Annotated in this window: 57 protein-coding genes, 7 pseudogenes and 1 riboswitch (2 of these 65 cut by a window edge); of the genes and pseudogenes, 17 read left to right on the top strand and 47 right to left on the bottom strand. The window is 49.4% G+C overall.

What is annotated here, in order from left to right; genetic code table 11:
- A protein-coding gene (locus NA986_RS00595; RefSeq protein ID WP_070793937.1) for a DUF4034 domain-containing protein crosses the window boundary here: on the top strand, nt 1-758 show its end. 1354 nt of this gene lie to the left of the window's left edge; 758 of the gene's 2112 nt are visible here — the last part of the coding sequence; its start codon lies off the left edge, out of view; its stop codon occupies nt 756-758.
- A gap of 4 nt (nt 759-762) precedes the next feature.
- A complete protein-coding gene (locus NA986_RS00590; protein ID WP_023216350.1) occupies nt 763-1482 on the top strand; it encodes a hypothetical protein in 720 nt (239 codons plus the stop codon).
- A gap of 130 nt (nt 1483-1612) precedes the next feature.
- Here NA986_RS00590 and NA986_RS00585 read toward each other — a convergent pair whose 3' ends face one another.
- The 17 genes and pseudogenes from NA986_RS00585 to NA986_RS00505 all read right to left on the bottom strand — a co-directional run bounded on the left by NA986_RS00585 (nt 1613) and on the right by NA986_RS00505 (nt 12264).
- Complete coding sequence (locus NA986_RS00585) at nt 1613-2350, bottom strand: hypothetical protein (protein WP_024147185.1); 738 nt, start codon at nt 2348-2350, stop codon at nt 1613-1615.
- Between the two features lie 114 nt (nt 2351-2464).
- A pseudogene (locus tag NA986_RS00580) lies at nt 2465-2664 on the bottom strand (IS1-like element transposase); the annotation flags it as partial.
- A 139-nt stretch (nt 2665-2803) separates the two neighbouring features.
- On the bottom strand, nt 2804-3301 hold the full coding sequence (locus tag NA986_RS00575) for a hypothetical protein (RefSeq protein WP_000037400.1): 498 nt from the start codon (nt 3299-3301) through the stop codon (nt 2804-2806).
- 199 nt (nt 3302-3500) lie between these two features.
- A complete protein-coding gene (locus tag NA986_RS00570; RefSeq protein ID WP_000357798.1) occupies nt 3501-3878 on the bottom strand; it encodes a hypothetical protein in 378 nt (125 codons plus the stop codon).
- A 374-nt stretch (nt 3879-4252) separates the two neighbouring features.
- A complete protein-coding gene (locus NA986_RS00565; RefSeq protein WP_001213036.1) occupies nt 4253-4687 on the bottom strand; it encodes a sel1 repeat family protein in 435 nt (144 codons plus the stop codon).
- Nucleotides 4688-4891: 204 nt separating this feature from the next.
- Entirely contained in the window at nt 4892-5758 is an 867-nt protein-coding gene (locus NA986_RS00560) for a HEAT repeat domain-containing protein (RefSeq protein WP_000864148.1), read from the bottom strand.
- A gap of 61 nt (nt 5759-5819) precedes the next feature.
- Entirely contained in the window at nt 5820-6023 is a 204-nt protein-coding gene (locus NA986_RS00555) for a polymorphic toxin type 34 domain-containing protein (protein WP_071785869.1), read from the bottom strand.
- Nucleotides 5974-6199 (bottom strand): annotated as a pseudogene (locus tag NA986_RS00550) (type IV secretion protein Rhs); the annotation flags it as partial. The gene NA986_RS00555 and the pseudogene NA986_RS00550, both read right to left, overlap by 50 nt.
- A 57-nt stretch (nt 6200-6256) precedes the next feature.
- On the bottom strand, nt 6257-6598 hold the full coding sequence (locus NA986_RS00545; protein ID WP_023206616.1) for a hypothetical protein: 342 nt from the start codon (nt 6596-6598) through the stop codon (nt 6257-6259).
- A complete protein-coding gene (locus tag NA986_RS00540; RefSeq protein ID WP_179121697.1) occupies nt 6598-7053 on the bottom strand; it encodes a hypothetical protein in 456 nt (151 codons plus the stop codon). Before NA986_RS00540 ends, NA986_RS00545 begins: the two co-directional genes overlap by 1 nt.
- 54 nt (nt 7054-7107) lie before the next feature.
- A pseudogene (locus NA986_RS00535) lies at nt 7108-7284 on the bottom strand (RHS repeat-associated core domain-containing protein); the annotation flags it as partial.
- An 87-nt stretch (nt 7285-7371) separates the two neighbouring features.
- A complete protein-coding gene (locus NA986_RS00530; protein WP_023216344.1) occupies nt 7372-7740 on the bottom strand; it encodes a hypothetical protein in 369 nt (122 codons plus the stop codon).
- A gap of 424 nt (nt 7741-8164) precedes the next feature.
- Nucleotides 8165-8395: pseudogene (locus tag NA986_RS00525) on the bottom strand (RHS repeat-associated core domain-containing protein); the annotation flags it as partial.
- A 417-nt stretch (nt 8396-8812) separates the two neighbouring features.
- Nucleotides 8813-9189, bottom strand: a pseudogene (locus NA986_RS00520) (ISAs1 family transposase); the annotation flags it as partial.
- 390 nt (nt 9190-9579) lie between these two features.
- A complete protein-coding gene (locus NA986_RS00515) occupies nt 9580-10023 on the bottom strand; it encodes a hypothetical protein (protein WP_070793936.1) in 444 nt (147 codons plus the stop codon).
- A gap of 1401 nt (nt 10024-11424) precedes the next feature.
- Nucleotides 11425-11622 (bottom strand): annotated as a pseudogene (locus NA986_RS00510) (hypothetical protein).
- Between the two features lie 24 nt (nt 11623-11646).
- The gene (locus NA986_RS00505) at nt 11647-12264 is read right to left on the bottom strand and encodes a hypothetical protein (protein ID WP_000977169.1); all 618 of its coding nucleotides are present in this window, start codon (nt 12262-12264) and stop codon (nt 11647-11649) included.
- 163 nt (nt 12265-12427) lie between these two features.
- Here NA986_RS00505 and trhP point away from each other — a divergent pair, with 163 nt between their 5' ends.
- Both trhP and NA986_RS00495 read left to right on the top strand, forming a co-directional pair.
- Nucleotides 12428-13789: a prephenate-dependent tRNA uridine(34) hydroxylase TrhP gene (gene trhP / locus NA986_RS00500; RefSeq protein ID WP_001517981.1), complete on the top strand. Its 1362-nt coding sequence runs from the start codon at nt 12428-12430 to the stop codon at nt 13787-13789.
- A 451-nt stretch (nt 13790-14240) separates the two neighbouring features.
- A pseudogene (locus tag NA986_RS00495) lies at nt 14241-14420 on the top strand (non-LEE encoded effector protein NleB); the annotation flags it as partial.
- Between the two features lie 9 nt (nt 14421-14429).
- On the opposite strand, the gene NA986_RS00490 reads toward NA986_RS00495, so the two are convergent.
- Nucleotides 14430-14846, bottom strand: a complete 417-nt coding sequence (locus tag NA986_RS00490; RefSeq protein WP_001555792.1) for a CesT family type III secretion system chaperone — start codon at nt 14844-14846, stop codon at nt 14430-14432.
- 121 nt (nt 14847-14967) lie between these two features.
- Nucleotides 14968-15303 carry a type III secretion system effector SteD gene (steD, locus tag NA986_RS00485; RefSeq protein WP_001650047.1) on the bottom strand — a complete coding sequence of 112 codons (336 nt, stop codon included), beginning with the start codon at nt 15301-15303 and terminating at the stop codon, nt 14968-14970.
- Nucleotides 15304-15867: 564 nt separating this feature from the next.
- Between steD and yegS the strand changes: the two genes are divergently transcribed.
- Nucleotides 15868-16767, top strand: coding sequence for a lipid kinase YegS (gene yegS, locus NA986_RS00480; RefSeq protein WP_001273393.1), 900 nt, complete (start codon nt 15868-15870; stop codon nt 16765-16767).
- 52 nt (nt 16768-16819) lie between these two features.
- On the opposite strand, the gene fbaB is transcribed toward yegS, so the two are convergent.
- Entirely contained in the window at nt 16820-17872 is a 1053-nt protein-coding gene (gene fbaB, locus NA986_RS00475; protein ID WP_000129590.1) for a class I fructose-bisphosphate aldolase, read from the bottom strand.
- 253 nt (nt 17873-18125) lie between these two features.
- Between fbaB and NA986_RS00470 the strand changes: the two genes are divergently transcribed.
- Genes NA986_RS00470 through NA986_RS00460 form a run of 3 tightly spaced genes read left to right on the top strand, consistent with a single transcriptional unit; the run spans nt 18126 to nt 21360 of the window.
- A complete protein-coding gene (locus NA986_RS00470; protein ID WP_023216338.1) occupies nt 18126-19397 on the top strand; it encodes a nucleoside permease in 1272 nt (423 codons plus the stop codon).
- On the top strand, nt 19394-20398 hold the full coding sequence (locus NA986_RS00465) for an ADP-ribosylglycohydrolase family protein (RefSeq protein ID WP_000642787.1): 1005 nt from the start codon (nt 19394-19396) through the stop codon (nt 20396-20398). The genes NA986_RS00470 and NA986_RS00465 overlap by 4 nt, the downstream gene beginning before the upstream one ends.
- Entirely contained in the window at nt 20395-21360 is a 966-nt protein-coding gene (locus tag NA986_RS00460; protein WP_023138373.1) for a PfkB family carbohydrate kinase, read from the top strand. The genes NA986_RS00465 and NA986_RS00460 overlap by 4 nt, the downstream gene beginning before the upstream one ends.
- Here NA986_RS00460 and NA986_RS00455 read toward each other — a convergent pair.
- Genes NA986_RS00455 through thiM form a run of 3 tightly spaced genes read right to left on the bottom strand, consistent with a single transcriptional unit; the run spans nt 21334 to nt 23700 of the window.
- Nucleotides 21334-22080: a GntR family transcriptional regulator gene (locus NA986_RS00455; protein ID WP_000434062.1), complete on the bottom strand. Its 747-nt coding sequence runs from the start codon at nt 22078-22080 to the stop codon at nt 21334-21336. The genes NA986_RS00460 and NA986_RS00455 overlap by 27 nt on opposite strands.
- Nucleotides 22081-22115: 35 nt before the next feature.
- Nucleotides 22116-22916: a bifunctional hydroxymethylpyrimidine kinase/phosphomethylpyrimidine kinase gene (gene thiD, locus NA986_RS00450; RefSeq protein ID WP_001188955.1), complete on the bottom strand. Its 801-nt coding sequence runs from the start codon at nt 22914-22916 to the stop codon at nt 22116-22118.
- Nucleotides 22903-23700: a hydroxyethylthiazole kinase gene (thiM, locus tag NA986_RS00445; protein WP_023216337.1), complete on the bottom strand. Its 798-nt coding sequence runs from the start codon at nt 23698-23700 to the stop codon at nt 22903-22905. Before thiM ends, thiD begins: the two co-directional genes overlap by 14 nt.
- A gap of 31 nt (nt 23701-23731) precedes the next feature.
- Nucleotides 23732-23828, bottom strand: a riboswitch (TPP riboswitch).
- A 281-nt stretch (nt 23829-24109) separates the two neighbouring features.
- On the opposite strand from thiM, the gene rcnB reads away from it, so the two are divergent.
- The gene (gene rcnB / locus NA986_RS00440; RefSeq protein ID WP_000837534.1) at nt 24110-24424 is read left to right on the top strand and encodes a Ni(II)/Co(II) efflux transporter accessory subunit RcnB; all 315 of its coding nucleotides are present in this window, start codon (nt 24110-24112) and stop codon (nt 24422-24424) included.
- A gap of 261 nt (nt 24425-24685) precedes the next feature.
- On the opposite strand, the gene NA986_RS00435 is transcribed toward rcnB, so the two are convergent.
- From NA986_RS00435 to apbC, 6 genes are all read right to left on the bottom strand, one after another.
- Entirely contained in the window at nt 24686-25693 is a 1008-nt protein-coding gene (locus NA986_RS00435; RefSeq protein WP_000765278.1) for a putative fimbrial-like adhesin protein, read from the bottom strand.
- 15 nt (nt 25694-25708) lie between these two features.
- Nucleotides 25709-28198 (bottom strand): fimbrial biogenesis outer membrane usher protein, encoded by a 2490-nt coding sequence (locus NA986_RS00430; protein WP_070793935.1) that lies wholly within the window; start codon nt 28196-28198, stop codon nt 25709-25711.
- A gap of 13 nt (nt 28199-28211) precedes the next feature.
- Nucleotides 28212-28895, bottom strand: coding sequence for a fimbrial biogenesis chaperone StcB (gene stcB / locus NA986_RS00425; protein ID WP_000698775.1), 684 nt, complete (start codon nt 28893-28895; stop codon nt 28212-28214).
- Nucleotides 28896-28950: 55 nt separating this feature from the next.
- Nucleotides 28951-29481: a Stc fimbria major subunit StcA gene (gene stcA / locus NA986_RS00420; RefSeq protein ID WP_000830693.1), complete on the bottom strand. Its 531-nt coding sequence runs from the start codon at nt 29479-29481 to the stop codon at nt 28951-28953.
- Nucleotides 29482-29759: 278 nt separating this feature from the next.
- Nucleotides 29760-30041 (bottom strand): YehE family protein, encoded by a 282-nt coding sequence (locus tag NA986_RS00415; protein ID WP_000760404.1) that lies wholly within the window; start codon nt 30039-30041, stop codon nt 29760-29762.
- Between the two features lie 277 nt (nt 30042-30318).
- Nucleotides 30319-31428, bottom strand: a complete 1110-nt coding sequence (gene apbC, locus NA986_RS00410; protein WP_023138370.1) for an iron-sulfur cluster carrier protein ApbC — start codon at nt 31426-31428, stop codon at nt 30319-30321.
- A gap of 164 nt (nt 31429-31592) precedes the next feature.
- On the opposite strand from apbC, the gene metG reads away from it, so the two are divergent.
- The 3 genes from metG to NA986_RS00395 all read left to right on the top strand — a co-directional run bounded on the left by metG (nt 31593) and on the right by NA986_RS00395 (nt 35027).
- Entirely contained in the window at nt 31593-33626 is a 2034-nt protein-coding gene (gene metG, locus NA986_RS00405) for a methionine--tRNA ligase (RefSeq protein WP_000195330.1), read from the top strand.
- Between the two features lie 240 nt (nt 33627-33866).
- Nucleotides 33867-34325 (top strand): YehR family lipoprotein, encoded by a 459-nt coding sequence (locus NA986_RS00400; RefSeq protein ID WP_000703137.1) that lies wholly within the window; start codon nt 33867-33869, stop codon nt 34323-34325.
- A gap of 171 nt (nt 34326-34496) precedes the next feature.
- Nucleotides 34497-35027 (top strand): YehR family lipoprotein, encoded by a 531-nt coding sequence (locus tag NA986_RS00395; protein WP_001197951.1) that lies wholly within the window; start codon nt 34497-34499, stop codon nt 35025-35027.
- A gap of 56 nt (nt 35028-35083) precedes the next feature.
- Here the strand turns inward: NA986_RS00395 and NA986_RS00390 are convergent, their stop codons facing one another.
- Genes NA986_RS00390 through NA986_RS00380 form a run of 3 tightly spaced genes read right to left on the bottom strand, consistent with a single transcriptional unit; the run spans nt 35084 to nt 37999 of the window.
- Nucleotides 35084-35551: a DUF1456 family protein gene (locus tag NA986_RS00390; protein WP_000950413.1), complete on the bottom strand. Its 468-nt coding sequence runs from the start codon at nt 35549-35551 to the stop codon at nt 35084-35086.
- Between the two features lie 46 nt (nt 35552-35597).
- Nucleotides 35598-36317, bottom strand: a complete 720-nt coding sequence (btsR, locus tag NA986_RS00385) for a two-component system response regulator BtsR (RefSeq protein ID WP_000598637.1) — start codon at nt 36315-36317, stop codon at nt 35598-35600.
- Nucleotides 36314-37999, bottom strand: coding sequence for a sensor histidine kinase (locus NA986_RS00380; RefSeq protein WP_000272850.1), 1686 nt, complete (start codon nt 37997-37999; stop codon nt 36314-36316). Before NA986_RS00380 ends, btsR begins: the two co-directional genes overlap by 4 nt.
- Before the next feature lie 222 nt (nt 38000-38221).
- On the opposite strand from NA986_RS00380, the gene mlrA reads away from it, so the two are divergent.
- Together mlrA and NA986_RS00370 are read left to right on the top strand one after the other, a co-directional pair.
- Entirely contained in the window at nt 38222-38953 is a 732-nt protein-coding gene (gene mlrA / locus NA986_RS00375) for an HTH-type transcriptional regulator MlrA (RefSeq protein WP_001240418.1), read from the top strand.
- 59 nt (nt 38954-39012) lie between these two features.
- Nucleotides 39013-39120 carry a protein YohO gene (locus NA986_RS00370; protein ID WP_001261696.1) on the top strand — a complete coding sequence of 36 codons (108 nt, stop codon included), beginning with the start codon at nt 39013-39015 and terminating at the stop codon, nt 39118-39120.
- Here NA986_RS00370 and NA986_RS00365 read toward each other — a convergent pair.
- The 5 genes from NA986_RS00365 to bglX form a co-directional block, all read right to left on the bottom strand.
- The gene (locus NA986_RS00365) at nt 39101-39832 is read right to left on the bottom strand and encodes an ABC transporter permease (RefSeq protein ID WP_000824852.1); all 732 of its coding nucleotides are present in this window, start codon (nt 39830-39832) and stop codon (nt 39101-39103) included. The genes NA986_RS00370 and NA986_RS00365 overlap by 20 nt on opposite strands.
- On the bottom strand, nt 39816-40763 hold the full coding sequence (locus NA986_RS00360; RefSeq protein WP_000569166.1) for an ABC transporter ATP-binding protein: 948 nt from the start codon (nt 40761-40763) through the stop codon (nt 39816-39818). The genes NA986_RS00365 and NA986_RS00360 overlap by 17 nt, the downstream gene beginning before the upstream one ends.
- A complete protein-coding gene (locus tag NA986_RS00355; protein WP_023209817.1) occupies nt 40756-41925 on the bottom strand; it encodes an ABC transporter permease in 1170 nt (389 codons plus the stop codon). Before NA986_RS00355 ends, NA986_RS00360 begins: the two co-directional genes overlap by 8 nt.
- A 3-nt stretch (nt 41926-41928) precedes the next feature.
- The gene (gene osmF / locus NA986_RS00350; RefSeq protein WP_000155876.1) at nt 41929-42846 is read right to left on the bottom strand and encodes a glycine betaine ABC transporter substrate-binding protein OsmF; all 918 of its coding nucleotides are present in this window, start codon (nt 42844-42846) and stop codon (nt 41929-41931) included.
- A 180-nt stretch (nt 42847-43026) separates the two neighbouring features.
- Nucleotides 43027-45324: a beta-glucosidase BglX gene (bglX, locus tag NA986_RS00345; protein ID WP_023217021.1), complete on the bottom strand. Its 2298-nt coding sequence runs from the start codon at nt 45322-45324 to the stop codon at nt 43027-43029.
- Nucleotides 45325-45590: 266 nt separating this feature from the next.
- Here bglX and dld point away from each other — a divergent pair, with 266 nt between their 5' ends.
- Entirely contained in the window at nt 45591-47321 is a 1731-nt protein-coding gene (gene dld / locus NA986_RS00340; RefSeq protein ID WP_000095234.1) for a D-lactate dehydrogenase, read from the top strand.
- Between the two features lie 57 nt (nt 47322-47378).
- Here the strand turns inward: dld and pbpG are convergent, their stop codons facing one another.
- Together pbpG and NA986_RS00330 are read right to left on the bottom strand one after the other, a co-directional pair.
- The gene (gene pbpG / locus NA986_RS00335; RefSeq protein ID WP_000911555.1) at nt 47379-48326 is read right to left on the bottom strand and encodes a D-alanyl-D-alanine endopeptidase; all 948 of its coding nucleotides are present in this window, start codon (nt 48324-48326) and stop codon (nt 47379-47381) included.
- 165 nt (nt 48327-48491) lie between these two features.
- Entirely contained in the window at nt 48492-49079 is a 588-nt protein-coding gene (locus tag NA986_RS00330; RefSeq protein WP_001017057.1) for a Yip1 family protein, read from the bottom strand.
- Nucleotides 49080-49237: 158 nt separating this feature from the next.
- On the opposite strand from NA986_RS00330, the gene NA986_RS00325 reads away from it, so the two are divergent.
- Complete coding sequence (locus tag NA986_RS00325; RefSeq protein ID WP_001523476.1) at nt 49238-49807, top strand: DedA family protein; 570 nt, start codon at nt 49238-49240, stop codon at nt 49805-49807.
- 48 nt (nt 49808-49855) lie between these two features.
- On the opposite strand, the gene NA986_RS00320 is transcribed toward NA986_RS00325, so the two are convergent.
- Nucleotides 49856-50617, bottom strand: coding sequence for an SDR family oxidoreductase (locus NA986_RS00320; RefSeq protein WP_000169608.1), 762 nt, complete (start codon nt 50615-50617; stop codon nt 49856-49858).
- A gap of 65 nt (nt 50618-50682) precedes the next feature.
- A complete protein-coding gene (gene mdtQ / locus NA986_RS00315) occupies nt 50683-52119 on the bottom strand; it encodes a multidrug resistance outer membrane protein MdtQ (RefSeq protein ID WP_001081457.1) in 1437 nt (478 codons plus the stop codon).
- A 317-nt stretch (nt 52120-52436) separates the two neighbouring features.
- Here mdtQ and yohP point away from each other — a divergent pair, with 317 nt between their 5' ends.
- Nucleotides 52437-52520 (top strand): small membrane protein YohP, encoded by an 84-nt coding sequence (gene yohP / locus NA986_RS00310; RefSeq protein WP_000698460.1) that lies wholly within the window; start codon nt 52437-52439, stop codon nt 52518-52520.
- A gap of 57 nt (nt 52521-52577) precedes the next feature.
- Here yohP and dusC read toward each other — a convergent pair whose 3' ends face one another.
- From dusC to mhbT, 6 genes are all read right to left on the bottom strand, one after another.
- On the bottom strand, nt 52578-53516 hold the full coding sequence (dusC, locus tag NA986_RS00305) for a tRNA dihydrouridine(16) synthase DusC (RefSeq protein ID WP_023216785.1): 939 nt from the start codon (nt 53514-53516) through the stop codon (nt 52578-52580).
- A 108-nt stretch (nt 53517-53624) separates the two neighbouring features.
- The gene (locus NA986_RS00300) at nt 53625-54818 is read right to left on the bottom strand and encodes a 3-hydroxybenzoate 6-monooxygenase (RefSeq protein ID WP_023216784.1); all 1194 of its coding nucleotides are present in this window, start codon (nt 54816-54818) and stop codon (nt 53625-53627) included.
- A 14-nt stretch (nt 54819-54832) separates the two neighbouring features.
- Nucleotides 54833-55477: a maleylacetoacetate isomerase gene (gene maiA / locus NA986_RS00295; protein WP_023216783.1), complete on the bottom strand. Its 645-nt coding sequence runs from the start codon at nt 55475-55477 to the stop codon at nt 54833-54835.
- An 8-nt stretch (nt 55478-55485) separates the two neighbouring features.
- Nucleotides 55486-56187, bottom strand: coding sequence for a fumarylacetoacetate hydrolase family protein (locus NA986_RS00290; RefSeq protein WP_000170621.1), 702 nt, complete (start codon nt 56185-56187; stop codon nt 55486-55488).
- Between the two features lie 15 nt (nt 56188-56202).
- Nucleotides 56203-57240 (bottom strand): gentisate 1,2-dioxygenase, encoded by a 1038-nt coding sequence (gene gtdA / locus NA986_RS00285; RefSeq protein WP_001289857.1) that lies wholly within the window; start codon nt 57238-57240, stop codon nt 56203-56205.
- Nucleotides 57241-57251: 11 nt separating this feature from the next.
- On the bottom strand, nt 57252-57671 hold the final stretch of the coding sequence (mhbT, locus tag NA986_RS00280; protein ID WP_023216782.1) for a 3-hydroxybenzoate transporter MhbT. Its footprint extends 939 nt past the window's final position; only the last 420 of its 1359 coding nucleotides appear in the window; its start codon lies off the right edge, out of view — the gene reads right to left on this strand; its stop codon occupies nt 57252-57254.

The following is a 57671-nucleotide window of genomic DNA, read 5'->3' as shown; positions in this document are numbered from 1 at the left end:
GGCGGGCGGCGATTAAAAATTTCAACTGGTTCGGGCTCCCGGAACATTTCGTGCCGCTGGCAGAGCTGGGCGCACAAAGAAATATACCCGCCGCGCTAAACCTGCTGGGCCTTGAACACAATAATAAAGAGAACAACGGCCTACTACCTTACGATCCTGCCATCGCGTTAGGGTATTTTCAGCGCGCGGCGGAGATTTTGCACCGGCAGTTAGCGCTGCGCGAGAGCACCCCGTACAAATTAATAGATAACGGAGGCTATACCGACTATGAAAATGACCTGCAAAATATTCATTTCAGCATTGGCATCTGCAACCAGCGTCTGAGTAAACAAGAACCTGATACCGAAAAACGTTCCGCTTATGAAAAAGAACTACTCGATAATCTCTGGCTGGCGCATCAGTTCGGGCATAAAGAGGCCTGGGGCTTGTTCCTGCTGAATATTTTTGAAGTGAAGGATATTACGCTGGCGCATAAGCATCTGGAACTGGTGCAACAAGAGGCCAACAAAGGCACGCTACATGCTATGGTGACCCTATCGCGCCTGCACGGTAATAAACACGATCGAACGCTGTTTAATATGAAGCTAAGCGCACGCTGGGCGCATTTTGCCTTCACGCTTTACCCGGATAATGAAATCGTTATGGACTGCCTGGACCACCTGCATTTCGATTCTTTCTGGAAACGCTTTCGTTTCGCCTGGTATACCGTCCGCATCCCGAATTCAGAGCTGCCGGGACAGGTCAACTCAATGGTGTAATGGAGTGATAATACAAAGAAAATCTCTATTTCTTTGCGCCCTGCTTCTACTCTGCGCCACCGCCAGGGCTGAAATTACGGAGCAGCAGATCGAGGCCGACTGCGCAAAAATTCCAGTTTTGGCCAGCCAGGGCGAACAGCTTTACAAGACCCAAAAATATGCCAAAGCGCGCGACGCTTTTGAACAGCAGGCCGCATGGAGCGAAAGCTGCGCCCTTGATGACAACGCCATCGCGACGGCCTACAACAACGTGGCGCTAACCTGGATACACGAAGGCGAGTGGCGTAAAGCCCGCGCCTGGCTAATGCTAAGGCCGAATGATAGCAAGTCGATCTACAACCTGAAACTTATCAAAGATAAGCTATCGGCCCTACCGCCACCGGTTTTTGCGGCGGGTGAATACTGGCGCTATGCCGGACGCGCCTCCTGGAACGTGCTTAACGTGAAGGCATTACCCACCCCATCACGCTATCAGGTTAATTTTCAGGGTTACTGGTTCGGTTTAATGGGGATCTACTTCGGCCCCAATATCGGCGAGTTCTCCGCAACGGTAACGCTGGAAAACGATAAAGCCATCGTGGCGCTTCGGGAAGGCGATGACATTCACTGTGACATTTCACTGGCTTTTTCTTCTGAAACCATTGATGCCAGCACCGATACGTTTGTGGACTGCGGTTTTGGCGCAAATGTCTGCGCCGACGGGCACTATTTGCGCGTTGAATAAATCTGGCGCGGAAACTGAAATTTTATGATTAACCTGAGTTCAGTTGAAATTAACAATCTATTTATAATTCTCATAACGTTCCTCATTCTTTCCTGCTATCCATATTAACTTAACACCTCCATTACAATTATTAATGTCGTAAGCATGATATATTTAACGCTCGCTTCTTTTTTTTACCCTGTGATACTTCATTTCTGGATATCAATTTGAACCGACCATTTTCCATTTGATATTGTTCCTTTATATAAATCTGAGGCGCCTGATCTTTAAACTTTATAGTTACAAGCTGACCATCTTTGCTGTCTTCATACCACCTATATATAACATAACTATCAATGCTTATTGTGTAATCCTGGCGGATGACAAAATCAGAAAAACGCACGATATCTTCATAAGCAAAAAAGCTACTAAGCAATAAAGCATCCACCAGGTTTCCTTTTGCATCGTAACTATTTATTTGTACATTAAGTAATAAGGTATCAGACTCTCCAATTTTATTATAAATTATCAATTTGTAAGTATTACCATCATGTTCAAAGTACCCTAATTCATAATAACGGACACCATCACCAATATACGGAGAAAGAAAATTCTCACCTTTTACCGGCACCTTAATTTCCTGTTGATTAAATAAGTTAGTTTTCTCTTTATATTCACCTGGTAATTTTAACTCCATTACATTATCATCGGAATTAATATCTTTATAATAACAAGCCAATTGTGCAAACTGCGTAGAATCAACAGGTAGAAGCAACGCCTTACTCTTTTGATTATTACAACCAACACTTGTTAAAATGATGCTAAGCAACATTACCGAACGCAGGAAATATAAAGAAAAAGTTAATCTATAATTATTCATAATCGGCATTAATATTGGGTTATATGTTGAAAACTATATAATAAAATATTGTCATCATGCATTATTGTATTTTTCAATTAAAAACTCATGATATGATTGCTAAATAAGCGTCAATTATTAAGATGTGCAGATGACGGTGTTGATACCAATTTTTAGCGTTTTTGCTGTATCGCGCACGTCAGCACCATTAAAGGCCATATCAACAATGTGTTCTTTGACGCCGGGCTTACGGCTTCACAGGTATAAGACAACTGGAAAACGCGTCTACATGGCCGGCAACGAAAGCGCTCGTGCCGGGAAGAACTACGACCATGACGATAAATTTCATCTGAATGGCAACAGTAACCATAGAAAACCTAAAATAACAGGACATACTATAAATTCTATCGATTGAAGGCATTACCCCTGTATCCTCCACAAAACGTTGCCCCGGAGGATGGAGCTCGTTTACAAAACACCACATTATTCACACTTTATTCTTTCTGTACTATTTAAAGAACTTCCAAACTCATAAAAATCGTTCATATTAGTGATATAATCATGATAATTATCATCATTTAATTCACGTTCCTTCTGCATAACCAACGAAAACAATTCGCTGTCAGACTTAACATCATAGCAACCATGAACTGACATCACAGATAACAAATATATAATTGTCATTTTTTCAAAAGAACTATTTGTGGTTGAAAGTTTGTCTCTCAATAGAGGAATAGCCTTCGATCCCATAGGGGCAATACCATCAGCCATCCATAATGGATATGGTCTTTTAGCACGCGTACCATAATAATAAAAATCATACCTTTTATCTAAAGGCAATCCCTTCATATACACCAAAACATCCTGGATAGAGTGCCCGTTGAGGGTACTCCTGACATATTCAGGAATAGAAGACTGGCAAGCTGTTATCGCCGCAACGAATGATATGACCATAATTATAGAGAAAAATTTTTTTGACATAAATTATCACCTGCATCAGTTATTTTTTTCATATCAGATTTTATTTTATCCCCTGTCGCATAGGCATCCTTTTCAAAACCAATATTTCAAAGTCAGAAAAAATGCACGGCACGATAAGAACATTAGCTGGTATCTGACAATCAATCACTATCAATAAATTTGCGTCATTACCGGATTCTACATATTTAAATAAATACCATCATGACTTCCCAAAATTCCTCCAAGCCAGAGCATGTTCCTTAGATTTTACTCCCAACAACCCCTCTATTTCCCCCCATAAATGTTGATTGGCGTCTGTCGATGTAACTATTGCCTCAACAAGACCTGTTGCTATGGCAGTGGCTAATTCATCATTATCTGAAGCCATCCCATCTTCAATATATTTAAACAATAACTCTTTTTTAACACAATCAAGTTCAGAAAATATCGCTACCAAAGACTTACCAATCTGCGAAAATAGCATAATCAACGGTGACTCATCAGGAATCCAATACTCATTAACGGACCCAATTGTTTCTGATATAGAGTCCGAAAAAGAACTAAATTTATCCACATAGTCAGCAATAATTTTATCCATTACTCTCCCCTTAAAGCTCGCTGTAAATCTTTCAATATATTCTCTGCCGCCGACCTTCTCACCAGTAGACAATTCATAAAGCACAGCATCCGCAGTGCTTCTGCAAATAGACCCGTTTTAGTTCAATGCATTTTTTTAAGATCCCGGCCAAATTGACCCTGGTTGAGTTGTATCCATTTCTTGTTTGGACCAACATACCCTCCCCCCCAAGGCTCTACTTTTCCATCAGAATATGGTCACAGTGGCAAAGATGGAGTTTTCTCTCCGGCTCATGGTGTGGCTCCAGTTGCCCCGTCATCTGCTCCGGCGTCAGCCCGTCCCTCTTGACTAAAATTTACACAATTCATTGATAATAAAAAATATTTAAATCATAGCTAATTCTTTAATTTTTTCAGTTCTTGTAGCTTGTTTTGAGCACCTATATCACCATTTTTTGAAGCCAATCCCATCCAATAAATAGCTTTGTTCAAATCATAATACTTTGAAAAGTCAGGGTTTGTATTGGATAAATAAATACCATAATTATATTGAGCTATGATATTTCCTTGAGATGCAGATATCTCCAAATACCTTAATTGTTCGTCAATGTTATTTATGGTGAAGCAATAATATTGATATAATCGAAATGATGCTTCCGAGTCTCCATCTTTCGATTTGTTTTCAAGCTCGAATTTTTGCTCATCCGTTAGATTATAGATGGTGGAAGTGGATTCCGACCTCCATTTATTACCGTCTTTAGACTTAGTCATTTTGCCACCAAATGTGTAAAATGATACTATTAACATTATAAATACAATAACAAATCGCATTTATTTCCTCATCATATAAATTTATTTTATATCTCCTGGTTTCTGAAGCGTTCCAGTGGTCGTTGATACGGGTTTAATCCCTCCATAAGCCCTATCGGGTCCTGTATGATATTCCTCCTTTGCAGCAAATCATACCATCGACATCAGTTGTAATCTCGACACCAGATAATTTTATATCTCATTAGCAGTAGCACAGACAGACTATTATTCACAAACATTTTCTTTTATTTTTTTTATCGATTCATTAATTTTGTCTATAATACGTTCATCTCTAAATTCATTTAATAGTTCATTTAGAATAGGAAGTAATTCTTTACTCCCGGCATTCCCGGCTGCAATAATAATTTCATCAAAAATCACATCTTTCTTAAGTTCTTTAATTATGGTTTCCAGAACACGTTCATCCTTTCTCTCTGCCAGACCTGATATAACCTCAATTCTTATATCATCATTCGTATCCAATAACATCCCCACAAACTCCTCTCTGATATCCTCGGTGTCATATTGATTGAAATTTATAGAAAATGCAGCCCAATTCTTCACGTCGCTATTATTATCACGAAGTAAACATAGCAATAAAGGTATTGTCGAGTTATCATTAATATTTGATAGTGCTGCTGCAATTGCACATCGAACATTTGCCGATTTATCATGAATTACTTTAGTGCATAAATTAATAAATTCCTTTTCGAAATGTTTGTCTTTTTTACAAAAATACCCTAACGCATTGATAATAGAGGCTCTTATCAAGACTGATTTATTGAGTTGGAACATGTTTTCTAAAAAACAAAAAGATTTTCGCAGTTTCTCATATGACATGGTCATTTGACTTAAAATAGTAACTCCAATTTTCTTTTTATAGTTATCCCTGGAATGACAAAGATTCATGGATAAATTAAAAACATCGTCTCCACTTAATATTTGCAGGCAAAATATAGCAGCATTTCTTTTTAAGGGGTCATTATCATACAAAATAGGAGTGAGTTGTTCTATTGTGTAGTTTTTATACTTTTCATATAGAAAAATCTCTCTTCTTTCTTTTTTTTGTTTGTATTTTTCAATAACTTTCATAACGATTATCACTTGGTAATTTTATCTTTGGATTGCCGTGTATGTTTGCATCCCCATGCCTTCATGGTGTACTTGTCTCCAGTGCAGTAAATCTACCATCTGCAATTAACTCTTCGAGCATCTCACATCGGCCAGGTTTCTTACCTGTACTTTGCCCTCGCTCACTTATTAATGAATCAACCAGCTTCTGTATTCCTGTGTTAGCTTGATTAGGCGCGGGTGAGTATGAACGGCAGCGGGCCGGGCGGCGTGAAGTCGATCTCACCCGGCAGCACCTTCGCCCCCGGCAGCGGGTTTACCGGCTCGCCGGACGTCATTCCGCCCGGACATACCGAGCACGCCACGCCTGTCGGCGCGCCTATCAGCCCCCCGCAGCCCCTGGACTATCGGGCCACCTTCTGCTGTCATATCATTCTGGCGCGCCGCTGGTTTTCCGCTCATCACTCAATTCCTTTTATTATTTAATTTGATGTGAGGAATAAGGTATGTACGTATTTATCACTTGTAATACTCCTCGTTTTTTATCATTTTCCCCACCAAACAAAACCATTGAACATATCCACCAAATAAAAACCACCCCCATATTGCCACTGTCAAAACATATTCACTGTGAATGGTTGTAAAAATAAAACCAAAAGACAATAAAAATAAAAACAAAACAATAGCAAATATTATTCCTGTCGGAAATGATATTATTACCATCCCATACATCATAATACTATTCAGTTCACTTATATCGTAATTTGAATCTAACTGAGAAAGTCTAAGTAAAGAAACACATAATATAGAGATTGACATTGTTATCCAGATCATTTTTATACTTCTAATAAAGTGTTTCATTATAACACTCCAGTTAAAATAAATCTCATAAGCCGTCCTGCATTATTCCCGGAACATTTCATCTGACATGTTTTTAAAGTATCATTAGACCAATCCTGACAATTATTGACCAATCCAAATTTCATCGGGAACATCCAGTCGGGTAATACGGTATAAAAAGGCCTTGCTCCTTTAAGTTTTTCTTTTAGGCAGCTTTCAATACAATCATTATCTGGTTCGACCGATTCGCACCGGCTAGCACCTTCTCTCGTATCGTTGCTCGCTTTTCCTGGCCCTAACATTCCATCAGTTGGCCATTCTCCTCGTTGATCCTGACCACCACAAACATATCCATTTTCCCCGTCAGGAACACAAAGATATTGATGATATAAAGGATTACCCCATATATCAGGGCCACTTTTTTCACCCGTACCTCCTAGTGAATGCAATGGTTTAGTACATTTTAGTGTTTCCAATCCTAATGGATCTATATCTGTGACCGGATTCAGCGGATATTTATAAAGGTTTCATCCCCCGGCTAATCCGATAGGATCCTGCGTGATATATATTCCCTGTCCCGGATTGTAATAACGATTCCGGTTGTAATACAGCCCCGACTCCTCATCGTATTGCTGCTCCGGCAGCCGTATCACCTGCTCCAGTTGCTCAGGGTTTTCCTCACCCGACAGGTTTTCCCATTCATTAAACGCTACTAACTTATACAATACTTCTATTAACGCTGATTAACATCTGCGATAGTCTCTAATAACCACGATAATATAGGTGGTTTTTACCTACTGGTCACGATGCAAGCCTCTACTGGCTCTCCTCGTTTGCTGCGTTTTTTCATCACGTAAGTTTTCGATAAGAGCATCGACATCACGATCAAAGTGTGATGACTTTTTTATATATCGAATGATATCTTCCGATAAAAATTGGTCGGGATCAATAAGTGCCAACCTAACTAATTTCATCAATTCATCTTTAGATGGTTTCTTCTTTAACCACCAATGAAACGCGCCATTCCGATCATGTTCCGAACTATCCTCATGACCAACCTCATATCCATTAAGTTGTTTTAAAAACAATAAATCAGGATACATATCAAGGTCTAACCACTCCATTGGAAAAGACATTAATGTTATAAACTCTATTTTGTTCATAAACCACCTTATTAAACAGGATCCGCACCAGTATATTGAATTTCTCCACCTAACCTTTCGAATATCTCACACATCGACACATCCCCACGCAAACACCCTTCTCAAGCAGCCCCCATTGATATATATTGTAATAGTAAAAGGTCAGCACTTAATAACTTACCAAATTTAAAAATCATCTTCTGCCTGGCAGATAGAATTTTCTTACTTGCATCAGATAGTTTTCTACAAAATGAGCTTTGTTCCTTTGTCATTTTAGTTGAATCAGCTTCAGAAAGAGATTTCCATGTATCGGTACTTACACGAGGACCATCATTTTTCCCTAAGTGAATATGATCTGGAGCATGGTCAGGCCGAAATCTGTGGCCTCTGGGCCAGGGTTCGCATGTACCGAAGTAGGACCATTAGCCCCAGGGATACCTTGTCCAAGGTTAACCAGCCCCAAAGGGTCACTTCTGCTAATCGGATTTAGTGGATACTGGTACAGGTTCCATCCTCCCATCAGCCCAATCGGATCCTGCGTGATGTACCTTCCCTGTTCCGGATTGTAATAACGGTGCCGGTTATAATACAGCCCCGACTCCTCATCGTATTGCTGCCCCGGCAGCCGTATCACCTGCTCCAGGTACGCCGGATTTTCCTCACCCGACAGGTTTCCCTATTCACCATATTTCCGCACGTCGACAAAGTTATCTTAAATATCAGATCAGTCATGCCTATAGATTGTGTACCATGCGAAACATCGAGCCAACCTATCTGGAATGTATGGAACATGATCTTTTACCCATTTTTCTATATTTTTTTCCTCTGATATTTCAGCCGCACCACTCCATATTGTGATAAAATCATCCTTAAACTCATCTCCAGAATAAAAAATAAACGCCTCATCGGCACCATATGTTTCTATATAGACGATTGAACTATTTTGCTCTTTAAAAAATTCGAGTATATTTAATCGTTCTGTTTTTAGTTGTCTTTTGATATTATTTTGCAAAGAATCTCTTTGTGCAGCACTTAATTTATCAGACATATTAGTACATGGTGTTTTTGCAAATGAAAAACCACAAGCCAAGCAAAATACTAACGTACATTTAAGTATATTTATTCTTATCCATCTCATTATCTCACATCCCCAAATTTCATATTCACCCGATTTTATTATTTCAAAAAAGCTCTTGACATTTCCCCTTCTTATCCTGCAATCATCCTCGTTCATCGCCACATCCAAACGCCAGTGCAATTTATTTTCCACATCTCAATGACTTCTCATCGCATTAGCAAATTTTTCTGCTGTTAAATCCGCTGAACTTATATAATATCTCACCCAACATTTCCGGTTCTTTCTTTCCGCTATGTTTCTCTGAACGAAAAGATACCGTCACACATAGTTTTTTAACCCTTCCATTCAAATGTAAAAGAAATTAGCTCATCCGGAACATCACTGACAATATGAGTCACATGTTATTTAACATTCAATGAGAAATATATCTCTTTGTAATCTTTAAATAAGGGTGAATCCCCTACGCCCATAAAAATGAACATTATTTTTGTTGGTGGTAATGCCACCTCTGCCTGAAAGCACTGTTCTATCAGGGAAAGATCATAACAACCATAACTCAAACATTAATTTATGAATTTAGTAATAACGCAACATTGATCTGTAAAATCCAGCACTAACTTGTATTTAAAAAGTTGTATTTAACGTGCTAAATATACGATTCCTGGTTATTTTATTCTTTATACAGGCGTATGCAAAAATATATTATCATACTCTCGTCATGATGCTGAAGGTTAAATTTAATTCATTTTAAAAGGCTAAAACCCGGATGAAGATCTACCTCGTCACCAAATCAATTTACCACTACCACCTATATAACTTCGGCCTGGGTATGGAAGTATAAACATGTCATCACATTTTTCCCTGGAACACCCCCAGTATATCGTTTCCTTACCATCGGACCATTCTGCCGTGGCAGCAGCATTAATAGAAAAATGCCACTTTTTCTTATTATAAATCAACTCACCCGTTATTTCACAGGGAAACCAGAGCCAAAATCCAGTCATGGTATCACTCATTTCCTTGTATTTATCACTTAACGAAAATATTTTTTCTATCTGACTTGCATTTAAAACCCATTTATTGCATAAGTTTCTATCCCCAGGCTCTTTATTATAAGGACTCATATAATGGGACTGATTTATTTTTAATATCTTCATATCAGCAAAACAATAACTCACAGAGGATAAAAATAAAATCACAAAAATAATAACATTATTCGCTTTCATATTAACACTCTATCCAGGTCGAACGCATACCTTTGTCGTTTAGTCGAGCGGCGGCGGGCATATAGTTTTCCTCATTATATATTGATGTGATTTTGTATCATTGCAATTATAATATTAAAGTTACCTTACTCAGTTTAGTAAAAAAAGGCAGAACATGTTTGACGTCAATATTATTCAACACTTCTATGAAGAAGTACAAATCCAAAATAACAGTTTGCACTTGCTTTTTGATTAAATAATGAGAAACTTTTACCTGACTTGTTCTTTGCCAAATTACTACAAATCCGTGAGTTTGTACTCGATTTTACATTGTTGTCGATAGTTAGGAATTATTGATATATAATTCAGTAAATTTGACAAATTCGTTTCAGAATGACCTTACTTTTATGTAAACTTCATTCACCTTTCAAACCATCTCATATAATGTTTTCATGCAAATTTTCTTGTTATACACATTGAAAACATATAACAAAAATATGTTCACGACATATCCAATTAATATTTCATACCATCATCAACTTCATTATCATAATTTATGAAATATAGAATTATTTTAGTGTGATACGTTTGAGTGGCAACCACTCACCAGGCTGAGAATATGAAAACATTTTCCCTTTTATATAATATGCTTTTCCTTTATTGCTTATCTCAAATTGCGGTGATGGATATGGACATGCATTTTCTTCGTCGCCGTTATAGTATAATGCCAAAACACCAGAATTGATTTTTAAAGAGTAGTCACCAATGCATGTTATCCCCGCATGCCAGGTTGTCATGGATAAAGAAGCACGATTATTTTTACTATCTATCTTTAAATTATATTGTAAAAAACCTGACTCCCATCATTTAACTCCTCGCCAAGTTCCTCGACTCTAAAGTTACCATCCCATTGTGTTTGAGTAATCGCAAAAGAATTTGCGCTCCATAAGCAAGAAAAAATAAATAGATACTTTATAAAATCGCCCATACCACTAACCCCTGATTTAATATGTAGAAGGTTTCAATTCAGTATTCAGCATTGTCACACTATACACAAAACCATTCAAGTTGCATCAAGGTGGCAAGGATTTGCTATTGCGCAATGCGTAAAAAACATCAAGAAAAATATATTTTTTATAATAAAATCTACTAATAAGTAGATTCAATGGATTCCATCTTATCAATACGTATTTATCATTTTCTTTTCAACCTCAAACTGATTTCCTCTTAGTACTGAGTATCGTCTGCGATCGTTAATTCTACCTCTGATGATATCTCGTTAAAAAATAACGCTACCGCCATACCCTGGTTTACAAACCTGCACACCCTAAGATTACTCTCTTATCTGCATTAAGAATATCATTGTGTTTTTTTTCGGAATATATAAAGATTCCCCATAGTGGATACATAACGTGAGCCAAATTAGTTAAAGACGTAATCACTGACGCTATAATAAGTCAAATGACCTTTAGTATTTTCTTTAATGCATGTTGCCGAGGTAATTTCAAGTTTATTTTTAGTGAGTTAGTTTAATATTCAAGAAATGCTTTATTTAAATCCTGAATATTGGGGGCAGTGTCATAACATCCTGATAGCAGAAAGATATAAATAAGCAGCTATTTACCCTGATTAAACATATATGCCTCACGCACTACAATCTTCCGTAACCAAATCCAGCAGTGTTAAACTCCACCCTTTGCCCAAGCCATGAAGCTCGCTCAGATGAAAAATCAAACCATCACCCCATTTTTTCGGCACTGCCACCACTCGCTCTGATTGCAGCTCAAGCCGCCTGGCGTTTGCTATACGGGTATCAGACGCCTGATCCCCATTATCCGCTCCATTCACCATGCTAAATGTCAGCAGCGCATTATCAGAACCGGTATAGCTGACAAAAAAACCGGCGTGATCCCATCCCTTTTCACAAACGTACTCAACCTCCGTGTGGTGATCAAATTCGTTATCCACTGGAATATGCTCTGAAAACCAACCTACCTGCCCCAACAGGTAGTTAAAACCGGGTATCGGCTTATTAATATCAAAACTTTTCATCCACTTATAATCAACCCCAGCCCCAATTCGGTACAGCACATACATCCCAACTTTTTTATCAATCAGGGCATTAATTTTCGCGTTGTCTCGCTGCTGAAAAGCAATAATCACCTGTCTTGCCGTCTCTTCAAACGACGGAGCGGCACAAACGGGATGCGCGACCATTCCCAGCAGACTCAACGCGATGGCCGTGCGGCTCATTTTCATCATTGGCTCTCCATTAACATCCGGTGTTCTATTAGCGCCAATATACTCTCGCAATATTTACTCGGCCTGTCCGTAAGCGTACAATGCCCGCCCTTAAAGTGAGGACTCTCCTCAAGCCGCCTCATCAGGTGAGGCGGATCTGACCTGTCATCAGAACGAGAAAATGATGTTTAAACCAGAACTTCTTTCGCCGGCGGGAACGCTGAAAAATATGCGTTACGCTTTCGCTTACGGTGCCGATGCCGTCTATGCGGGCCAACCGCGCTACTCTTTACGCGTGCGTAATAACGAATTCAATCACGAAAATTTGCAGCTTGGCATCAACGAAGCCCACGCGCTCGGAAAAAAATTCTACGTGGTGGTGAACATCGCCCCGCATAACGCCAAGCTCAAGACCTTTATCCGTGACCTGAAACCCGTCGTCGAGATGGGCCCGGATGCACTGATCATGTCCGATCCAGGGTTGATTATGCTGGTACGCGAGCACTTCCCGGCAATGCCGATTCACCTGTCGGTACAGGCTAACGCCGTAAACTGGGCGACGGTAAAATTCTGGCAGCAGATGGGGCTGACCCGTGTGATTCTCTCCCGCGAGCTGTCGCTGGAAGAGATTGAGGAAATTCGCCAGCAGGTGCCGGATATGGAAATAGAAATTTTCGTCCACGGCGCGCTATGCATGGCCTATTCCGGCCGCTGCCTGCTTTCCGGCTACATCAATAAACGCGATCCGAATCAGGGCACCTGCACCAATGCCTGCCGTTGGGAATATAACGTGCAGGAAGGAAAAGAAGACGTTGTCGGCAACATCGTGCATAAGCACGAACCGATTCCGGTACAGAACGTTGAGCCGACGCTCGGTATCGGCGCGCCGACGGATAAAGTGTTTATGATAGAAGAGGCCCAAAGACCGGGCGAATACATGACCGCGTTCGAAGACGAGCATGGCACCTATATCATGAACTCAAAAGATTTGCGCGCTATCGCCCACGTGGAGCGCCTGACGAAAATGGGCGTCCACTCGCTGAAAATCGAAGGCCGCACCAAATCCTTTTATTACTGCGCCCGTACTGCGCAGGTCTACCGTAAGGCCATCGACGACGCCGCCGCGGGTAAACCCTTCGACCCTACGCTGCTGGAAACGTTGGAAGGTCTGGCTCATCGCGGCTATACCGAAGGTTTCCTGCGTCGCCATACGCACGACGATTACCAGAATTACGAGTACGGGTACTCCGTTTCCGAACGCCAGCAATTTGTCGGCGAGTTCACCGGCGAGCGTAAAGGCCAACTGGCGGCCGTGGCGGTGAAAAATAAATTCTCCGTTGGCGATAGTCTGGAGCTGATGACACCGCAGGGAAATATCAATTTCACCCTGGAACAGATGGAGAACGCCAAAGGCGACGCTATGCCGGTGGCGCCTGGCGATGGCTATACCGTCTGGATGCCCGTCCCGCAGGACGTTACGCTGGATTACGCACTATTGATGCGTAATTTCTCAGGCGAATCAACGCGTAACCCCCATGCTAAGTAGTTAATTGCGGTTATTTTTTCATGGCGGGAAGATTCTTAGAAATTGATCACATACCGCTTCGCTCAATGCGGGTATTATTCAACGCGCTGAAAAACATAACCCATAAATGCTAGCTGTACCAGGAACCACCTCCTTGGCCTGCGTAATCTCCCTTACGCAGGCTTATTTTTTGCGTATAATCAATAAAAAAGTGGTACTTCCCGCCACATCCAAAAATTGAGCACACTAACCAAAGCGCAAATGGGCGCTTAGGTTTAGAGACCTCCCCTATCCATTGCCAGCCAGCAAGTCACAACCCTCCCCGCATCCGGTCGGACTCAGGACTTAGCATTGTGACGTTAACGTTTAAAATCAGTGAATTAAATCAAGAACTGCTTTGTGAGAACTTACACAAAAAGTTTCCAGGTTATTAAATTAAGGTTAAAAACTGATAATTTAAGCGTGTAAAAATATGGCACGTTTTAATGCCGCTTTTACAAGGATTAAAATAATGTTTTCCCGGATTAGAGGTTTGATTTCATGTCAAAGTAATACTCAAACCATCGCACCTACGCTCAGTCCACCTTCATCAGGCCATGTAAGTTTTGCTGGGGTTGATTATCCTCTATTACCACCAGATCACCAAACGCCCTTCCCACCGTCACGTATAATCGGTATCCAGAGTTATTCCTTTATCCTGTAAAATGTGATACAGATTCTCCATTGATCTAATAACTACCTCAATTTCACATTCAAGTTTCTCTACAGAACTTTCATTGAGTGAGAAGTTGAGAGCCAGTAATAATGATTGTGAGTTATTATCATAACACAAATGTGGTCCATTATTCTCTGCAAACCATAAATTTGCATTGAGAAATTCAAAAGCAAGATTATTATTATCCGGAGGTCTTCCGCAAAAACCGTATATCATTATATACTCGCTGTTAGTGCTTGTTAGTAAGATACGGTAACGGTTATCTATAATAAATGAGCATAATCTGTTTTCGTCAAAGGCAATTGAATCGGCATTTAATTTTAGTGAAAACTGTCTTAATAAGCGATCGGCTCTTGAATACATAACACCCCATACTCTATCTAAAGCGTTTCTATATAAGTCATAAGCCACTGGTCTGGACGCTTAACACCCCGTGTCATCGTCAGAATTCATCTTTTCCCTATGACTTGCTGTGTTTGCTCATTTATGGCCAGGCTGGCCGGGTTCTGACGCCATTTGCGCTAAGGTATAGTCCGGCGCATATTCCCATCATACCAATTCCCCCAATGCCAAACGATGCGCCTAAAACCGTCAGAGCGGTAGTATATGCAGCACCACTACTGACACTGGCGACAGCCCCTGAGCATACCCCACTGAAAATACCTGTAAACAATGCCGTGGTTCCTACGCATATTAAACATCTGGGTTTATTGCCGTGAGCGTTAAACTCAACGATTTCAGCTGCCGGACTTTCTTCATTACACCGTTCAGAAGGGGAGAGCAATGGCGTTTGCGCATTCACGCCTGAAGTAACATTCATATAAACCTCTTCATGCACATGCCTGTTTATGTTTATGAGAAAAGCGATACCTCAGGCAACGGTACGACTATAAGACACCGCGCCAAGTCATCATCTAAATAGGTTTTATTTGATAACAAGAATAGTGTACTGCTAATAGTGCGCCTTGTTCCTGCCAAAGCAGTCTAAAGAACATTTCGATTTTATGCTATTAAAAAGTATGTTTGGTAATAAATATCAGGTTTTTATCTGATATTATGAAGTTTGAAATTAATACTGATAACTGACGTATGTTCGTCTTGTTAATTCTCCGTTTCGTTATTAAAGGCGCTATATCGGAAAGCGTCTGACTACCCCTTGTGGTTTCCTTGCACTCTTACAAGCGATACTCAATGCGCATACCGGCATCTCTCTTGTCGCCATTTGCCTTAAACCATGCTTCACTTACCGCTGCGTACAGCAGGAAGAAAAACGGTAAAGCAATAAGTGCGCAACATTTCAATTTTCATCCTGTTCTGACCTCGCTTTTTCATTTCTGCTATACACTTTCTGGAGATTGTTGTTCAACCTATTAAGGCATAACGGATGGCTAACTTTCCCGCCAGCTTACTGATCCTCAATGGCAAAAGCGCTGATAACCAGCCGCTACGTGAGGCCATTACTCTACTTCGCGACGAAGGTATACAGATTCACGTTCGGGTAACCTGGGAAAAAGGCGACGCGCAGCGTTACGTTGATGAAGCCCGTAGACTGGGCGTTGAAACGGTGATTGCCGGCGGCGGAGACGGTACCATTAATGAAGTGTCGACCGCGCTCATCCAGATCCGCGACGGCGTAGCCCCTGCACTGGGCCTTTTGCCGCTCGGCACTGCCAACGATTTTGCCACCAGCGCCGGTATTCCTGAAGCGCTGGACAAAGCGCTGAAACTGGCGATTGCCGGAAACGCGATGGAAATTGATATGGCCAGGGTCAATGATAAAACCTGTTTTATCAATATGGCGACGGGCGGTTTTGGCACCCGCATTACCACCGAAACGCCGGAAAAACTTAAAGCCGCGTTGGGCGGCGTCTCCTATCTTATTCACGGTCTGATGAGAATGGATACGCTGACCCCTGACCGCTGCGAAATACGTGGCGAAAACTTTCACTGGCAGGGAGATGCGCTGGTGATCGGCATCGGCAACGGTCGTCAGGCCGGCGGCGGGCAGCAATTATGTCCCACCGCGCTGATTAACGACGGACTGTTACAGCTACGGATTTTTACCGGCGAAGAGCTGCTGCCGGCGCTGTTTTCCACGCTCACGCAGTCAGATGACAATCCGAATATTATTGACGGCGCCTCGGCGTGGTTTGATATTCATGCGCCGCATGAAATCACGTTTAATCTGGATGGCGAACCACTCAGCGGGCAAGAATTTCATATTGAGGTGCTGCCTGGCGCATTACGCTGTCGGCTGCCGCCGGACTGCCCGTTGCTACGTTAATAACACCAGTCGCTGGCCGGATGCGCTCACATCCGGCTTTTCTTCGTTGAACTCAGGCGATGGTGACTTTGCTATCCAGATAGACATCCTGTACGGCATTAATCAACTTCACGCCATCAGCCATCGATTTCTTAAAGGCTTTACGTCCCAGAATTAGCCCCATTCCACCGGCTCGTTTGTTGATCACCGCGGTACGAACCGCGTCGCCGAGATCGGTGTCACCGCCGTCCGCGCCGCCGGAGTTGATAAGCCCGGCGCGTCCCATATAGCAGTTCGCCAACTGGTAACGAACCAAATCAATCGGGTTATCGCTGGTCAGTTTGCTGTACACGCGATCGTCGGTATAGCCGAAGTTGACCGCTTTATAACCGCCATTATTCTCGGCCATTTTCTGTTTCACAATATCCGCACCAATCGTAGCGGCCAGATGGTTGGCTTGCCCCGTCAGGTCAGCGGATACATGGTAATCGACGCCGTCTTTTTTAAAGGAAGAATTACGCAGGTAAGCCCACAATACGGTCACCATACCCAGCTCATGCGCACGCTCAAAAGCGGCGGAGATCTCTTCAATCTGGCGACGGGACTGTTCCGAACCGAAATAGATCGTCGCGCCTACCGCCACGGCGCCCATATTGAACGCCTGCTCAACGCTGGCGTACAGGGTCTGATCGTACTCTGTCGGATAGCTCAATGTTTCGTTGTGATTCAGTTTGACCAAAAACGGAATACGGTGCGCATAGCGCCGTGAAACCGAGGCCAGTACGCCGTAGGTAGAGGCCACGCAGTTACAGCCGGCCTCAATCGCCAATTCAACAATATTTTTTGGGTCAAAGTAGCGCGGGTTGGCCGCAAAAGAAGCGCCGGCGGAGTGCTCCACTCCCTGATCGACGGGCAGTATCGAAAGGTATCCTGTTCCCGCCAGGCGTCCAGTATTATAGAGCGTCTGCATATTACGCAGAACGGCTGGTGGACGATTATTGTCAATCATCACCCGGTCAACGTAATCCTTGCCGGGTAGATAAAGCTGATCGGAAGGAATGGTCATACAACGATGCTGTAAAAGGCTGTCGGCGTCTTTGCCAAGCAACTGCGCAATATCAGTCATAGCTATGCTCCCGTAAGTTCCGATAGGGTATCGGAAGGTGAATAGTCCTGCCCCGCAGATTGCGGGTCGCAATAAGCCTGGTACTGACCGACCATTTTTGCCAACTTTAGCGCATTTTTTCGGCGCTATCTGCTGACTCGATTCACGTCCGAAAAAGTGTTAGATCGGTCAAAATTAATGCTCAATGGTATTTAAAAGGTATTATTAAATGGTATTGTCATGGCGTACCTTACCTGTCATGAAGGATTCAAAAATGAAAACGACCTTTAAACTGTCGTTCATGATGTTCGTGGAGTGGTTTATCTGGGGCGCCTGGTTCGTCCCCCTGTGGCTATGGCTAAATAAAAGCGGGTTTTCCGCCGGTGAAATAGGCTGGTCTTATGCCTGTACCGCCATTGCGGCGCTCCTGTCGCCGATTCTGGTCGGCTCCGTTACCGACCGTTTTTTCTCAGCGCAAAAAGTCCTGGCGGTACTGATGTTTGCAGGCGCCGTGCTGATGTATTTCGCGGCGCAGCAAACCACCTTTGCCGGATTCTTTCCGCTGCTTCTGGCCTATTCATTGACCTATATGCCGACCATCGCGCTGACAAACAGCATTGCCTTCGCTAACGTACCGGACGTTGAACGCGATTTTCCACGCATTCGCGTTATGGGAACCATTGGGTGGATTGCCTCCGGCCTCGCCTGTGGATTCCTGCCGCAAATGTTAGGCTATAACGATATTTCCCCCACCAACATTCCACTGCTCATAACCGCCGCAAGTTCAGCGTTGCTGGGCGTATTTGCGTTCTGTCTGCCAGACACGCCGCCAAAAAGCACCGGCAAGATGGATATTAAAGTGATGCTGGGGCTGGATGCGCTGGTCCTGCTGCGCGATAAAAACTTTCTCGTTTTCTTCTTCTGTTCCTTTCTGTTTGCGATGCCGCTGGCCTTCTACTACATCTTCGCTAACGGCTATCTGACGGAAGTGGGAATGAAAAACGCCACCGGCTGGATGACGCTCGGCCAGTTCTCTGAAATCTTCTTTATGCTGGCCCTGCCCTTTTTCACTAAACGCTTTGGTATTAAAAAGGTATTATTACTTGGTCTTATTACCGCTGCGATCCGCTACGGCTTTTTTGTCTATGGCGGCGCGGAAACGTACTTCACTTACGCCCTGCTGTTCCTCGGTATTTTGCTGCACGGCGTAAGTTACGATTTCTACTACGTCACCGCCTACATTTATGTCGATAAAAAAGCGCCGGTTCATATGCGTACCGCTGCGCAAGGGCTTATCACCCTCTGCTGTCAGGGATTCGGCAGCCTGCTGGGCTATCGTCTCGGCGGCGTGATGATGGAAAAAATGTTTGCTTATCCGCAACCGGTTAACGGTCTGACATTCAACTGGGCGGGCATGTGGACGTTTGGCGCAGTGATGATTGCCGTCATCGCGCTACTGTTTATGATTTTCTTTCGCGAATCGGACAAAGAGATCACTGCTATTGACGATCGCGATATTGCGTTGACACAAGGGGAAGTAAAATGAAAGCAGAACGTATTCTCGGTGCTCTTTACGGGCAAGCGTTAGGGGATGCGATGGGAATGCCCTCTGAGCTGTGGCCGAGAACGCGCGTCAAAGCGCATTTCGGCTGGATTGACCGCTTTCTGCCCGGCCCAAAAGAGAATAATGCCGCCTGCTATTTTAACCGCGCGGAGTTTACGGACGATACCGCAATGGCGCTCTGCCTGGCCGACGCGCTACTCGAATGCGAAGGCAACATTGATCCCGAGATTATTGGGCGTAACATCCTCGCCTGGGCGGAACGCTTTGATGCGTTCAATAAAAATGTACTCGGCCCGACGTCAAAAATTGCGCTGAACGCGATTCGCGACGGCAAACCCATCGCGGCGCTGGAAAACAACGGCGTGACTAACGGCGCGGCCATGCGCGTTTCGCCGTTGGGCTGCCTGTTGCCGCCAACTAACCTGACAGCCTTTATAGCAGAAGTAGCGTTAGCCTCCAGCCCGACGCATAAATCCGATCTGGCGGTGGCTGGCGCCGTGGTTGTCGCCTGGGCCGTCTCGCGAGCGGTTAACGGCGACACGTGGCAAAGTATTGCCGACTCGCTCCCCGCCATCGCCCATCAGGCGCAGACAGCGCGTATTACCACGTTTAGCGCCTCGCTATCGGCACGTCTGGAACTGGCGCTAAACATTGTCCGCCACGCCGACGGCGTCGAATCTGCCAGCGAACAGCTCTATCAGATCATCGGCGCGGGAACCAGCACCATTGAATCGGTTCCCTGTGCTATCGCCATGGTGGAACTGGCGAATACCGATCCTAACCGCTGTGCCGTGCTGTGCGCTAACCTCGGCGGCGATACCGACACTATCGGCGCGATGGCTACCGCCATTTGCGGCGCGTTGCACGGGGTAAGCGCCATTAACCCCCAGTTAAAGCAAACGCTGGACGAGGTTAATCAGCTGGATTTTGCGCGCTATGCCGTTGCGCTGGCGAGTTATCGTCAACGGCGGGAGGCACTATGAACGGCGCACGGTTGCTGACATTATTACCGACCCTGCATACCCGGCGTCCGCTCACCGTTATCGGCGCGGCAGTGATCGATATCATTGCCGACGCCTGGACGTTGCCGCGTCGCGGAGGCGATATTGAACTGCAACAACAGAGCGTCAATGTCGGCGGCTGTGCGCTGAATATTGCCGTGGCGTTGAAACGACTGGGGATTGACGCCAGCAATGCGCTACCGCTGGGCCAGGGCGTGTGGGCGGAGAGGATTTGCCGCCGTCTGGCAAAAGAGGGATTATCCAGCGTGATTGACGCGGTTGAAGGAGATAACGGCTGGTGTCTGGCGTTAGTCGAACCGGATGGCGAACGCACGTTTATGTCTTTTAGCGGCGTGGAAAACCAGTGGAATGCGGACTGGCTGTCGCAGCTCAGGACACCGCGGGGCAGTCTTGTCTACCTGTCCGGCTATCAACTGGCCTCGTCCTGTGGCGAACCACTGATCCAGTGGCTGGAAACCGTCGACGATGTCACGCCTTTTATCGATTTTGGCCCACGAATCGGTGACATTACAGACGATGCAATGGCGCGCATTATGGCCTGCCGGCCCATCGTCTCCCTCAATCGCCAGGAAGCCATCATCGCCGCGGAACGCGCCGGACTTGCGACCGATACGCGCACTTTCGGCGAAGCATGGGTAAACCGCTTTTCCGCGCCGCTGGTGGTGCGCCACGATAAAGACGGAGCGTGGTATTTTAGCGCGCAATCTTCCGGCGTTGTGCCAGCGTTTCCGGCAACCGTGGTGGATACCATCGGCGCGGGCGACAGCCATGCTGGCGGCGTGCTGGCAGGACTGGCGTCAGGCTGGTCGCTCGCGGATGCCGTACTGCTGGGAAATGCGGTGGCGAGCTGGGTGGTCGGGCATCGCGGCGGCGACTGCGCGCCCACACGCGAGGCGCTACTCCTCGCACACAAAAACGTATAGGTCGCTACGACAATAACTGATGCTGTATTCAATAGGCCGCTGCTGCTGATCGAGCGCCACCTGCTTAATCACCAGCACCGGCACTTTACCATCCATTTGAATATGCGACTGAAACTCATCATCCGGCATCCGGGCGCTGACGCGAGATCGGGTACGCTGAGGGTAAATGTGCTGGCGACGAAAATAGTCATACAACGAAATGCCAATCGCGTCGACATCATGAATCAGATGCGCGGGCACCCAGGACTCTTCAATCGATACCGCGTCCTCATCAACATAACGAATGCGTTTGAGTAAAAAGACGTCGCTGCCTGCGGGGATCGCCAGATGCTGCGCGACCTCATCCGGACAACTTACCACACGTTTGTTAACCCATAGCGTATCCGGTTTTTTGCCGCGCAAGACAACCTGCTGAGAAAATCCCCGCGCCTCTTTCAGGGAATATTCAAAGATATTATTGATTTGCGTACCGTAGCCGCGGGCGCGCGTGACGACACCCTCTTCTTCCAGCGCCTGCATCGCTTTTCGTACCGTGATGCGCGAGACGCCGGTAAGCTGGCTGAGATCGCGTTCGCCAGGCAAAATATTACCGTGCTCAAGAATACCGCTGCGCACGGCATCCTTTACCGTCTGGGCGAATTTCATGTATAGCGGCGTATTATCCGCCGCTGAAATTCGTTCATTCAGTTGCGCGATGAGCCGGGTATGCGCTTGTTCCATTTATCTTTCCTGACGACGGGTCTGTAGGCAGTATACTACCACCACGCGTGGAAATGATGTACCGGACCAATGCCCTTCCCCACTTCCAGCGTGTCCGCCTGCGCCAGCGCCGCCGAAAGCCATGCCTTCGCCTCGTTTACCGTCTCTCCCCAACAGCGATGCCGGGGCCGTAACGCCGCCAACGCCGCCGACAGCGTACAGCCCGTCCCATGCGTATTTTTGGTGTTCACACGCGGCGCGCTAAAACGTTGCTCGCCCTCACGGGTAAAGAGCCAGTCCGGGCTTTGCGCATCCTCTAAATGCCCGCCTTTCATTAATACCGCTTCACACCCCATCGCCAGTAACGCCCGCCCCTGCGCCAGCATCTCCTGTTCCGTACGCGCATGGGGCGCATCCAGCAACGCTGCGGCTTCCGGCAAATTAGGCGTAATCAGCGATACCTGCGGCAACAGCCGGACGCGTAATGTTTCTATCGCAGAGGGCGAGAGCAACGGATCGCCGCTTTTCGCCAGCATCACCGTATCCAGCACCACATTACGTACATGATGGCGCTGTAGTCGTTCCGCCACGGCCTCGACAATATCGGTTTCCGCCAGCATCCCGATTTTCGTGGTATCAATGCGCACATCGCTGAACACGGAATCAAGTTGAGCGGCGACAAAGTCCGGCTCTATCCGGTACACCGACTGTACGCCACAGGTATTTTGCGCCACCAGCGCGGTGATGACCGAACAGCCATATGCGCCCAGCGCGGAAAAAGTCTTAAGATCCGCCTGGATACCGGCCCCGCCGCTGGGATCGGTACCGGCAATCGTCAGCGCGTTAATTCGTTGCATTGGCCGCCTCCACATCCAGATGATAGAGCGCATCAAGAAAAGCAGGGATGAAGCTGCCCGGTCCTTCGCTACGCTCTGCCGCGGCCTGTCCAGCCAGTTTCATCCAGCAGCAGGCCGAAGCGACATTGTCCAGCGCGGCGCCCGGTAACGCGCAACTGGCGGCGACGACCGCCGACAACGCGCAGCCGGTGCCTACAATGCGAGTCATTAACGGATCGCCGCCGGGAATGCTCAGCGTGCGCTGACCGTTAGTGACGTAATCTATCTCTCCGGTAACCACAACGATGCAGTCTATCTGACGCGCCAGCGCCTGCGCCGCAGGCAGTGCGGCCAACGCCGCCTCGGTGGTATCTACGCCGCGTCCGCCCAGCGCCATGCCGGATAACGCCAGGATTTCCGAGGCGTTGCCGCGTATTGCCGCCGGGCGCAGGGACAAGAGATCCAGGCAAAATCGCCGACGAAATTCCAGCGCGCCCACCGCGACAGGATCAAGGGTCCACGGCGTTTTGGCATCATAAGCGCTTTCTACCGCCGCACGCATCGCGTCAGCGCGTGAGGCGGTTAAGGTTCCGACATTAACCAGCAAGGCGTTGGCGAAGGCGGCAAACGGTCTGGCCTCGACGGGATCAATCACCATGGCGGGTGAAGCGCCCAGCGCCAGCAGCGTATTGGCGGTAAACGTTTGTACGACGTCATTCGTCATACAGTGCGTAAGCGGGGAGAGCGCGCGAAAGTGTTTTAACGTATGCGCCGCAAGCGTGCGGCAGTGCAGGTCAGGCTGCATAGTTCAGCTCCTGCCCGCGTGAAGAAGGGACACGAGCAGTGTCAGACTTCCCTACGCTGGCATTATCCAGATCAGGTGGTACGGGTATTTCTCAGCCTTCACAACGAAGGGCACCCCGAGTCGTCAAGCCCCACCGTGTTAAGCGGGGTTTCGCTATTAAGCATACTGTCTGCGCCAGACAATGTAAATTTACAGCCAGCGGCGGACGATAATTTCAGCGTTATCAGATAGTTCTCAAAACCTATTCGGTTCTGGCAAACTTGCTGGCGGATATGTTGCTGCACGACGCTTTCGTTTACACTTTTTACGAAAAGGGGCGTGAGATAACAAAATAGCGCTTGTCAGATACGCCACCAGCAGAAATGATACACACGATGTTAACTGACCCGCATATGTGGAGGGTAAAAGTATGAAAAGTAAGTTGCTGCCTTGCGCGCTGTTGCTTGCAACCAGTTTTGCATGGGCCGCCCCCGCGACAACGGGCATTGATCAATATGAGTTAAAAAGCTTTATCGCCGACTTCACCCACTTCAAGCCCGGCGATACCGTTCCGCAGATGTACCGCACCGATGAGTACAATATTAAACAGTGGAAATTACGTAATCTGCCCGCGCCAGATGCCGGTACTCACTGGACCTATATGGGCGGCGCGTATGTACTGATTAACGATACCGATGGAAAAATCATCAAAGCCTATGATGGCGAGATTTTTTATCATCGATAAAAAAAGCCCCCTCATCCAGAGGGGGAAATACAGCCCCATGTTACTTTTTTATTAGCCCTTAATCACTCTATCCCCTTCAAACTGCCTTTTTGTTGACTGCCTTCACTACCCGATTCGCTCTGGATCTCGCCCTTTTGAAACTACCGCATACCACATTAAAATTTATTGCAGAAAAATTGTCATCCCGGTCACTTATTATTGTAAGTGACCGGAAGTTCATTCACCTATCGCGCCATATATCTTAAATATTTTTCATATATATTAATCGTATTTCACATAGATCAGCGCAGTCGCTTTTAGATCGCCTGGCTTTATATTGTCTCGGTCATAAACATAATAACTGGCGATAATAGGGATTGTTATCATATCACTGTTGAGCGGCGTGCCTACTTGATCCACTTTCCATAACGTTGAAGCATTACCCTGCTCTGCTGTATTTGAAATATTCACCGTTTTTCCACCGCTCTCCAGTATAAATCCGACGCCATTATTCACAGCACCACGCAACACAGAATAGCTATCTGGTATTAAATCACTGCTGGAGAGATAAACCGTCATTTTACGCGATGCTTGTTTAGCATTACCAAAAAGATTATCACACTGGAGTCGAATATTATCCGCGGCATTTTTATTACTGACCTTGCCTGTGTTATATAATTCAGAAAGCGCAATATTCGGTAGCGTGATCGTCAGATCTTCAGGTTTGCAGGTTGTCTGCTTGCGATCGTAGGACACAAACAGATCAAATGAATATAACCCTGCACCTCTAAGATAACTATTATAATCTGCGGCACAGGCATTCCAGCCTCTTCCTGCTAGCAGGCACCCTAAAAACCGCAAACCGGCCGTAAACTGAGTTGCAGAAGAAGCGCTTGTTATTGATACCACCCCGTTGATTAGGACACTGTTCCCACTACCGGCAGAAATATTTACATTCGCCCCAGAGGAAGCGGGTTCAACCGTTACCGTATAGCCCGTTGTAAACGGCATTGTGAGAGTATTATTATCTGCCCAGGCGATTTTTAACTTCAGTTTTACTGTATCATTGTATAATCCCACGATGATATCGGAAGGATCCATACGCGTTATCTTATAAGTCCCTGAACAAGTTGTATCGTTAAAATTATGGCTATAAGTTGCGGACTGATTAGGGTTAATCGTAAAATCCTCACGAATAATTAAATTATCCTGATAAGTAATTTCTCCCGTACAGGCTGCGTATGTTTCAGGTAAAATCAATAACATCACGATAAAAAGAAAGAGTTTCATTTCACCACCTCACCACTACCGACAAATATAAACTTTACTTTCATCAACCGTTTTACCAAAGGTGATTGAACATGAAAGCCCCTGCTCTTTATCTACTGGTACACTGACTTCGGGCGGAATATCATTCGTTCGAATAAATAGCTGACTACCTTGTCCAACAATGCCCACATTATGACCATGATGATCTACTACATCATAACCAAAAATAAGAGGCGAGCCATCAGGACGCTGCGCTTTAATAAACCATGGTTTACGCTGGTCGGTATCAAAATTCACTAGCACGACGGCCCCTCGGTACGGGGCGGCAACTTTACGGTTACCGCGTAATTCCGTTTCACTGCTACTTTGCGACACATCAAGCATAAGATGGTTTTCGCGATATGGCGTAAGGTTGTCATAAACCACCGTTCCTTTTTTATTGGTGGTCCGATATTTTTGGCCGTTAACGTAGGCTCCTTCAAGTCCCGGAGCCTGCATAATCGCAAAGGTATCTGAAAGCCGGCTGGATAAATTCAACCCGCCACTCCAGGCTACAACCCCACCGGAAATACTTGCGCCGGTCTGAGTATAATTGGACGACTGGCTGTAACTACCATTAAGCGTTGCAACGGGCGTATTCCAGGTTAAATTCGTCCCCGCTGTGGTCTCACTATCCTGTCGCTGATGACTAACATTCACGCCGTAATTAAATTGATCGCGACTGCCTGCCGTACCGGTTAAACCAATATTGTTTGAGGTAAATCCATCATCATCAAAGGTCGTCGAGTTCGACACATTCAGATGACGGCGCGGGGTAGTAATACCGTCCCCCCAGTCAAAGGGAATTGAAATAAACAGGTTAAAACGTTTATCTTCATTATGATCCTCGTCGTAAGTCTGACTGGCGGATAACGTATAATTAATTTTCTGGAACGTATTGGAATAGCTTATTTGATAATCTTTACTGGTGCCGCTACGTCCCCAGTAATCACGCCATAATGCACTCAGTGATACTGCGCCCCATCCTTCTGGCAAGGATTGGCTCACATTAGCTGAAAACGTATTTTTACGCCCAAAATCGTTTTGATAATAATCAGCAATATCGTATACATCATTCTTATCGCGACGATAGTTATTTTTATTATTGGCCCAGACATGATCGTTAAATGTGCGGTAATCCTGTGATGAATACCGATACGCAGCCAGACCAAACCGGGTTAATGTTTGGGTCAGGTATTTATTATAAGCAATCTGATAACTCTGACCATCAAATACATCGCCATTATCCTGTTTACTGTGCGCTCGCGTAGCGTCAAGCGAAATGGCGCCAATCCGGGTATTCCACCCCGTGCCGAGGGTAAACGCATTATAATGGTTCGATAGCATCGTACCGCCATAAAGCGTCAACAGGTTATTAAGGCCATACTGATAACTGATTTGTGTAAAATCGGCCTGATTATCGGCGCCTTCAATATGACTACGGCCGGCGGAAAAATCATACTTAGAGACGCCAGGCTGCAACATGTTCGGTACGGAAGCGTAAGGCACCAGCCAGGTATTTATCGAGCCATCCGCCTCACGCACGGTGACATCAAGATCCGCGCCACCGCCCGCGAGTTGCAGATCCGCAATGGAAAAGGGGCCAGGAGGAACCTCTTTCTGATAAACAACGAATCCGTTCTGTTCGATGGTTACCAAAGCGTTAGTCTGTGCAATCCCCTGCACCAACGGCGTAAAATTCTGTTTCGAGTTTGGCAACATTTGCATATCGCGGAACAGGCGAACGCCGGTAAATCTCACAGAATCAAAAATCTCTGACGAGGTATACTGATCCCCGGCGCGTAATGTGCCGAGGAGCTCAGCGATACCGCGCTCCAGATACAATGTGTTGCTTTTCCACTCACCGCTGCTGCCATCGGTTTTATTAAATGTGGTATCCGCATGCGCTTGCCAGCCCAACAGATTGAAACCGCTATTGAACCGAACGTAAGTACTTTCACTACTGCCAGAATTCTTATAGTCACTGTAATACTGGCTGGCATAGTAAGAAGTATAAAATGCATTGATGCCGCGATCCCAGTTTTCAGGCAATACATAACCCGCCTCGACCTCATTTACATAGGCCTGGGGAACGCTCAAATCCAGCCGAAAAACGCCAATATTAAAAGTATAGCCACCGCTTCTCACGACATCTTTTAACGCAATACAATCCGTTGCTCCCTGCGGTTGCAGACCATCGCTTATCACACCAATATTTTTCAACAACTCAGTTGAAATACACGTGCTACCGGGATCATCGGCAACAATGATATCGTATTTACCTCGCCATTGATTGTTGACATAAATATCCAGTTCGTACTGTCCCGGAATTGGCTTATTCTCATCCAGATGGAAATTTGTTGTTTTTTGATCTCTCATTCCCCCTACCATAAAATGGGTATCAAACGTTTCCGTCGCGATAGCCTGCGTTTGCCAGGTAAACAGAGTCAATAAAACAAGCGAAGCGATGGGCGTCATCCTTAGCATGATGAACTCCTGTTTATTTTACATTAATTTTGCTACTAATATAGTTACCATTATCATCAATAATCGTTACTTCATACTGGCTTGTTGACGCATATTTCATGTTAATATTTTGCGTCGATAGCGGTGGCAGCATGATAGTTTGATCATTAATCTTAGTATTTCCTGCTTTTACATCCGTCACGGTAATCCAGTTTGCAGTATCATTTTTCATGATGACAGTTTTATTACTGCGAAATAAACCAATCCGCTGAAAACTGTCTTTGGTTACGGCGGCAATTCGACTGGGGCGCCATATTAATTTTATTCGATTCTGCATTGCGAATTTAAGCACATTTTTACCGGCGTTTTCCTGGCTGTTTGGTGGAATATCAAGCACATTCAGATAAAACAGACTTTCTTTGTTGTCCGGTAAGCTATTAGGCATTTTCTTGATTTTGATCTGCTGACCAGACTCAGCGGCAACGCGCGCCACTGGCGGCGTCAGCATAAATGGCACCTGAATTTTTTCTGGCGGTAATGAAGTGTTACCGTCATCAATCCAGGACTGTACCAGCGAAGCTTGCTCGCCCTGATTCACCAATTGTACAACGACTTCTTTCTTCTCTGCCGGGTAAATCACACGCGTACCATAAATAACAATACCAGCATGCGCAGGCAAAATTATGGCAGATAATAATACTGCAGATAATATTTTCATATTTACACGGCCTTGCTTATAAAAAACCGGCGACGAACGCCGCCGGTTGAATAAATTAGTCAGTAACAACCGTTAAAGTTAGTGTTGAGCTAACATCACCAGAAGCAACATCACCGTCTAAACGCGCATAGCGTGCTAAAAAAGTCAGGTCGTATTCACCGCTGCTATTTGGAGCTAGTGTCACCCCCGTCTCTGGATCAATCTGATTATCCGTACTTCCGTAGTAAACCGCAAAACCGACACCTTTGGCAGAGCCGTTATTAAATGTGATATCGTGGCTGTCAAATTGCGTTGAAGAGAAGGTAATACGCGGCGCTACACCCTGTTGACATTTTATTTTCAACGGCATCTGAGTTTGATTAGTTACTGCGTCATAAATCTGACCCGGGGTTAAATTAATTATTTTATCCGCACCAATTTCATTCAGTCTAATTTCAGCGGTGTTCGTACCCAAAAATTGACAGGTAGTACCAACCACCTTTCCGTTAATATTCAGAACGCCTGAATCATACTCATCAGCAGCAAAAACCCCAGCGCTCATAAATACAGCAGACAATACAGAAGCAGCAATAAGTGAACGTTTCATAATCTCTTCCTTAATAAAGTAATTTCTATTTGTTAAGAGTTATTAACCCTTGCAACGAAAATTCTCATAGACAGGAAGTTATCGCAATGTAAACACGATGTTTTGTTGATTTAAAACAATTTACAGATTGCAATATAATTGCAACAAATAATCATTGCTTATCATTATTTTGTAAACTTATTAATTTCCGAAATTTACTGCCCTTAAACATAAACACAGCAAATAAAAAAGCCCATATCATTGATATCAATGATATGGGCCTGCGGAATTAATAAGAATTAGTCGTAATGATTAACAACAATCTGTCGGGTGCTATCACCAGGCACCGTGTATAGCTGCGTTGTCACACCTCTCATCGGCGTAGCGGCGGGTGTTTGCAGAGTTGAAACGTGGATAGTGTTGCCGCAACGCTGCTGCAACTGTGCGTTTACCACTTCTGTACTGCACGTTGGCGCGGTCACTTTTCCACTGATGGTTAATGTTGCGGTGTCGGAGGCAAAAACGGGTACGCTTATCCCATAAGCCGAAACTATAATTCCCATCAGCAAATATTTTTTCATAGTGAGTAATTGTTCCTCTGGTGAACGTCAAACAGTATGCAGGCCGTCCTGATGAGCAGTATGAACGTATCGATACCTTAAAACCAATTGAAAAAATAAATCAGTAGGATAGGTATGATCAATTCAAATAATGTTTTTGCCGATTATTTCAGATAAACACCTGTCTGTTTAAGCAGGAATTAACAATGCGGGGGCTATTATTTTATTAATACATTCACTGCATCAATATATATTAATGCAGTGAATGTCATATTCTCTTTGGAATACGTCAGGAGGATTACACCGCGCGGAAGGCGATTTCTCCCGGAATCACTTCACCCTGCCAGTAAAGCTGTGCCGCAACGCGATCGGCCAGTTCGCGATAGATCACGGTAAATTCGCTCTCCGGACGGCTAACCACCGTCGGCGTACCGCGATCAAGATCTTCGCGCAGACTAATATGCAGCGGCATCTGACCCAGAAGCTGAGTATGGTATTTTTCCGCCAGCTTCTGCGCGCCGCCCGTGCCGAAGATCGGTTCGTGATGGCCGCAGTTGCTACAAATATGCATACTCATATTTTCCACAATGCCGAGCACCGGCACTTCCACCTTCTCGAACATCACGATACCTTTTTTGGCGTCGATTAGCGCGATATCCTGCGGCGTAGTCACCACCACCGCGCCGGTAACAGGAATGTTCTGCGCCAGCGTTAGCTGAATATCCCCGGTTCCCGGCGGCATATCCAGTACCAGATAATCCAGATCCGGCCACAGCGTCTCCTGTAACATCTGCATCAGCGCCTTACTGGCCATTGGGCCGCGCCATACCATCGCGTTATCGTCAGTCACCAGATAGCCGATCGAGTTGGTCGCCAGGCCGTGAGACATAATCGGCGCCATATGCGTACCGTCTGGCGATGTCGGGCGCTGATCTTCTGCGCCAAGCATGGTTGGGATCGACGGACCGTAAATATCGGCATCGAGAACCCCGACCTTTGCACCTTCAGCCGCTAACGCCAGCGCCAGGTTTACCGCCGTGGACGATTTACCCACCCCGCCTTTACCGGAGCTCACGGCAATGATATTTTTCACGCCATTAATGCCAGGCTGATTTTTGACGCGTTTCAGCGTCGCAATGTTGTACGACAGTTTCCAGTCGATCGCTTTTGCGCCTGTAATACGTAACAGATCGGCGCTGCATTGCTCTTTTAATACCTCAAACGCGCTGTTCCAGACGAACGGCATGACCAGCTCAACGTGCAGCGTATCATCCATCCAGGCGACGTGGTGCAACGCCTTAAGCGTGGTGAGGTTATGCTTCAGGGTTGGGTGCTGAAAATTCGCCAGCGTCCCGGCGACCATCGCTCGCAGGGTATCTGGTGATTTGGCCTGGGATTGTTCGTTCATCCCGACTCCTTTTGTAGTTCTGAAAAGTACGATTGTAACTTTGTAGTTTACTCCAGCGGTAACAATTATTCATTTACGGATAAATGCCCTTATCGCTTGGCGCAGTAATTACCATTTTGGTACTATCAAAGCCCTTTTTTACAACAGAAGAAGTAATACCCACTATGACTCAAGTCGCGAAGAAAATTCTGGTAACGTGCGCGCTGCCGTACGCCAACGGCTCTATCCACCTCGGCCATATGCTGGAGCACATCCAGGCTGATGTCTGGGTCCGTTACCAGCGAATGCGCGGCCATGAGGTTAACTTCATCTGTGCCGATGACGCTCATGGCACGCCGATCATGCTGAAAGCGCAGCAGCTTGGTATTACGCCGGAGCAAATGATCGGTGAAATGAGCCAGGAGCACCAGACCGATTTCGCCGGTTTTAATATTAGCTACGACAACTACCACTCAACGCACAGCGACGAGAATCGCGAGCTGTCCGAGCTGATTTATACGCGCCTGAAAGAGAACGGTTTTATTAAGAACCGCACCATCTCTCAACTCTACGATCCGGAAAAAGGCATGTTCCTGCCGGACCGATTTGTGAAAGGCACCTGCCCGAAATGTAAATCCGCAGACCAGTACGGCGATAACTGCGAAGTCTGCGGCGCAACTTACAGCCCGACCGAACTTATCGAACCAAAATCCGTGGTGTCCGGCGCGACGCCGGTAATGCGTGACTCCGAGCACTTTTTCTTTGACCTGCCATCATTCAGCGAAATGCTGCAGGCGTGGACCCGCAGCGGCGCGCTGCAGGAGCAGGTGGCGAACAAAATGCAGGAGTGGTTTGAATCCGGCCTCCAGCAGTGGGACATTTCCCGCGACGCGCCGTATTTTGGTTTCGAAATCCCGAACGCGCCGGGCAAATATTTCTACGTCTGGCTGGACGCGCCGATTGGCTATATGGGCTCCTTCAAAAATCTGTGCGATAAGCGCGGTGACACGACCAGTTTTGATGAGTACTGGAAAAAAGACTCCGATGCCGAGCTGTACCACTTTATCGGCAAAGACATCGTCTATTTCCACAGCCTGTTCTGGCCTGCCATGCTGGAAGGCAGCCACTTCCGTAAGCCGACCAACCTGTTCGTTCACGGTTACGTGACGGTGAACGGCGCGAAGATGTCTAAGTCTCGCGGCACCTTTATTAAGGCCAGCACCTGGCTGAAACACTTTGACGCCGACAGCCTGCGCTACTACTACACCGCGAAGCTTTCTTCACGCATTGATGACATCGACCTGAACCTGGAAGACTTTGTCCAGCGCGTCAATGCCGATATCGTCAATAAAGTAGTCAACCTGGCCTCGCGTAACGCCGGTTTTATCAATAAGCGTTTCGACGGCGTGCTGGCGGCTGAACTGGCCGATCCGCAATTGTATAAAACCTTTACTGACGCCGCTGCGGTGATTGGCGAAGCATGGGAAAGCCGTGAATTCGGTAAAGCTATCCGTGAGATTATGGCGCTGGCCGACATCGCTAACCGTTATGTTGACGAGCAAGCGCCGTGGGTGGTGGCTAAACAAGAAGGCCGCGACGCGGACCTGCAGGCCATTTGCTCAATGGGCATCAACCTGTTCCGCGTGCTGATGACGTATCTGAAACCGGTACTGCCGACGCTTTCTGAACGCGTTGAAGCCTTCCTGAACAGTGAGTTGAACTGGGATGCCATCGAACAGCCGCTGCTCGGTCACAAGGTCAACACCTTTAAGGCGCTCTACAATCGCATCGACATGAAGCAAGTTGAAGCGCTGGTTGAAGCGTCTAAAGAAGAGGTGAAAGCCGCAGCCGCGCCGGTTACCGGCCCGTTAGCCGACTTCCCGATTCAGGAAACCATCACCTTTGACGATTTCGCCAAAATTGACCTGCGCGTAGCATTGATTGAAAACGCTGAGTTCGTAGACGGTTCTGACAAATTGCTGCGTCTGACGCTGGATCTGGGCGGCGAGAAGCGTAACGTCTTCTCCGGCATTCGTTCCGCCTACCCGGACCCGCAGGCGCTGATTGGCCGCCAGACAGTAATGGTCGCCAACCTCGCGCCGCGCAAAATGCGCTTTGGCGTCTCCGAGGGAATGGTGATGGCCGCAGGACCTGGCGGGAAAGATATCTTCCTGTTAAGCCCTGATGACGGCGCGAAGCCTGGCCAACAGGTGAAATAAGCAACAAGCCGGAGCATGCTCCGGCTTTTTTAACCGCTTAATCCTGACTGGCATATCACCCCATCCGCGTGTTTTAACTTTTTCCTTAATAAGCAATAGCGTTAAGACTCCATATCCGGACTGCTAAATAACGGCTAAAAGTCATATTCTATCTCTCCCTGATACATTGCTATTACTGGGTTAAATTAATTCATTGAAATTATTTTAAAAACCCAATCATTATATAAAATGGAGTTTTAGATGAAAATTTCTGGCAAGTTATTGTCCGCGGCTTTGGCTTCCGTACTGGTGTTCTCTCTTGCTGGCTGTGGCGATAAAGAAGAATCAAAGACCTTTAACGCAAACCTGGCGGGGACAGAAATTTCAATTACTTACACCTATAAAGGTGACAAAATCATTAAGCAGACGTCTGAAAGTAAAATCAGCTATGCCACTGTAGGCGCTAAAACGAAAGAAGATGCCGCCAAAATTCTCGATCCGCTGAGCGCGAAATATAAAAATATCGCCGGAGTGGAAGAAAAATTAACCTATGAAGATACCTATGCCCAGGAAAACGTCTCTGTGGATATGGAAAAAGTGGACTTTAAAGCGTTACAGCAAATCTCAGGGACGATGGTGTCCGGCGATACCAGCAAAGGTATCAGCATGAAACAAACCCAGACGCTGCTGGAAGCTGCTGGTTTTAAAGAAGCGAAATAACTGGCAGGCATAATGTATTGCATCGACTGGTAAAGTCGCTCAGGGCGCTGCTTCGGCAGCGTCTTTTCTTTATGAATTCCGAAAAAAGACAGCCTCGCTGTAAGTCCCCTCGCCAAAGCCTATAATCCCTGAATTCCTGGCCACACCAATACTTAACGACAAGGAATTGTTATGCAGGTTCTACGTCTTATGGCACTGCCACTATTCGCGCTCTCTCTATCGGTTAGCATAACTGGCTGCGATCAGAAAAACGATACTCTCCAGGGAAAGCAAAATAACATGACAGCGTTTATCAAGAAGATAGCCGCTAGCAAAGAGTCAGAGGAAACACAACGCTATGTAGGTAATCTCAACGGTATTGAAATCAAGTTAACCTATTACTACAAAGGGGATATCGTTTTACGTCAAATATCTGAACATAAACTACTTTATAAGACCCTGAAAGCCAATAATAAAGAAGAAGCACAAAAAATGCTGAGTCAAGTCGGCGAAGCTTATCAGGGTATGCCGGGTTTGACTGAACGAATCGACTATTATGATAGCTATGCTACGGAATATGTGGATATTGATTTTACCCAGGCAAAAATAAGCGACCTCTGTAAATTGCCAGGATCATCAATTGACAACTGTTCCGCGTACTATCTGTCAATGATTCGCTCGCAGAAACTGTTGGAAGAGAGCGGGTATCATAGAATCAATTAGTATAATAATGCGTTTTCCCGGTCAGACAGGACGCTGCCGGGAACAATACCGCAGAATTACTTCGCCGCGTGTTCACGGGCCGCCAGACCGCGCAGAAAATAACGCATAAACTGATCGCCGCATTCGCGGAAGTTCTTATGATCCGGCGCGCGCATCATCGCAGTGATCTCTGGCATTGAGACACGAAACAACTGACCGGTAAGTATCGCCAGGATATCATCTGTTTTTAGCGAAAAGGCAATACGCAGCTTTTTCAGCACAATATTGTTGTTGATACGACGTTCCGCCGTCAATGCAGGCGCCGCCTCATCTTTGCCGCGTTTTTCATAAATGAGGCCATTGAGAAATGAGGACAACACGATATCCGGGCAACGCTGAAACCCCTCTTCCTCTTCTTTGCGCAACCAGATTGCAATCTGCTCCGGCGTAGCATCAACGTTACCCAGCGCCAGGATACGCGCCAGATCGGTATTATTAGCTTTTAAAATGTAGCGCACGCTACGCAGAATATCGTTACTCAGCATGAGGCCTTCGGTCGTTTCTATGGCAAAACGATATTCTAACAGTCTTTTACAGGCCAATCGCCTCTTTTAAACTTTTCAGATAGCGACGGCTTACCGGCACCGTCAGGCCGTTGCGTAAAATCAGCTCTGCCTGCCCATTATCCTCCAGCCGAATTTCCTGCAAATGGGCCATATTCACCAGAAACTGACGATGACAACGCAGTAGCGGCGTCCGGCTTTCCAGCGTGCGCAGCGTCAGCTCGGTAAACCCCTCTTTACCTTCACTGCTGGTCACATAAACGCCGCTCATACGGCTACTGACAAAGGCGACATCATCCATTTGCAACAAATAGATCCGGCTGTGTCCGGTACAGGGAATGAATTTAAGCGCCTGCTGGTTTTCCGGCAGCAACGAAACATCCTGTTTACTGCGCTCCTGACGCAGACGATGTAACGTTTTTTCCAGCCGTTTCTCCTCTATCGGCTTGAGCAGATAATCAAAAGCGTGTTCTTCAAAGGCTTTGATGGCGTATTCGTCAAACGCGGTCAAAAAAACGATATACGGGCGGTGTTCCGGATCAAGCATTCCTACCATCTCCAGTCCACTGATACGCGGCATCTGAATATCCAGAAACAGCACATCAGGTCGCAGCTTATGTACCGCGCCAATCGCTTCTACCGCGTTCGCGCACTCCCCCACAATCTCAATGTCATCCTGCCCCTGGAGCAAAATCCGCAGATTTTCCCGCGCTAACGGCTCATCATCCACAATCAGCACTTTAATCATGCGTCCTCCTCCAGTGGAAGTCGTAATGTAATTCGGGTAAAGCAGTCCGGCTCGCAGGCCACGCTAATACCATAATCATCGCCAAAGTGTTCGCGCAGACGTTTATCAACCAGACTCATCCCCAGCCCGCTACTGCCGGCGGAAGGCTGATACAGTCCCGCATTATCTTCAATATCTAACATCAAATGCTGCCCTTCGCGCCGGGCGCGAATAGCGACGTTGCCGGTATCAAGCAGTTGCGACGTGCCATGTTTAATGGCGTTCTCAACAATCGGCTGTAATGTAAACGCAGGCAATTTCTGACGTGAAAGCGTCGATGGAACATCAAGCTGTACCTGCAGACGCGACTGAAAACGCGCTTTTTCAATTTGCAGATAAGCGTTCACGTGTTCAATTTCATCCGCCAGCGTGACGATTTCCGACGGGCGTTTTAAATTTTTGCGAAAAAAGGTCGACAAGTACTGCACCAGTTGGCTGGCCTGTTCGCTGTCGCGGCGAATCACCGCTTTAATGGTATTGAGTGCATTAAACAGAAAATGCGGATTCACCTGCGCGTGCAACAGCTTGATCTCTGACTGCGTCAGCAACGCCTTCTGCCGTTCATACTGTCCGGCCAGGATCTGCGCGGATAAAAGCTGCGCAATACCCTCTCCCAGGGTGCGGTTAATTGAGCTGAACAGTCGGTTTTTCGCTTCGTACAATTTAATGGTGCCCATGACTCGCTGATTTTCGCCACGCAGCGGAATCACCAGCGTCGAACCGAGTTTACACTGCGGGTGTAGCGAACAGCGGTACGGCACTTCGTTGCCATCGGCATAAACCACCTCTCCGGTTTCAATTGCTTTCAGCGTATAACCTGATGAAATGGGTTTGCCCGGTAGATGGTGATCGTCGCCAATACCAGTAAAAGCCAGCAGTTTTTCGCGATCGGTGATGGCGACGGCGCCGATATCCAGCTCCTGATATAACACCTGCGCCACCTTCATACTGTTCACTTCGTTAAATCCCTGACGCAGAATCCCCTCCGTTGACGCGGCGACCTTCAGCGCGGTAGCAGAAAATGCCGAAGTATATTTTTCGAACATGGCGCGCTTATCGAGCAAAATACGCATGAACAGCGCGGCGCCAACGGTATTCGTCACCATCATCGGCGCGGCAATATTACTGACCAGATGCAGGGCATCGTCAAACGGCCTGGCTATCAGTAAAATGATCAGCATCTGCACCAGTTCGGCAACACACGTAATTGCTCCCGCCGTCAGCGGGCTAAACACTTTGTCCGGGCGTCCGCGACGTATGAGAACGCTGTGTACCAACCCGCCCAGCAGCCCTTCGACGATGGTGGAAATCATACAGCTCAGCGCCGTCATGCCGCCCATAGAATACCGATGTAACCCACCGGTCAGACCGACCAGCCCGCCGACGACCGGCCCGCCGAGTAGGCCGCCCATCACCGCGCCAATCGCACGGGTATTGGCAATCGAATCTTCGATATGCAGCCCAAAATAAGTGCCCATAATGCAGAAGATAGAAAACGTGACGTAACACAGAAGCTTGTGCGGCAGACGAACCGTGACCTGCATAAGCGGGATGAACAGGCGCGTTTTACTCATTAGCCACGCAATGACCAGAAACACGCACATCTGCTGAAGCAGCAGCAACACCAGATTAAACTCGTACATACCCGCAAACCACACTTCAATTAAAAGCGCGTAACATACATTGAGTACGATTAACTTTCTTTGAACTGTTGCATAAAAATATGAATTCGTGAATACGATCACTTAAACGCCGCGCCGCAACCCGCTACTTCGCGTTTTAATGCATAAAAAACAGGCAAAACTTCCTGGTTCCTAAAAGAGCGTCTAAAGTTAAACCGGGACCTCGCGAGCAAGGGTGAAACGATGGCGCTTTACACAATTGGTGAAGTGGCTTTGCTTTGTGATATCAATCCTGTCACGTTGCGCGCGTGGCAGAGACGTTATGGACTTTTAAAACCACAGCGAACGGATGGCGGTCATCGTCTGTTTAACGATGCCGATATCGACAGAATCCGCGAAATCAAGCGCTGGATAGATAACGGCGTCCAGGTCAGCAAAGTCAAAGTGCTGCTCAGTAGCGACAGTAGCGAACAACCTAACGGCTGGCGCGAACAGCAGGAGATCCTGCTGCACTATCTGCAAAGCAGTAATCTGCACAGTTTACGGTTATGGGTCAAAGAACGCGGTCAGGATTATCCAGCCCAAACATTGACCACTAACCTGTTCGTCCCGCTGCGGCGACGATTACAGTGCCAACAACCCGCCCTTCAGGCGCTGCTCGGCATTCTTGACGGTATCCTGATCAACTATATTGCGCTCTGCCTGGCGTCTGCGCGTAAGAAACAGGGAAAAGATGCGTTGGTGATCGGCTGGAATATCCATGATACCACCCGCCTGTGGCTGGAAGGTTGGGTCGCCAGCCAACAGGGATGGCGAATCGACGTGTTGGCGCATTCGCTTAGCCAGTTCCGCCCGGAACTGTTTGACGGCAAGACGTTACTGGTATGGTGCGGAGAAAACCAGACGCTGGCGCAGCAGCAGCAACTCCTGGCATGGCGCGCCCAGGGACGCGACATTCATCCCCTTGGCGTTTAAACAGCAGCTAACAAATTCGCTTTAATGTATACTCCTTTTATTAACATAAGGAGTACATAATGCGCGTAGCGAAAATCGGGGTGATCGCCCTTTTCCTGCTGATGGCTATTGGCGGTATCGGCGGCGTGATGCTGGCAGGTTACAGTTTTATTTTGCGTGCCGGGTAAGCGCGCGCGTCAGCCTTTCAAACAGGCGATCGATAATGATCGCCGCCAGCGCCACCAGCAGCGCCCCCTGGATAACATAGGCCGTATTAAAGCCGCTAAGCCCGATAATGATCGGCGTGCCTAACGTACTGGCCCCCACCGTTGAAGCGATGGTCGCCGTACCAATATTGATAATCACCGAGGTTCGGATGCCCGCCAGAATCACCGGCGCGGCCAGCGGCAGCTCAACCTCATACAACTGTTGGCGACGGCTCATTCCCATACCGCTGGCAACGCTCATCACGCTGGCAGGCACCGCGCCCAGCCCGGCCAGGGTCGCCTGCAGGATGGGCAACACCCCATACAGGATCAAGGCGATAATGGCCGGTTGCTGACCAAAACCCATGACGGGTACCGCGATCGCCAGTACCGCGACCGGCGGAAAGGTCTGCCCGACGGCGGCGATAGTCTCCACCAGGGGACGAAACTCTTTCCCACTTTCTCGCGTGACCGCAATCCCTGCGCCGACGCCCACCACGACGGCAAACAGACTTGAGATGCCCACCAACCAGAAATGGGCGAGCGCGAGGGCGGCAAAACTCTCCTGTTGGTAGACCGGGCGCGGTAAATCGGGAAACAGCGCGGCGAAGAACGGCTGGCTATAAGGCAATCCAAACAGCAGAAGCAAGAACAGAACAATAAGCCAGAGAAGCGGATCACACAGTCGTTTCACGGGGGGACGTCTCCGAAAGCAGATCGCGGAAATGGAGCGTACCGCAGGGCTCGCCCTGCTGATTCGCCACCGGCAGGACGTCGCACCGACGGGCGACAAACATCGATAGCGCATCGCGTAGCGTCATCTCTTCCACCAGCGCGTCGCCGCTGAGCTGTTCATGCCGACGTACATAATCGCCTACGCTACGTAACGAAAGCAGCCTTACGCCCAGCTCGCTGCGGCCAAAAAACGCCTGCACGAAATCATTTTCCGGCGAGGTCAGCATAGAAAGCGGCGATCCCTGTTGGATAACGTGGCCCCCGTCCATCAGCACCAGATGGTCGGCGAGGCGTAGCGCCTCATCGATGTCGTGCGTCACCAGTACGATGGTGCGCCCCAGCAGCTGATGAATGCGGGTCATCTCCTGCTGCAATGCGCCGCGCGTTACCGGATCAAGCGCGCCGAAAGGCTCGTCCATCAGCAATACCTGCGGATCGGCAGCCAGCGCCCGCGCAACGCCGACCCGCTGCTGTTGCCCGCCGGAAAGCTGATGCGGATAGCGATCGCGCAGCGCGCTTTCCAGACCCAATAATGCCATCAGTTCATCAATACGATCGTTAATCCGCGCACGCGACCACTTTTGTAGTTGCGGTACGGTGGCGATATTTTGCGCCACCGTCCAGTGGGGAAAAAGACCGATAGACTGAATGGCATAGCCCATGCGACGGCGCAGTTCAAGCACCGGCAGGCTGCGGATCTCTTCCCCGGCAAAACGGATCGTTCCGCTATCATGCTCTACCAGCCGGTTAATCATCTTCAGAGTGGTCGATTTTCCCGAGCCGGAGGTGCCAATTAACACCGAAAAGCTGCCTTCGCTAAAGTGCAAATTGAGGTCGCTAACAGCCTGTTGATCGCCGAAGGTTTTACTGACATGGTTAAATTCAATCATCGGTTGCTCCCTTCAAAAACGCGATCCATAAATCAAACAGCGCGTCGATCACTACCGCCAGCGCAATCACCGGAATGACGCCCAACAGGACTAAATCAATGGCGCTGCTCAATAGCCCCTGAAACACCAGCGCGCCGAAACCTCCCGCGCCAATCAGCGCGGCGACGACGGCCATTCCCACTGTCTGGACCATGACTACCCGCAGGCTACGTAAAAAGACCGGCAGCGCCAGCGGCAGTTGCACATGCCTGAAGCGCTGGCCGCTACTCATTCCCATTGCTCTTGCGCTCTCCAGCACATCGCGCGGCACCTGATTGAGCCCGGCGACCACGCCGCGCACCAGCGGCAATAACGCATAGAGCACCAGCGCTATCAGCGCAGGCGTCATGCCGGTTCCCGCGACGCCGAATTCGGCAAGCCACGGAAACTGTTTCACCAGCCCGGCCAACGGCGCAATCAGCAGGCCAAACAGCGCGACGGAAGGAATAGTCTGGATCACATTCAGCACGGTAAATACCGGCCCCTGGCGTGAGGCGGAAAAATAACACCAGACGCCCAACGGTAGTCCGATCGCCAGCGCCGGCAGCACCGTGCCCGCCAGTAACATCAAATGTTGCACCAGCGCGGCATCGAAAACATCCTGGCGGTTGGTATACTCTTTCAGAAGCGAGAGGTTGTCGAACGTGCCTGAAAACAGCAGCACCAGCGGGACAATGACAATTTGCGCGTGCAGCAACCAGCGCCACAGCGGCCCAGTGGTAATACGGCGGATCGCATCGCTACAGGCCAGCAACATCAGACCGAGGCCCAGCCACAATCCACTTCCCAGACTGGTACGCGCCAGCGGGCTGCCCTCCTGCGCCAACTGGGTCGCCGCCCTGCCGACTCCCCACAGCATGACAATAAAAAGCGTCTGCGCCATCATCAGCGTCAGTACGCTACCGCGTTTACCGGGTACAAAGCACAGCGTAAACAGCGCGCATCCCGCGCCAGTCAGCATCCAGATGGCCGCCGGCCAGATCTCCCATAACTGGCGCCCCTCGCCGCTCACCAGACGATTCGGGGCGTAATTAATGAAAGGTAGCGCGACAGCAAGCAGGGTCAGAACAACCAACAGCAACAGCACACGATTAACCGTAATTTTTTTGGCAGCATCACTCACAGATTACTTCACCCACCCTTTTTGTCGGAGGTAATCTGCGGCGACTTTTTTCGCATCCAGCCCTTCTACGGCGATTCTGGCGTTCAACTGTTGCAGCGTTTTCTCATCAAGGCTGGCGAAAACGGGCTGCAGCCAGTCGGCTATCTGCGGATAGGCCTGTAACACCGATTCACGCACTACCGGCGCGGGGGCATAGATAGGCTGGACGCCTTTCGGGTCGCTCAAAGTTTGCAGACCCAGCGCGGCGACAGGGCCGTCGGTGCCATACGCCATCGCGGCGTTAACGCCGGATGTTTGTTGCGCGGCGGCTTTGATCGTGACCGCCGTATCGCCGCCCGCCAGCGACAAGAGCTGGTTCTGATTCAAGGTGAAATCATAGGCTTTTTCAAATGCCGGCAGCGCATCCGCCCGTTCGATAAATTCCGCAGACGCCGCCAGTTTAAAAGTGCCGCCCTCTTTCAGATAACGGCTGAGATCGGCAAGCGAGGAGAGTTTATTTTTTTCCGCGATGTCCTGGCGTACCGCGATGGTCCAGGTGTTATTTGCCGGCGCAGGCGTCAACCAGACCAGCTTATTCTGCTCCGCATCCAGTTTTTTGACTTTCTCAAAGCCTTGCTTTGCATTTTTCCATGCCGGATCGTTTTCATCTTTAAAAAAGAACGCCCCGTTACCGGTGTATTCCGGATAGATATCCAGCTCTCCGGCGGTAATCGCGCCACGAACGACTGGCGTCGTCCCGAGCTGAATTTTATTGACCGTTTTAACGCCGTGGCTTTCCAGTACCTGCAAAATCATGTTGCCGAGCAGCGCGCCTTCGGTATCAATCTTTGACCCGACCGTCACGGGCGATGCCGCCTGTAGAGGTAAACTCACCGTCGCCAGCAACGCCAGCGAACTTACCCATAGCTTTGAGATCGTCATGATGCTTTCCTCATCCTTTTACGGCCTTTTTCAGAGACTTGAGAAAAAAGCATAGTTGAAAAGTCTGCGTTTAACCTGGGATTTTCCGGCAGTTTAAGTGACGTGGCAGGCAATAAAAGGGGGGACAGGAAAAGTCATTGCCAGACAGGGCGCTGCTATCGCGCCCTGTTGACGGCAGGCTTACAGTAGCTCGAACGATCCTTGTTTAACGCGAGCGGAATCCACGCCGATAAAGACGTTGAACTTGCCGGGTTCCGCGTCATATTTCATCTGCTGATTCCAGAACTTCAACGCCTCGATATCAATCGGGAAACTCACGGTTTTACTTTCGCCGGGCTTGAGGGTGATTTTTTCAAAGCCTTTTAATTGCTTCACCGGGCGGCTCATTGACGCCGTGACATCCTGTAAGTACATCTGGATGACCGTAGCCCCTTCGCGTTTACCGGTATTCGTGACCTCTACGCTGGCCGTGACTTTGCCGTCGCGTTGCATTGTCGGTGAGGAGAGCGTGACGTCAGACACCGTAAATGTGGTGTAGCTCAGACCGTAACCAAACGGATAGAGCGGGCCATTCGCTTCGTCAAAATAACGTGAGGTGTATTTGTTTGGCTTTTCAGGATTATACGGGCGTCCCGTATTGAGATGGCTGTAATAGACCGGAATTTGTCCCACCGAACGCGGGAAGGAGATCGGCAGTTTGCCTGACGGGTTGTAATCGCCAAACAGCACATCGGCAATGGCGTTGCCGCCTTCCGTCCCGGCAAACCAGGTCTCCAGAATCGCATCGGCCTGTTGATCTTCTTTTACCAGCGCCAGCGGTCTGCCGTTCATTAATACCAGTACCAGCGGCTTACCGGTGGCTTTCAGAGCGGTGATTAAGTCGCGCTGACTCTGCGGAATGGTGATATTGGTACGGCTGGAGGCTTCATGCGCCATCCCCTGCGACTCGCCTACCACTGCGACCACCACATCGGCCTGTTTCGCCGCCTGCACCGCCTCATCAATCATCGCCTGCGGTGAGCGCGGATCGATTTTCACTGCCTCTTCATACAGGTTTAAGAAATCGACGATATCTTTATCGTTAGTGATATTCGCCCCTTTGGCATAGAGGATCTTCGCCCCGTCGCCGACGGCATTTTGAATACCCGCCAGCACCGTCACCGACTGATTCGCGACCCCAGCAGCAGACCAGCTTCCCATTACATCACGTTGACTGTCGGCCAGTGGCCCAACAACGGCAATGGTGCCCGATTTTTTCAACGGCAGCGTTTCCAGCCGGTTTTTCAGCAGTACCACACTTTCCCGCGCCACTTCCCGCGCCTCTTTACGATGCAGGCGGCTTTCGGCATTGGTGTCCACCGGGTCGCTCTCTTTCGGCCCCAGATGGCTATAGGGGTCGTTAAACAATCCCATGTCATATTTTACATTGAGCACATGGCGCGTCGCGTCGTCCAGTTCCGCCATCGTCACTTTGCCCGACTTAATCAGACCAGGCAGATATTTGCTGTAATACTCATCCGCCATGCTCATATCCACCCCTGCCTTTAGCGCCACTCGCACCGCATCTTCCGGGTCGGCCGCGGTACCGTGTTTAATCAGTTCTTTAATAGCGCCGTGGTCGGAAACGGTAATTCCCTTAAAGCCCCACTCATCGCGCAGGACATCTTTCAATAGCCAGGAATCTGACGTCGCAGGCGTGCCGTTCAGCGAGTTCAGCGCCACCATCACCGCGCCGCTCCCCGCATCCAGCCCCGCTTTGTATGGCGGCATATAGTCATTAAACAGACGCTGGGAACTCATATCCACGGTGTTGTATTCTTTACCGCCTTCAACGGCCCCATAGGCGGCAAAATGTTTCACGCTGGTCATCACCGAATAGCGATCCGCCGGACTTTTGCCCTGCATCGCTTTCACCATGGTTTCGCCCATGATGGAGGTTAAATATGTATCTTCGCCAAAGCCTTCGGAGGCGCGTCCCCAACGCGGATCGCGGGAGACATCCACCATCGGCGCCCAGGTCATATTCAGGCCGTCGTCCGCCGCTTCATACGCCGATACGCGTCCTACGGTTCTTACCGCATCCAGATTAAAAGAAGAAGCCAGACCGAGGCTTATTGGGAAGACGGTTCGCTGGCCGTGTACCACGTCATAGGCAAAAAAGAGAGGAATTTTCAGGCGGCTCAATGCCATCACCTGATCCTGCATTTGACGGATATCCTGGCGGGTGACGGTATTGAAAATCGCCCCTACCTGCCCGTCTTTGATCATCTCGCGAATCGCTTCTTTCGGGTTATCAGGGCCGACGCTAATCAGACGTAACTGACCAATTTTTTCATCGACAGTCATTTTCTTTAGTAAATCCGTGACGAACGCGTCGCGCGCTTCGGGCGTCAGCGGGTGATTGCCAAACAGGTTTTCCGCCAATGCTGGCTGCATCGCCAGACTCACAGCAATACCTACTGAACATAACCATTTCATGTTGAGTCTCTCTTTATCTTTATCCCGACGAGGCGGTAAAAACAGAATAAAAACCGCAGTTTGCCATAAGCCTAAACGCGAGAGGAGAAGAAAGCGAAGGTTATTCTCCTAATTTTCCGCACAGTCGAATACGCAACCGCCAGCAAATGGTATCAAGGCGGCAAATGAATACCACCAACACAGAGACAATTTGAATGAGAAAGCGTATTGTCATACAAAGCGCTATGCTTAACGCTGATATTTTGTCCCACCACAAGGAGTGGAGAATGTCTTCCATAACAATGACTGATAATAAAACGTTCCTGAATGAGCTGGCCCGCCTGGTAGGCCATTCTCACCTGCTGACAGACCCCGCCAAAACCGCCCGCTATCGCAAGGGTTTCCGTTCCGGTCAGGGCGACGCGCTGGCCGTTGTTTTCCCGGGTTCATTACTGGAACTGTGGCGTGTGCTCAACGCCTGCGTTAACGCTGACAAAATTATTCTGATGCAGGCCGCCAACACCGGTCTGACGGAAGGCTCCACGCCGAACGGCAACGACTACGATCGCGATATTGTGATTATCAGCACCCAGCGCCTGGATAAGCTGCACTTACTGGATAACGGCCAACAGGTTCTGGCCTGGCCCGGTACGACGCTCTATGCGCTGGAAAAAGCGCTTAAACCGCTGGGCCGTGAACCGCACTCGGTGATTGGTTCGTCGTGTATCGGCGCGTCGGTCATCGGCGGCATCTGTAATAACTCCGGCGGCTCGCTGGTGCAGCGCGGCCCGGCCTATACCGAGATGTCGCTCTTTGCCCGTATTGACGAGCAAGGCAAACTGCAACTGGTCAATCATCTGGGTATCGATCTTGGGCATACCCCGGAGCAGATCCTGAGCAAGCTGGATGATGAACGGATTAAAGATGAGGATGTGCGTCACGATGGTCGTCATGCGCACGATCACGACTACGTGACGCGGGTACGAGATATCAACGCCGATACGCCCGCCCGCTATAACGCCGACCCGGACCGTTTGTTTGAATCTTCCGGCTGCGCCGGAAAACTGGCGGTTTTTGCCGTTCGCCTTGATACCTTTGCAGCGGAAAAAAATCAGCAGGTTTTCTATATCGGCACCAATCAGCCCGCGGTACTGACTGAAATCCGTCGGCATATTCTGGCGAACTTCGACAATCTGCCAGTGGCGGGAGAATATATGCATCGCGATATCTACGATATTGCGGAGCAGTACGGTAAAGATACCTTTCTGATGATCGATAAACTCGGCACCGACAAGATGCCATTCTTTTTCACGCTAAAAGGCCGAACCGATGCGATGCTGGAAAAAGTAAAATTTTTCCGTCCGCATTTCACCGACCGCGCGATGCAGAAATTCGGCCACCTGTTTCCCAGCCATCTGCCGCCGCGAATGAAAAACTGGCGCGATAAATATGAGCATCATCTGCTGTTAAAAATGGCGGGAGACGGCGTCGCAGAAGCGCAACGCTGGCTGAATGAATTTTTTAAATCCGCTGAGGGCGGTTTCTTCACCTGTACGCCGGAAGAAGGCAGCAAAGCCTTCCTGCACCGCTTCGCCGCTGCTGGCGCAGCGATTCGTTATCAGGCCGTACACGCTGATGAAGTGGAAGATATCCTGGCGCTGGATATCGCCCTGCGCCGCAACGATACCGACTGGTTCGAGCATCTGCCGCCGGAAATCGACAGCCAACTGGTACATAAACTCTATTACGGCCACTTTATGTGCCACGTTTTTCATCAGGACTATATCGTGAAGAAAGGCGTCGACGTCCATGCGCTGAAAGCGCAAATGCTGGAGCTGTTGCAGGCGCGCGGGGCACAATACCCGGCGGAGCACAACGTTGGACATCTGTATAAAGCGCCGGAAACGCTGACGCGTTTTTATCGGCAAAATGACCCAACCAACAGTATGAACCCCGGTATCGGCAAAACGAGTAAGCGGAAATTCTGGCAGGAAAATACGCCCGACGAAACGCATTAACACCGTGCGGTTTACCGTGAAGCCCGGCGGCGCGATGCCTGCCGGGCCTGCGGCGACTTAATCGTTCTGTGCGGTTTGCGCCCCGGCACTGGCGCTGGCTGCCGCCATTTGCGCGGCTTTTTGCTTTTTATAGCTCAGCGCGGCAGCCGGAACGGGCATGACTTTACCGGTTTCAATCCATGTACGCAGGCGGCTGGCGTCCGCAAAGTGGGTATATTTGCCGAACGCGTCCATGACCACCAGCGCGACCGGTTTGTTATTGATCACGGTACGCATCACCAGGCAATGCCCCGCCGCATTGGTAAAGCCGGTTTTCGTTAACTGGATATTCCAGTTATCACGGTAGACCAAATGGTTGGTATTGCGAAACGGCAGCGTATACGCCGGATGCGAGAATGTCGCCATGTCTTCGCGCGTGGTGCTTAGCTGGCCAATCAGCGGGTATTGCTTCGTGGCAATCAGCAATTTTGTTAAATCCCGCGCGGTCGAGACGTTATGAATCGACAGCCCCGTCGGCTCAACGAAGCGGGTATGCGTCATGCCCAGCGCTTTCGCCTTCGCATTCATCGCTTTAATAAATGCGTTATAACCGCCAGGATAATAGTGCGCCAGGCTTGCCGCCGCACGGTTTTCGGATGACATCAACGCCAGCAGCAACATATTTTTGCGGCTAATTTCGCTGTTCAGGCGCACGCGGGAGTAAACCCCTTTCATTTCCGGCGTCTGGCTGATATCGACCTTCAGTATTTCATCCAGCGGCAATCGCGCGTCGAGCACGACCATCGCCGTCATTAATTTGGTTATCGAGGCAATCGGACGCACCAGATCCGGGTGGTTCGAATAGATCACTTTATTGGTGTTGAGATCAACAATCATTGCGCTACCGGAGGCAATCTCAGGTTGAGACGCCGCGGTTGTCGCTGCCGTTTTCGCCACGGCCTGCGGGGCAAAAGGTACGGCCAACATCAGAGCAAGGCTCAGGAATGAAGCTCGGAATTTCAGCATGATGAGATTTCTGATAATGATTCACGCGCGTCGTAACGCACACCGCCTGAGCTAAGATTATACTCAAGCTAGCAGTGGCATCATAGCGGCACGCCAGCGTTGCCGCTACAGAAGAATCGTCAGCAAATGCTGCATTGCTGGCTTTTGCGCCAGCCCTTTTTCGCATCAGAACAGGCGGTAGCCATATCCCCACAGGATCACGGTGATCGCCAGCAGCACCTCCAGGACCAGTACGCCGATAGCGAGCGTCGAACTGGAGAAGCTTAATCCCTCCTCTCTATTAATGTTAAGGAAAGTCGGAATACCCAAATACAGCAAATAGCCGGTGTAAAAAAGCGCGACAGCGCCGACCAAAGCGCATAGCCATACCAGGGGATAGAGCGCCACCAGACCACTTAAAAACAGCGGCGTCGCGACATAGCCGGCAAAAACCATACAGCGCGCAAGCGATGGCCGTTGCGGATAGTTTCGCGCCATCCACCAGATGACGCGTCCCATCACCGCGACGCCCGCCAGCATCACGCCGTAGAACAAGACCGCCAGCGCAAAAGCGGTAAACAGCGAGAGTTGTAACACGTTGCCGTCGCCAAAATTCCAGCCGATTTGCGTCGTGCCGATAAAGGCGCAGACGACGGGAATCGCCGCCATCAGCAAAACATGGTGCGTATAATGATGCGAAACGGTTTCGTTTTCGCTTTTGATCACCTGCATTTCCCGATCGGGATGGGAAAAAAGCCCCCATACATGGTTCATACTGCCCCCTTCTGCTGCCTCAGATGCCAGTATGTTCAAGTATAATTCAGTTTCTGGTTATTTTATGAGCAATGGCAAAATAGTCTCCGGCAAAACGTCGGCTTTGCCGCGCACGCCTCTTGCCAGGGTGTATGCTTAATGCCGGAGGTGGTTTACGCATGGATATCAACACGCTTATTACGCATTATGGATATGCGGCGCTGGTTATCGGCAGTATGGCCGAAGGTGAAACCGTTACCCTGTTGGGGGGCGTCGCGGCGCATCAGGGATTGCTCAAGTTTCCGCTGGTGGCGGCGGCCGTCGCGCTGGGAGGGATGATGGGCGATCAGCTACTTTACCTGTTAGGACGATGCTATGGCGGGAAGATCCTGCGTCGTTTCCCGCGTTATCATACGAAGATTCGTCGCGCACAGAAAATGATCCAACGCCATCCGTATCTGTTTGTGATCGGCACGCGTTTTATGTACGGCTTCCGGGTGGTTGGCCCGCTGCTGATTGGCGCCAGCCGCCTGCCGCCTAAAATTTTTCTGCCGCTGAATATTGTAGGCGCGCTGATCTGGGCGCTGCTGTTTACCACGCTGGGATATCTTGGCGGCGAGGTGATCGCGCCATGGCTGCACGACCTCGATCAGCATCTCAGGCACGGGGTCTGGCTGATTCTGGCCATCGTCCTGGTAGTGGGCGTGCGCTGGTGGCTGAAAAGACGCGGCAAAGCGGAGGCCCGTTAAACCCGATGGTATCCGGATGGCATAACGCCGCCATCCGGCACCCGGCGTTTATTTGGCGTTGAATTGCGGATTCGCCAGCATAAATCCGCCGTCGACAATCAGCGACTGACCGGTGGTATAGCTTGCTCCTTCCGAACACAGCCAGGCGACGAGGCTGGCTATTTCATGCGTAGAACCCGGTCGGGCAATAGGGATCGAGGGTTCCGATCCCGGCTCAATGTCGCTGTCATCCATATCATTCATCGGCGTGGCGATAGCGCCTGGCGCGACGGCGTTGACCAAAATATGATGTTCAATCAGTTCCAGCGCCATGGATTTAGTCAATCCCCCCAGCGCATGTTTCGCCGCGGTATAGGCGCTGGCTTGCGGAAGCGGCGTATGCTCATGGACGGAGGTGATGTTGATAATACGCCCTCCCTCTCCTTGTTTAATCATATGCCGGGCGGCGATCTGCGCGCAGAGAAACGCGCCATCGACATCCACGGTAAAAATTTGCCGCCACTGCGTAAACGGCATATCAATAAACGCGGATTTGGTCATCGCCCCGGCATTATTGACCAGCACGTCAACGCGCCCCAGGCGCTGGATAAGATGTTCAATGGCCTGCGCGCCCTCGGGTAACTGGCTCAGGTCAAGATGAATGGTCTCTGCCCGCACACCAAACTGCGCTGCTTTTTTCGCCGTCTCCTGCGCGCCGCGTTCATCGGAATGCCAGGTGATACCAATATCAAAACCGTTTTGTGCTAATAACAACGCACACGCTTTGCCAATTCCCGAATCTGATGCCGTTACAATTGCGACTTTGGTCATATTCCTCTCCGGATGAATCATACACAGCCTAAGTATAGGAACCCTGTCTGAATCATCCGGAAAAATCAGGAATGATAACCGCCGCCCAGCGCGCTGGTAAGCTGAATAGAGGCATCCAGCCACTGGCCCTGCAACAGCAAGCCGTTACACTGCTCGCGCAGTGCCGGGATTTTGGCCTCGCTCACGCGGGAACCCGCAATAATACCGGCATTAAAGCGCGCTTGCGCCAGACCGACCACACGCTGCGCGTCATGCTCAATCTGCTGCTGATGCTGATTTTTCTGCGCCAGCGTCTCTACCTGACTGGCGGCGCGCGCCACATCATTAACCGCATCTACCACCGCTTTGTTGTAGTTGGCGATAGAAAGGTTGCTTTGCGCTTTGGCGATATCGAGGTTGGCATTCAGCCTGCCGCTGTCGAAAATCGGCAGCGTCAGCCCGCCGGTAATGCCATATTGCTGTGCGGAATGGCGGAACAGATCGCTAAGATGTAACGCATCCTGCTGTAAAAAAGCCATCAGATTGATATCGGGATAAAACGCGGCCTTCGCGGCGTCAATGCTGCTCAACGAGGATTCAATGTACCAGTGCGCGGCCTGTAGATCCGCCCGGCGCGCCAGCAAAGAATAGCCCAGTTGCGACGGTAACTGGCTTTCAACGGCGGGGAGACTCACCTGACGCAGCTTGAGCGCCGCCGATTGCGTATTGGTTAACGCGCTGAGCCGCGCTTCAATCACCTTCATTTTACCGTTAACGTCATTCAGCTGCTGCTGGGTTTTGCTGGCGTCGATATCGGTCTCGACCCCTTCAACAGAAGAAGTAATGCCGTGTTGATACAGCTCCCGGTTTACCGTCACCACATTTTGCTGCTCATGCTCGATTTGCATCAGCACATTTTTCAGCGCCGCCTGCGTCTGCCACTCCCAGTAGAGTCGCGCCACGCCGCTTGCCAGCAGTTGTCGGGTCTGCTCCTGCTCCGCTTCGCGCGCTTTGACCGCCCCGATCCGCGCGGTAACTTCAGCGCGGTTTTTCCCCCATAAATCCAGATCCCAGCCCGCCGTCAGGCCGAATGTACCGTTGGTATACCACGGCCCGGTCGTTCCCGCCGCGGGGTCGGTAATCGCGAATGGCCCCATCAGCCCTTCCGCGGACATTCGCTGGCGCTCAATGTCGGCAGAAAAGTCGAGCTGCGGGCCGTCCTGCGCCTCAACCGCTTTCGCCTGCGCTTCCGCCAGTTGAATACGCTGTTCAGCCACCTGCATATCCGGCGAATGCTGTATGGCATTATCAATCAGCGCGTCAAGCTGCGCATCGTGATACGCCTTCCACCACTGGCTATCCGGCCAACCGTTTTTCAATGCCGCCGGCAGGCTGGAATCAACATGAGAAGAGGGCGTCTGCTGGGTCAGCGACTGGCGGGTATCGTGCATGGGGGCGCAGCCCGCCAGCAAAATAAAAAGCGGTAAGCTCGCTGTCGCGGCAAGGAAAGAATTACGATTCATGGAGGTGTTCTGATAAAAAAAGGTGCGCAGAGAGTACGTCTTACGGCGATCTATTTTTTAGTTACGCGTGGCAATACATCATCAGACAACAAAAGACATATTTTGAAATTTATATGATTAGCAAATAATTTCATCTGATACATTTTTTGATGTAATGATTCAATGTAAAGCCCCATTAACCCGTTAATAAATGAACGATTTTGCTGCAATACGCGCCAGCAGCCTTCATGAGTTAAACGTCGCCGCGCCCAACAAAGCAGCAGATGGCTTAATACTTTCCTATACTTTGTTTGTATTTACCAATAAAGGGACAAACAATGAAAATTCTTCTATGGGCAATCTTAATTATTTTTCTGATTGGGCTGTTGGTGGTAACGGGCGTGTTTAAGATGATTTTCTGATTCCTGCGCCGGGCAGCGATAATGTCTGCCCGGCACACGTTCTGGACGCTGTAGAGATTAGGTTTTAATAGCCTGAATCGCCCGCGCAATCTCGGACGAACGGTTTAACGCCCGAATCGACTGAAAGAGTTCCGTCGCCTCAATATATTCCTTACGTAAATATCCTAACCACTGTTTAATACGCGCGACATGATATAAACCGGTATCGCCCTGCTTTTCCAGTCGGGTATATTTTTGTAATAACATCACCACTTCCGGCCACGGCATACGCGGCTCGTTATACTTCACCACCCGGCTCAGGTTAGGAATATTTAACGCCCCACGGCCGATCATCACCGCATCGCAGCCGCTGGTCGCCATACATGCCTGCGCGCTCTGCCAGTCCCAGATTTCGCCATTCGCGATAACCGGAATAGTCAGACGCTGGCGTATTTCGCCGATCGCCTGCCAGTCGATATGCTCGGCGCGGTAGCCCTGCGCTTTGGTACGGCCATGCACCACCAGTTCACTGGCGCCGGCCTGCTGCACCGCATCGGCGATTTCAAATTTTCTATCGCCGCTATCCCAGCCGAGACGCACTTTTACCGTCACCGGCAGATGCGACGGTACCGCGGCCCGCATCGCTTTCGCGCCCTGATAGATGAGTTCGGGATCTTTGAGCAATGTCGCGCCGCCGCCGCTGCCGTTCACCACTTTTGACGGACAGCCGCAGTTCAGGTCCACGCCATACGATCCCAACGCCGTCGCCCGCGCGGCGTTTTCCGCCAGCCACTGCGGATGCTGGCCCAGAAGCTGAATACGCACCGGCGTGCCGGACGGCGTGCGGCTGGCGTGATGCAACTCCGGGCAGATGCGATGAAACACTTTTACCGGCAGCAGCTGATCCACCACGCGCACAAATTCGGTGATGCAGAGATCGTAATCATTCACTTCGGTCAGCAGCTCGCGCACTAACGCGTCGAGCACGCCTTCCATCGGCGCCAGTAAAACACGCATATCGGTATCCACAGCAAAAAAAGAGGCGCTATCATAACGCCTCTCTGCGATGAGCAAAACTTTTTGCCAGGTGGCGGCGCAAACGCCACGCTACGTCACGTAAGGCGCTCAACGCGGCTCAAGACAGTTATCTTCTTTCCAGCCGTACAGCCATTCGATACCACGATAAAACGCCTCCTGCGATTTTCCTTTCCACAACAGATTACGCACCTGACGCTCCACCCCGGCGGCGTGATAGAGACGCCCCATCTCGCGGGTAGACCAGACGATACGCGCCGTGCGGGGAATACGCACCGACTCATACAGCGCAAATGCCTGCTGCGCGTCGCCGTCGCAGCGTTCCAGCGCTTTGCCTAGCGTGACGGCGTCTTCCAGCGCCATACAGGCGCCCTGGGCCATATATTGCGCCACCGGATGCGCGGCGTCGCCCACCAGAGTGATACGCTCGGTTCCCCATTTTGCGACCGGCTCGCGATCGGCGGTCGACCAGCGGCGCCAGGAGGTCGGCTTGTCCAGCATCTGACGCGGGCGGGGATGAATACCGGCAAAATAAGAGAGCACCTCTTCTTTACTGCCGTCTTTCACGCCCCACTCTTCTTGCTGGCGGCTGTGGAATGTCACCACCAGATTGTACTGATGGCCTCCGCGCAGCGGATAATGGACCAGGTGGCAATGCGGGCCTGCCCACAGCACCGGTGCGTTAATACGTAAATCGTCCGGCATATCGTCGCAATCAATCACCGCCCGATAGACTACATGCCCCGTTACGCGCGGCGCGTCGCCGAGTAAACTTTGCCGCACGACCGATTTAACGCCGTCGCAGCCCACAAGAATATCCGCCGTCCAGCTATTTCCCTGCTCATCAAACACCGTAACGTCATCCGGCGTCTGGCGGATATCGACAATATGGGTCGAGGTACGATACTCCACGCCAGGGTGCGTCAGCACCGCTTCCCATACCGTTGCATGAATATCTACCCGGTGAATTACCGCATACGGCCCGCCAAAATGGTCGCGGAACGCCTGCCCGGTTTCAATGCATACCACTTCTTCGGCATTCACGGCATCCATCATGGTAATGTGATCGGTAAACACCGCACGCTGGCGGGCAACATCGCCCACACCGAGACTATCCAGCGCCGAAAAAGCGTTCGGCCCAAGCTGAATACCCGCGCCAATCTCGCCAATTTCGTGCGCTTTTTCCAGCAGCATGACTTTTATTCCCTGGCGCGCCAGCGACAGCGCGGTCGCCGCGCCGCCGATTCCGCCACCTACAATAATTGCGCTTGTCACGTGAGTCATGGTCATTCTCCTTTTCAGGCCGGGATTTTATCTTGTTGATTTTCCGGCGCGGCGGCAATAAACGCCGGTAGCTGTACGCAGGCGTCATAAACGGCTTTACAGCGCGGATAGCCTGATAAATCGCAGCCCATCCTGAGCGCATTCGCCCACTGAGGAATCAGGCAGCAGTCCGCAAGGCCTGGCGCGTCGCCCACGCAGAATCGTCCGGACTGACTTTTACGCAATAGCTGCTCTACCGCGCTTAACCCTTGCTGTATCCAGTGGGCGTACCAGCGTTTTTTATCCTCTTCGCTAACCTTCAGCTCATCGGTCAGGTAGCGCAACACGCGCATGTTATTGATTGGGTGTATATCGCAGGCGATAGCGTAGACAATTTCCAGCGCCTGGCTGCGCGCCGGGTCGCTCGTCGACAGCAGCGGCGTTTGCGGAAAATGTCGGTCCAGCCAGTCGACGATGGCCAGCGATTGCCCCAACGATTCGCCGTCATCAGTGACCAGCGTCGGCACCAGGCCTACCGGATTCATCCGTCGGTAGGCCAGCGCATTCTGCTGGCCGATACGAATATTGACGCCCACCGTCTGGTAATCAATCCCCTTTAACGCCAGCGCAATACGTACACGATAAGACGCCGAACTATTAAAGAAACTGTACAGCTTCATCGTTCACCTCAGACAATTTTCACAGCAATCGGCGTCAGACCTTCTACGTTCCCGGTGATAACATCCCCTTTCACCACTGCGCCCACCCCCTCTGGCGTACCGGTGAAAATCAAATCGCCTGGCTGCAATTCAAAAAAGCCGGACAAATAGCTGATGGTTTCATTCACCGACCAAATCAGGTGACGAATATCGCTGCGTTGATGGTCTTCGCCGTTAACCTGTAGCCAAATAGGGGCGTTATCCACATTATGCGTTTCAGCGGCTTTGTGTAATGGCGCAATGGGCGCGGAGAGATCGAACGCTTTGCCGATTTCCCACGGGCGTCCCATCTGACGCATTTCCATCTGACGATCGCGACGCGTCATGTCCAGACCGGTGGCGTATCCCCAGACATATTCATGGGCTTTTTCCAGCGGAATATCGCTCCCCTTTTTACCAATCGCCACCACCAGCTCAATTTCATAATGGTAGTTATCGGTCTGCGCCGGATACGGCAGTTCCAGGGTATCCCCCGCCGCTACCGGGACGACAGCGTCTGCTGGTTTACAAAAGAAGAACGGCGGTTCGCGATCGGGATCAAAGCCCATTTCACGGGCATGGGCGGCATAGTTGCGACCCACGCAGTAAACGCGACGTACCGGAAACTGCTCATCACTGCCCGCCACTGGTACTGTCACCGGGGCCTGCGGCTGGAATACATATTTGGTCATGTTCTCTCTCCCTAATTAATAACGTGCTTCGCGGAACAGCCCCAGGGCTTCCTGAACCGGCTTGTCCGAAAAGCTGAATAACACCGTGTCTTCGCTGCTGCGAAACGACACCTCATGCCAGGTCGGCGCCACAAAAATGTCTTTTGCGGAAAAATGAAAAGTTTCGTTGCCGATAGTGACCTGCCCTGCCCCTTCAACGACGTGGTAGATAGTGCTGTCGGTGCTCCGCGCCACACGCGAGGCAAAGCCTTTTGGCAGCAGTTGCAGGAACGCGCCCATCGACGGCATCGGATAACCGCCGGTGACGGGATTAACGTAACGCAGCTTGTAACCTTCCCACTCATCCGGATCGCCCATACGGGTCAGATCGTGCAGCGCCTCGCGACTGCGGTCGTAACGGTAGTTGAAAATCGGCGACGAGTTCCCGCGCTGGTGGCGCAGCGGCAGCATATTCGCTGCATAGCGCGGCAGATAATCGCCCTCTTTTCGCGTCACCGGCTGCTGATCTTCGGGATAGTCTTCCGCAAAACCACAGCCCAGGAGATTGACTAACGGCAGATCCAGACCATCCAGCCATACCACCGGCTCTGATCCCGGATTACCATGATCGTGCCAGCGCCACTGCGGCGTCAGGATAAAATCGCCGGTATGCATTGGCGTGCGCTCGCCGTCCACCGCGGTAAATGCGCCTTTACCTTCGACGATAAAACGCAGCGCCGACTGGTTATGGCGATGACTCGGCGCGACTTCGCCGGGCAGGATCAGCTGTAAACCAGCGTATAAGGTCGCCGTGATCGACGACTGACCGCGCAATGCCGGATTTTCCAGCACCAGCACCCGGCGGATCGCCTCTTTCGCGCCAATGACATTGCCGCTTTCCATCAGTAGCGGACGAATTTCCTGATAATTCCAGTAGGCCGGCGCGCAGTTGGCGTTTGGCGTCTGCGGTACCAGGTGATGTAACGATTCCCACAGCGGCGTCAGATTCTGCCCGGAAATATGTTGGTAATACTGTTGACGGCTATCTTTTACGTTCTGATTTATTTCAGACATGGAGATTCTCCTTATTCGTTTACGACGCTGGCACGCGGCAGGTCGTCAGGTACAGAAATCGAAAGGCGGACAACCACCGTCAGCAGGGTAAGCATTACCGCGCTGATAGCCGCCGGAATAGCAATGACAAAAAACAACGTATCGAAAGAGAAATTGAGGGCCATCATCATGCCACCGGAGAGCGAACCGACAATCGCCCCGCAGCGTCCAATGGCGTTCGACCAGCTCACGCCCGTCGCCCGGCTTTGGGTGGGGTACAGCGTCGCCGTCAGAGCATTAAGCCCTACCTGGGAACCGCTAATACCGATGCCGGTACCAAAAATCGCCAGCGCCATCAGCCAAAGGCCGTTTTCGCTCAGGCCTATCATGACAATGCAAACCGCGCCCAGCGCATAGCTCACCGCCAGTACCCGGAACGGGTTAAGCCGGTC

The sequence above is a fragment of the Salmonella sp. NW177 genome (assembly GCF_051811585.1).
GTDB classification, from domain to species: domain Bacteria; phylum Pseudomonadota; class Gammaproteobacteria; order Enterobacterales; family Enterobacteriaceae; genus Salmonella; species Salmonella enterica.
Note: the sequence above shows the minus strand (reverse complement) of the source record. Positions and strands in the feature narration are given on the sequence as shown.

Excerpts from the sequence above, each read along its gene's own strand:
- stcA (WP_000830693.1), bottom strand. The coding sequence starts at position 29,481 with ATGAAACGTTCACTTATTGCTGCTTCTGTATTGTCTGCTGTATTTATG.
- mlrA (WP_001240418.1), top strand. The coding sequence starts at position 38,222 with ATGGCGCTTTACACAATTGGTGAAGTGGCTTTGCTTTGTGATATCAAT.
- NA986_RS00360 (WP_000569166.1), bottom strand. The coding sequence starts at position 40,763 with ATGATTGAATTTAACCATGTCAGTAAAACCTTCGGCGATCAACAGGCT.
- yegS (WP_001273393.1), top strand. The coding sequence starts at position 15,868 with ATGGCTAACTTTCCCGCCAGCTTACTGATCCTCAATGGCAAAAGCGCT.
- NA986_RS00435 (WP_000765278.1), bottom strand. The coding sequence starts at position 25,693 with ATGAAACTCTTTCTTTTTATCGTGATGTTATTGATTTTACCTGAAACA.
- NA986_RS00530 (WP_023216344.1), bottom strand. The coding sequence starts at position 7,740 with ATGAACAAAATAGAGTTTATAACATTAATGTCTTTTCCAATGGAGTGG.
- NA986_RS00470 (WP_023216338.1), top strand. The coding sequence starts at position 18,126 with ATGAAAACGACCTTTAAACTGTCGTTCATGATGTTCGTGGAGTGGTTT.
- steD (WP_001650047.1), bottom strand. The coding sequence starts at position 15,303 with ATGAATGTTACTTCAGGCGTGAATGCGCAAACGCCATTGCTCTCCCCT.
- osmF (WP_000155876.1), bottom strand. The coding sequence starts at position 42,846 with ATGACGATCTCAAAGCTATGGGTAAGTTCGCTGGCGTTGCTGGCGACG.
- NA986_RS00575 (WP_000037400.1), bottom strand. The coding sequence starts at position 3,301 with ATGTCAAAAAAATTTTTCTCTATAATTATGGTCATATCATTCGTTGCG.
- NA986_RS00320 (WP_000169608.1), bottom strand. The coding sequence starts at position 50,617 with ATGACCAAAGTCGCAATTGTAACGGCATCAGATTCGGGAATTGGCAAA.
- NA986_RS00570 (WP_000357798.1), bottom strand. The coding sequence starts at position 3,878 with ATGGATAAAATTATTGCTGACTATGTGGATAAATTTAGTTCTTTTTCG.
- NA986_RS00515 (WP_070793936.1), bottom strand. The coding sequence starts at position 10,023 with ATGAAAGCGAATAATGTTATTATTTTTGTGATTTTATTTTTATCCTCT.
- NA986_RS00560 (WP_000864148.1), bottom strand. The coding sequence starts at position 5,758 with ATGAAAGTTATTGAAAAATACAAACAAAAAAAAGAAAGAAGAGAGATT.
- gtdA (WP_001289857.1), bottom strand. The coding sequence starts at position 57,240 with ATGTCTGAAATAAATCAGAACGTAAAAGATAGCCGTCAACAGTATTAC.
- NA986_RS00400 (WP_000703137.1), top strand. The coding sequence starts at position 33,867 with ATGAAAATTTCTGGCAAGTTATTGTCCGCGGCTTTGGCTTCCGTACTG.
- maiA (WP_023216783.1), bottom strand. The coding sequence starts at position 55,477 with ATGAAGCTGTACAGTTTCTTTAATAGTTCGGCGTCTTATCGTGTACGT.
- bglX (WP_023217021.1), bottom strand. The coding sequence starts at position 45,324 with ATGAAATGGTTATGTTCAGTAGGTATTGCTGTGAGTCTGGCGATGCAG.
- thiD (WP_001188955.1), bottom strand. The coding sequence starts at position 22,916 with ATGCAACGAATTAACGCGCTGACGATTGCCGGTACCGATCCCAGCGGC.
- metG (WP_000195330.1), top strand. The coding sequence starts at position 31,593 with ATGACTCAAGTCGCGAAGAAAATTCTGGTAACGTGCGCGCTGCCGTAC.
- NA986_RS00465 (WP_000642787.1), top strand. The coding sequence starts at position 19,394 with ATGAAAGCAGAACGTATTCTCGGTGCTCTTTACGGGCAAGCGTTAGGG.
- NA986_RS00415 (WP_000760404.1), bottom strand. The coding sequence starts at position 30,041 with ATGAAAAAATATTTGCTGATGGGAATTATAGTTTCGGCTTATGGGATA.
- NA986_RS00505 (WP_000977169.1), bottom strand. The coding sequence starts at position 12,264 with ATGATGAAAATGAGCCGCACGGCCATCGCGTTGAGTCTGCTGGGAATG.
- NA986_RS00565 (WP_001213036.1), bottom strand. The coding sequence starts at position 4,687 with ATGCGATTTGTTATTGTATTTATAATGTTAATAGTATCATTTTACACA.
- rcnB (WP_000837534.1), top strand. The coding sequence starts at position 24,110 with ATGAAAAGTAAGTTGCTGCCTTGCGCGCTGTTGCTTGCAACCAGTTTT.
- dusC (WP_023216785.1), bottom strand. The coding sequence starts at position 53,516 with ATGCGTGTTTTACTGGCGCCGATGGAAGGCGTGCTCGACGCGTTAGTG.
- NA986_RS00290 (WP_000170621.1), bottom strand. The coding sequence starts at position 56,187 with ATGACCAAATATGTATTCCAGCCGCAGGCCCCGGTGACAGTACCAGTG.
- pbpG (WP_000911555.1), bottom strand. The coding sequence starts at position 48,326 with ATGCTGAAATTCCGAGCTTCATTCCTGAGCCTTGCTCTGATGTTGGCC.
- trhP (WP_001517981.1), top strand. The coding sequence starts at position 12,428 with ATGTTTAAACCAGAACTTCTTTCGCCGGCGGGAACGCTGAAAAATATG.
- NA986_RS00460 (WP_023138373.1), top strand. The coding sequence starts at position 20,395 with ATGAACGGCGCACGGTTGCTGACATTATTACCGACCCTGCATACCCGG.
- NA986_RS00370 (WP_001261696.1), top strand. The coding sequence starts at position 39,013 with ATGCGCGTAGCGAAAATCGGGGTGATCGCCCTTTTCCTGCTGATGGCT.
- apbC (WP_023138370.1), bottom strand. The coding sequence starts at position 31,428 with ATGAACGAACAATCCCAGGCCAAATCACCAGATACCCTGCGAGCGATG.
- NA986_RS00390 (WP_000950413.1), bottom strand. The coding sequence starts at position 35,551 with ATGCTGAGTAACGATATTCTGCGTAGCGTGCGCTACATTTTAAAAGCT.
- NA986_RS00585 (WP_024147185.1), bottom strand. The coding sequence starts at position 2,350 with ATGCCGATTATGAATAATTATAGATTAACTTTTTCTTTATATTTCCTG.
- NA986_RS00380 (WP_000272850.1), bottom strand. The coding sequence starts at position 37,999 with ATGTACGAGTTTAATCTGGTGTTGCTGCTGCTTCAGCAGATGTGCGTG.
- yohP (WP_000698460.1), top strand. The coding sequence starts at position 52,437 with ATGAAAATTCTTCTATGGGCAATCTTAATTATTTTTCTGATTGGGCTG.
- NA986_RS00455 (WP_000434062.1), bottom strand. The coding sequence starts at position 22,080 with ATGGAACAAGCGCATACCCGGCTCATCGCGCAACTGAATGAACGAATT.
- NA986_RS00430 (WP_070793935.1), bottom strand. The coding sequence starts at position 28,198 with ATGCTAAGGATGACGCCCATCGCTTCGCTTGTTTTATTGACTCTGTTT.
- btsR (WP_000598637.1), bottom strand. The coding sequence starts at position 36,317 with ATGATTAAAGTGCTGATTGTGGATGATGAGCCGTTAGCGCGGGAAAAT.
- NA986_RS00300 (WP_023216784.1), bottom strand. The coding sequence starts at position 54,818 with ATGACTCACGTGACAAGCGCAATTATTGTAGGTGGCGGAATCGGCGGC.
- dld (WP_000095234.1), top strand. The coding sequence starts at position 45,591 with ATGTCTTCCATAACAATGACTGATAATAAAACGTTCCTGAATGAGCTG.
- NA986_RS00325 (WP_001523476.1), top strand. The coding sequence starts at position 49,238 with ATGGATATCAACACGCTTATTACGCATTATGGATATGCGGCGCTGGTT.
- NA986_RS00330 (WP_001017057.1), bottom strand. The coding sequence starts at position 49,079 with ATGAACCATGTATGGGGGCTTTTTTCCCATCCCGATCGGGAAATGCAG.
- NA986_RS00545 (WP_023206616.1), bottom strand. The coding sequence starts at position 6,598 with ATGAAACACTTTATTAGAAGTATAAAAATGATCTGGATAACAATGTCA.
- thiM (WP_023216337.1), bottom strand. The coding sequence starts at position 23,700 with ATGCAGCCTGACCTGCACTGCCGCACGCTTGCGGCGCATACGTTAAAA.
- NA986_RS00490 (WP_001555792.1), bottom strand. The coding sequence starts at position 14,846 with ATGTATTCAAGAGCCGATCGCTTATTAAGACAGTTTTCACTAAAATTA.
- fbaB (WP_000129590.1), bottom strand. The coding sequence starts at position 17,872 with ATGACTGATATTGCGCAGTTGCTTGGCAAAGACGCCGACAGCCTTTTA.
- NA986_RS00395 (WP_001197951.1), top strand. The coding sequence starts at position 34,497 with ATGCAGGTTCTACGTCTTATGGCACTGCCACTATTCGCGCTCTCTCTA.
- mdtQ (WP_001081457.1), bottom strand. The coding sequence starts at position 52,119 with ATGAATCGTAATTCTTTCCTTGCCGCGACAGCGAGCTTACCGCTTTTT.
- stcB (WP_000698775.1), bottom strand. The coding sequence starts at position 28,895 with ATGAAAATATTATCTGCAGTATTATTATCTGCCATAATTTTGCCTGCG.